Source organism: Cryobacterium glucosi (assembly GCF_004402235.1).
In the GTDB taxonomy this organism is placed as follows: Bacteria; Actinomycetota; Actinomycetes; order Actinomycetales; family Microbacteriaceae; genus Cryobacterium; species Cryobacterium glucosi.
The window spans coordinates 113,147-170,817 of sequence record NZ_SOFS01000005.1 but is presented as its reverse complement, the minus strand read 5'-3'; the positions used below and the strand labels follow the sequence as shown (position 1 = coordinate 170,817).

The window sequence follows — 57,671 nt, the reverse complement described above, 5'->3', positions numbered from 1 at the left end:
CTTCTTCTTCGCCTGCTGGGGCTTGCCGCGCCCACCGCCGAGGCCGGGCATCGGCCCCATGCCGGGGATGTTCGGCATTCCACCTCGGGCGACGGTCTTCATCATCTTCGCGGCCTGCTCGAAGCGCTGCACGAGCTGGTTCACCTCGGTCACGCTCGAGCCGGAGCCCCGCGCGATGCGCAGTCTGCGTGATCCGTTCAGGAGTTTCGGGGTGGTGCGCTCGGCCTTGGTCATCGACTGGATGATGGCCTCTGTGCGCACGATCTCGCGCTCGTCGAAATTCTCGAGCTGCTGCTTCATGGCCCCGGCGCCCGGGAGCATGCTCATCATCTTCTTGATCGAGCCCATGTTGCGCAGCTGCTGCATCTGGCCGAGGAAGTCGTCGAGGGTGAAGGTGTCGGTCTGGAACTTCTCGGCGAGCTTGCGCGCCTCGTCCTCGTCGAAGGCGCCCTGGGCCTGTTCGATCAGGGTGAGGATGTCACCGAGGTCGAGGATCCGGCTCGCCATCCGGTCGGGGTGGAAGGGCTCGAAGTCGTCGAGGCTCTCACCCGTCGACGCGAACATGATCGGGCGTCCCGTCATCGAGGCGACCGAGAGGGCTGCTCCACCGCGGGCGTCACCATCGAGCTTGGTCAGCACGACGCCGGTGAAGTCGACGCCGTCCTGGAACGCCTTCGCGGTCGCGACGGCGTCCTGGCCGATCATCGCGTCGATCACGAAGAGGACCTCGTCGGGGTCGATGGCCCGGCGGATGTCTGCGGCCTGCTTCATCATCTCGGCGTCGACGCCGAGGCGGCCGGCCGTGTCGACGATGACCACGTCGTGGAGCTTCTGCTGGGCGAACTTCACGCCGTCGCGGGCGACCGTGACGGGATTGCCGACGCCATTGCCCGGTTCCGGTGCATACACGGGCACGCCGGCCTGCTGCCCCACGACCTGGAGCTGGGTGACGGCATTCGGACGCTGGAGGTCGGCGGCGACGAGGATCGGGGTGTGCCCGTCCTTGGCGAGCCACTTCGCCAGCTTGCCGGCGAGGGTGGTCTTGCCCGCGCCCTGAAGGCCGGCGAGCATGATGATGGTCGGCGGCTTCTTCGCGAACTCGAGACGGCGCTGCTGGCCGCCGAGGATGCGGATGAGTTCCTCGTTGACGATCTGCACGACCTGCTGGGCCGGGTTGAGCGCCTTGCTGACCTCGTCGCCGAGGGCGCGCTCGCGCACCTGCGCGGTGAAGTCCTTGACGACGTCGAGGGCGACGTCGGCGTCGAGGAGGGCGCGACGGATCTCGCGCACGGTGCCGTCGACATCCGCCGCACTGAGCTTGCCCTTGGTGCGGAGATTCTTGAACGTCTCGGCCAGGCGATCTGAGAGGTTTCCAAAAGTAGCCATTGTGGTTCTACTTTAACCGGTGTTGCCCGGTCTCGAATCCTCAGCTGTCGAGCGAGATCACGATCGTGTCGCCGTGCACGTCGAGCGTCACGACGATCAGGGCGTCGGTCTCGGTGGGGCTGATCGAATAGTCGAGCACCGCGAAGTGCTCGTCGTTCTTGATGTGGTGCGGGTGGAAGCCGATCCGCTGCAGCTGGATGGAGCGGAGGAAGTCGATCTGCTTGTCGCCGGAGTCCCAGATCAGGGCGTCGTCGATGACCTCCTCATCGAGTTCCTCGAGGCACTGGTTGATGTAGAGCGCGGTGACGGACCCCTCGGCGCTGAGCTCGGCGACGAGCGATTCGCGGGCCTGCGAGTCGAGGTCTTCGAGGGAATTGATCATGAACGCCGCGATGTCGAGCGCCTCGACGGAAACCGAGGATTCATCGGGCGAGCTGAGGTCGATCTCGATGTCCTGGTCGCCCAGTTCCGCCGAATCCGACCAGTAGATCTCGCCTTCGTCGTCGCTGCCGAGGATTCCGAAGAAATCGTGTTCGATGGTCATGGTCGTCCTATCCGACGAGTTTTTGCGCGAAGACGTGCGGGGTGAATCCGGTGAGGTCGTTGATGCCCTCGCCCTGGCCGACGAGCTTGATCGGAATACCGGTCTTCTCCTGCACTGCGAGCACGAATCCGCCCTTGGCGGACCCGTCGAGCTTCGTGAGCACAAGCCCGGTGACCCCGGCGTGCTCGATGAAGGCCTCGGCCTGGGCCAGTCCGTTCTGGCCGGTGGTCGCATCGAGCACGAGCAGCACCTCGGCGATCGGCGTCTGCTTCTCGATGACGCGACGGATCTTGGTCAGCTCGTCCATCAGGCCGCCCTTGGTCTGCAGGCGGCCGGCTGTGTCGATGATCACGATCTCGGTGCCGGTCGCGATCGCGCGCTCGACGGTCTGAAAGGCGACGGATGCCGGGTCCTGGCCCTGGGCCTGCGGCTTCACGATCTCGGCGCCCGCGCGTTCGGCCCAGGTGGCGAGCTGCTCGACAGCGGCGGCCCGGAACGTGTCCGCAGCCCCGATCAGCACGCTGCGGTCATAGACGCGCAGGAACTTGGCGAACTTGCCGATCGTGGTGGTCTTCCCGACGCCGTTCACGCCGACGACGAGCACGACGGCGGGGCGCGCGCTGAGGTTGAGGGTCGAGTCGAGCCGGGAGAGGCGTTCCTCGAGGCCTTCGCGCAGCATCCGCTGCAGGTCGGCCGGGTCTGTCGTGTGGTACCTGGCGACCTTGGCGCGCAGGTCAGCGACGATGTCCTCGGTGATCTGGGGGCCGAAGTCGGCCTGGATGAGTGCGTCCTCGAGGTCGTCCCAGGTGTCGGCGTCGATCGTCTTCTTCGCGAACATGCCGCGCAATGCGCCGGAGAGTGACCACGGGGTGCGTTCTGCCATGTCTCTACCCTAAGCGCGGGACCCTGCCTCCGGGCGCGAGCGTGCCATCGACACCGGGTCGGCCGCGGTTTCAGTCGCGGGGTTGGCTGCGAGGCGGGATAGGCCGAGACTCGGCCGTGTACGCGTTTCCGACTCGTTGTGGAGGAATGATGACACCTGAATCTCCGTCCGACCGCGCGCTCACCGACCTCGCGGAGACCATGGACGGCAGGCTCGTCCGTGCATACGACGATGACTGGGACAGTGCCCGCGCCCCCTGGAACCTCGCGATCGACCAACGGCCGGTCGCCGTCGCGTACCCGGCCGGGCCGGAGGACCTGCGGCGGATCCTCGCCGCCGCCCGCGCCGACGGGCACCGGGTGGTGGTGCAGCCGCGCGGACACGGCCCGAGCGGCGACCTCGCCGGATGCATCCTCGTCCGCACGAGCGCGTTCGACGAGATCGTGATCGATCAGAAACGACGCGTGGCCAGGGTCGGCTCCGGCGTGTCCTGGGGTGCCCTGCTGAGCCGCCTCGATGGTTCCGGGCTCGTGGCGCTCGCCGGGTCCAATCCCGATGTGAGCGTCGCAGGTCACGTCCTCGGGGGCGGTCACTCCTGGTTCAGCCGCTGGCGCGGGATCGCGGCCCGCAGCATCCGTGCGGTCGAACTCGTCGATGCAGGCGGTGAGCCGCGCCGGGTCACCGCGGACAGCGATCCGGAACTGCTGTGGGCGCTGCGCGGCGGCGGCGGGCTGTTCGGCATCGTGACCACGCTCGAGATCGACCTGTATGCGGCTCCCGACCTCTTCGGCGGAACGATCGTCTTCCCCGCGTCCGCCGCAGGGACCGTCTTCGGTAGCGTTGCGGCGATCATGGCGGATGCCCCGCCCGAGTTGAGTATCTTCTTCGGCCTGACCAATCTGCCCGACATCGTACAGGTGCCCGCGCCGCTCCGCGGCCAGACGATCGCGAGCGCCGAGGTGGTCTTCGTCGGAACCGCTGAGGACGCCGCGCCCCTCCTCGCACCGCTGCTCGCAAGCACACCGGTGCTCGCCGACGAGACCCGGCCGTTCACGATCGGGCACCTCGCCGAGGTCGCGGCCGAACCGACCGAACCGGCCGCCACAATCGAGTGGACGGCCGCGATCACGTCCTTCGCCGGTGGAGACGAAGCGGGCCTCGGCGCCCTCGCGCGGGCCTTCCAGGAGGCCACTCCTGCGGGCGTGACCGTTCTCGGCCTGCGTGCCCTCGGCGGTGCCATTGCCGAGCAGGGGGCGGATGCGGCGGCGGTCGCCGGCCGTCTCGACGCACGTTTCCTGGCCTGCGCCGGTTCGTTCCTCACGGAACAGCGGCCCGCCGACCCGGAGGCCGTGTTCGGTCCGCTCCGCCGGGCGCTCGAGGGGAGCACCCTCGGCCTGACCGTCCCGACCTTCCTCACCGCCGGCCAGGATCTGACCTTCAGTTTCCCTCCTGAATCGCTCGAGCGCCTCGCGAACGTCAAGCGCAGGCTCGATCCCGGCGGGATCTTCGTCGGCAACCGGCCCCTCGGGCCCGGGGCCGCCGCGACCACGGACACGGACTGACGAGCACGGGCACGGACTGACGAGCACGACCGGGCGGGACAGGGAAGCAGCGAACCGAACCGGGCAACCGGTCGCCACGCGAACGGCCTGCGCGTGCAGAATAGAGGGGTGACGGCCTCAACCACTCCCGCCCTCGTCGGCATCGCCCATGGCACCTCGTCCGCGGCCGGGCAGGCGGCCGTCGCCGGGCTCATGGCTGCCGTGACCCTGGCGGAACCCGAGCTCCTCACCGCCCTCGGCTATGTCGACGTCCAGCAGCCTGACGCACCCTCGACGCTGGCGACGCTCCCGGCCGGTGTGCCGGCCGTCGTGGTCCCGTTGCTGCTGTCCGCCGGATACCACGTCTACGTCGATCTCACCGATGCCGTGACCGGCGAAACCGAGGCCTCCGCGCGTTCGGTCATCCTGACCGAGGCGCTCGGACCCGACGACCGCCTCATCGAGCTCCTCCGCGAACGACTCGACGAGGTCGCACTCCACGCCGACGACTCGCTCGTGCTCGCGGTCGCGGGCTCGAGCGACGCCCGCGCAGTCGCCGCGTGCCGCGTCGTCGCCGAGCGGCTGTCCCTCGCCGCCGGACGCCATGTCGCCCTCGGTTTCCTGTCCGCCGCGCGCCCACGCCTCGCGTGCGCCATCACGATCGAGCGGATCCTGCGGCCCGGCCGTCGGGTCGTGGTGAGCAGTTATCTGCTGGCCCCTGGCTTCTTCCAACGGCTGGTCGAGAAGGCAGGAGCGGATGCCGTCACGGCGCCCCTGCTCCTCCCCACCGAGCCGGCGAGCCCGCTTCTCGTCGCCGTCGTCACCGACCGCTATCGCACCGCACTCACCGCCGCCTCCGCCTCCGCCGACTGACCGTCTGCACCTCAGGGCACGACTCCCCGTCCCCAACAAATAACACAACAGTTATTGCGCAATAGTTGTTGTGGAGATAGCGTGGCGGCATGTCTCCTGAAACCGGTGGTACCGCACACCTCACGAGCGCAGCATCCATGCGCGTCCTGGCTCACCCGACCCGGCTGCGTCTGCTCGGCCTCCTGCGCGAGCTCGGCCCCCAGACCGCCGCCCTGCTCGGCGACATCGTCGACGAGGCCCCGGGCACTGTGAGCTACCACCTGGCCAAACTCGCGTCCATCGGTTTGATCCAGGAGGCCGCGGACGTTGGCACCGATCGCCGCGAACGCTGGTGGCGGTCGAGCCACGCGCTCACATCCTGGGAGCCGGCGGACCTGCTCGGCGACCCCTCGGCACTGGCAGCATCGACCGCTCTCCAGCGCGCGATCGTGCAGATCTACGCCGCCAACTTCACGCACTACCTCGACAACGTGCCCGCTCTTCCCGTGGACTGGGTGCGTGCAGCCCCCAGTTCCGACCGAGGGCTGCGCCTCACGGTCGCCGAGCTCGCGGAGCTGCGGAAGGATCTCGAGGTCATCACCGAGAAGTTCCTGGCACTCAGCGCCGCCCACACCGAAGCGGACGGCTCCGAGCGGGTCAGCCTGGTGTACCAGGCCTACCGAACCCCGTGACGAAGACCGTCGCGACCACCCGCGCGCTGCGGTCTCTCACCGCACTGCTCGCGGCGCACGTCGTGTCTCAGACCGGGAACGTCGTCACTCTCTTTGCGGTTCCGTTCTATGTGCTCGCGACGGGCGGAACGGGGATCGAGGTCGGCACCGCGGCATTCTTCGCGACGGCGCCGGTCATCATCGGCGGCCCCCTCGGCGGGGTCGTCGTCGACCGGATCGGCTACCGGCGCGCCAGCATCCTCGCCGACCTGATCAGCGGGGTGACCGTTCTCGCCATCCCCGTCCTCGCGCTCACGATCGGACTCCCGTTCTGGGGCCTGCTCGCCCTGGTCTTCCTGAGCGGCCTCCTCGACACCCCCGGCCAGACCGCGCGGCGGGTCATGCTGCCCGCGTTCTCTGCCGAGGCGCACGTCCGTCTCGAACGCTCCGTCGGGTTCCTCGACGGAGCCGAACGCCTCGCCCGCCTCCTCGGCGCCCCGCTCGGCGGCATCCTGATCGCCGGCATCGGCCCCCTGAACGCCCTCTTCGTCAACGCGGGCACCTTCGCGCTCTCGGCGATGATCACCTGGCTGTTCGTCGCGCGTCCCCTCACCGGCGAGCGGATGCCCGCCGCGGCCGAGCTCCCGGCAAACGATGGCTACTGGTCGGCACTCGCTGAGGGTTTCCGGTTCGTCACGCGCGATCCGCTCCTGCGTGCGGTCGTGCTCCTGGTTCTCGTCACCAACGTGTTCGACGCCGCCCGCGGCTCCTCCCTGCTTCCGCTCTACGCCCACGATTCGCTGGGCGGCGCCGCGGCATTCGGGGTACTCGTGGCCGTGATGGGCGGAGGCGCGCTGCTCGGTACCGTCGTCTTCGGGTTCTTCGCGCACCGGCTGCCGCGACGGGTCACGTTCTCGGTTTGCTTCGCCCTCGCCGGTGGTCCGTCTCTCTTCGCGTTCGCGGCCGGACTCCCCTTCCCGTGGCTGATCGCGGCGACAGCCCTCTCCGGCGTCGCCGCGGGTGCCATCAACCCGATTCTCGGCACGGTCGAGTTGGAACGAGTACCCGAGGGCATGCGCGCACGGGTGTTCGGGCTGATCAACGCCGGGGCCTGGGCCGGCGTACCTGCAGGGGCCCTGCTCGGCGGAATCGGCGCCGACACCGTCGGTCTGCAGGCCTCCTTCTTCATCATCGGCGTGCTCTATGTGGTCGTCACCCTCCTGCCGCTCGGCATCCCGGTCTTCCGGGAAATGGAACCGCGCCCGTTTTCGCAGCCCGCGCCCGCAGCTTAGGGTGCGGCCTGCGGAAACAGACGCGGCGGTCGGCGGCACGGAACAGTGGCGGCGCCGGCGAGACGCGGCTAACGGCGCACGCGATAGGTGAGGATCGCGAACTGGCCCTGGGCCGTCGCACTCACGAGCTCGAGGCGGTCGGACTCCACCCTCCTGGGCAGCAGCGGTGCCGCACCGGGCAGGGCGACCGGCGCCACCGAGAGCATGATCGTGTCGAGGGCGTCGGCATCGAGGAACTGGCCGGCGAGGTCGCCCCCACCGACCACCCACACGTCTTTCTCCCCCGCAGCGGCGAGAATCGCCGGCAGTGCCGCAGCGACGTTCCCGCGCACAAAACGCACGTCTGCCCCGTCCGGCGTTGGCAGGTCGCGCGAGGTGAAGACGAACGTGGGCCGGTCGCCGTAGAACTCCCGCCACTTGTGCGGATTGGCGAGCAGCTCCTCCTCACGCAGCACCCACTCGTATGTCGTGGAGCCCTCCACGACAACGCCGATGCCGGCGAGAAAGAGGTCCTGGTCTTCGAGTCCCGCCGTGTCGACGGCGAAGAGCCAGCTCAGCGAATTCGACTCGTCCGCGATGAAGCCGGTAAACGAGGTCGCCGTGTTGTAGATCACCTGGGTCATGGGGCGAGACTATGCCCACCCTCCGACAGCGGACAGGGACCAGAACAGGACAGGGGCCGTTACGGCAACGACCGACACTATAGGAGCGGATGCCGCCCGACGCATCCGTGTGACGCTCTGCTACGGTGCGTGACTGGTCGTTACGACGCACACGAGTGATTCCACCTCATTCTCGATAGATTCTTTCAACGCACCCCGGCTCACGCTGCTCTATGGCTCGCGCTGTGCCGGCGCCGAAGGAGGATCCCGTGTCACCGAACCAGACCGAAGCGGCCACGCCGGCCAGGCCCCACCGCCAGGCCGGCCGTCCCAACGGCCAGTGGAAGGTGGACGGAACCGCCCCCCTCAACGGCAACGAAGCCTGGAAGCAGGAGGACGGCGGCCTGAGCGTCCGCGAGCGAGTCGAGAACATCTACTCGAAGCAGGGTTTCGATTCGATCGAGGGGACCGACCTGCACGGCCGGATGCGCTGGTGGGGCCTCTACACGCAGCGGAAGCCCGGTATCGACGGCGGCAAGACCGCGACCCTCGAGCCGCACGAGCTCGAAGACAAGTACTTCATGTTGCGGGTGCGCATCGACGGCGGCCAGCTCACGACCACCCAGCTCCGGGTCATCGGCGAGATCTCCCATGAATTCGGCCGCGACTCCGCCGACCTCACCGACCGGCAGAACATCCAGCTGCACTGGATCCGGATCGAGGACGTCCCCGAGATCTGGACCCGCCTCGAAGCGGTCGGGCTGCAGACCACGGAGGCCTGCGGCGACGTACCCCGCGTCATCCTCGGCTCCCCCGTCGCCGGCATCGCCGCGGACGAACTGATCGACCCGAGCGGGCTGATCACCGACATCACCGCACGCTACATCGGCGACGAGAGCCTCGCGAACCTGCCGCGGAAGTTCAAGACGGCCATCACCGGAAGTCCCAGCCAGGACGTCGTGCACGAGATCAACGACATCTCCTACGTCGCGGTCGAGCACCCCGAACTCGGCGTCGGCTTCGATCTCTGGGTCGGCGGCGGCCTTTCCACCGCCCCACGCCTCGCCGAACGGCTCGGCGTCTTCATCACTCCCGACCGGGTCGCCGAGGTCTGGCACGGCGTCGCGAGCCTGTTCCGCGATTACGGCTACCGGCGCCTGCGCAACAAAGCCCGCCTCAAGTTCCTGCTCGCCGACTGGGGACCCGAGAAGTTCCGGCAGATCCTCGAAGACGAGTTCCTCGATTCATCGCTGCCCGACGGCCCGGCCGCCCCGCCGCCCACCCGCGCAGGCGACCACGTCGGCGTGCACAAGCAGGCCGACGGCCGCTACTACATCGGTGTCACCCCGTTCGTCGGCCGCGTCTCCGGCCCGACCCTGCTCAGCCTCGCCGACCTGCTCGAGGCGAACGGCTCGACCCGGTTGCGCACGACCCCGCACCAGAAGCTCGTGCTCCTCGACATCCCGGAGGAGAACGTCGAATCCCTGATCGTGGCCCTCGACGAGATCGGCCTCGCCGCGCGCCCGAGCCTGTTCCGCCGGTCGACGATCGCCTGCACGGGCATCGAGTATTGCAAGCTCGCGATCGTCGAGACCAAGAAGTCTGCGACGGATGCCGTGCTCGAGCTCGAGAAGCGGCTCGCGTCCATCGACGTCCCCCAGCCGATCAGCCTGCACGTCAACGGCTGCCCGAACTCCTGCGCCCGTATCCAGACGGCGGACATCGGGCTCAAGGGCCAGCTCCTCCCCGACGGGAACGGCGGTCAGGTCCCCGGCTTCCAGGTGCACCTCGGCGGCGGCCTCGCCTCGCAGGACCGCGAAGAGGCCGGTCTCGGCCGAACCGTCCGCGGCCTCAAGGTGACCGCTGACGACATCGCCGACTACGTCGAACGCATTGTGCTCCGCTTCCTCGCCGACCGCGGCGAGACAGAGACCTTTGCCGTCTGGGCGCACCGAGCCGACGAGGAGGCCCTGCAATGAGCGACACCACAACCGGAACCGGACCCACGACCGTCACCACGACGGCCGTCGCTCCCCGGCGGAGCGCCGAGGAACTCAAGGCGCTCGCCGCCCGCGGAGCCGCTGAGCTCGGCGAGGCCGGCTACGCCGAGGTCGTCGCCTGGGTCGCGGCGAACTTCCCCGTCGCCCACGTCGCCGTCGCGTGCTCGATGGCCGACGCCGTCCTCCCGCACGTCGTCGCCGCGCAGCTGCCCGGCGTGGACGTGCTCTTCCTCGACACCGGGTACCACTTCGCCGAGACCTACGAGACCCGCGACACCGTCGCCCGGCTTCTCCCGGTGCGGATCGTCGACGTGCTCCCCGCGAAGACCGTCCCGGAACAGGACGCCGAGCACGGCGCGGAACTCTTCAGCCGCGACCCGAACCTCTGCTGCGCGATGCGCAAGGTCGAACCCCTGCAGCGCTCGCTCACGGGCTACGAACTCTGGTTCACCGGCGTGCGACGCGACGAGGCACCGACCCGGGCGAACACCCCGCTCGTGACCTGGGACGAGCGCAACGGCCTCGTCAAGGTCAACCCGCTCGCGGCGTGGAGCTTCGACGACATCCTCGACTACGCCGGCTACCACCAGGTTCCGGTGAACCCGCTGCTCGAGCAGGGGTACCCCTCCATCGGCTGCGCGCCGTGCACGAAGCCCGTCGCCGCTGGCGACGATCCCCGATCCGGACGCTGGGCGAACCTGGCCAAGACAGAATGCGGGCTCCACGAGTGAACGCCGTCACGACAGCCACGACCACCACGACCGCCATGACATCCGCGCCGCCCGTGCAGGCGGCCGGGAGCCACCGGCTTTCCCAGCTCGACGTGCTCGAGAGCGAGGCGATCCACATCATCCGTGAGGTCGTCGCAGAATTCGAACGTCCCGTCCTGCTGTTCTCCGGCGGCAAGGACTCCGTCGTCGTGCTGCACCTCGCCGCGAAGGCCTTCTGGCCCGGCAAGGTGCCGTTCGGGCTGTTGCACGTGGACACCGGCCACAACTTCCCAGAGGTCCTCGCGTTTCGGGACGCGACGGTCGCGCGCCTCGGCCTCCGCCTCACCGTCGCGAAGGTCCAGGACTACATCGACGACGGCCGCCTGCAGGAGCGCGCCGACGGCACCCGCAACCCGCTTCAGACGCTCCCGCTCCTCGACGGGATCGCCGCAGGCCGCCACGACGCGGTCTTCGGCGGCGCCCGCCGCGACGAGGACAAGGCCCGCGCGAAGGAGCGCATCCTCTCGCTCCGCGACGAATTCGGCCAGTGGGATCCCCGCAACCAGCGCCCCGAACTCTGGAACCTCTACAACGGCCGTCACACGGTCGGCCAGCACGTGCGCGCGTTCCCGATCAGCAACTGGACGGAGTACAACGTCTGGCGCTACATCGAACGCGAGGGCATCGAACTGCCGCCGCTGTACTACGCCCACGAGCGCGAGGTCTTCCGCCGCGACGGCATGTGGCGGGCGATCGGCCCCGTCTCAGAGCCGCGCCCGGGCGAAGCAGTCGAGACCCGCACCGTCCGCTACCGCACGGTCGGCGACATGAGCTGCACCGGCGCCGTCGAATCGGACGCCGCATCCGTCGCCGCCGTCGTGCGCGAGGTCGCCCTCTCCACCATCACCGAACGCGGCGCGACGCGCGCCGACGACCGCATCTCCGAAGCGGCCATGGAAGACCGCAAGAAGGACGGGTACTTCTGATGACTCAGGCACTCCTCAGCCCGGCGGATGCCGGCACCCACGACGGCGCAGACGCCCCGGGAACCCTGTTCCGGTTCGCGACCGCCGGCTCCGTCGACGACGGCAAGTCGACCCTCGTCGGGCGTCTCCTGCACGACTCGAAGGCGATCCTCGCCGACCAGCTCGAGTCCGTCACCCGAACGTCCACGGAGCGCGGCTTCGGCGGCGACGACGGCGGCATCGACTTCGCGCTGCTCACCGACGGCCTCCGCGCCGAACGCGAGCAGGGCATCACGATCGACGTCGCGTACCGCTACTTCGCGACAGCGCGCCGCTCCTTCATCCTCGCCGACTGCCCCGGGCACGTGCAGTACACCCGCAACATGGTCACCGGCGCTACGACGGCCGACGCCGTGATCATGCTCATCGACGCGCGCAAGGGCGTGCTCGAGCAGACCAGGCGGCACCTCTCCGTGGTGTCCCTGCTGCGCGTGCCGCATGTGATCATCGCGGTCAACAAGATCGACCTCCTCGACTACGACGAGTCCGCGTTCGCAGCGGTCGCAGCATCGGTGCGCGCCGTCACGGCCGATCTCGGCCTCGGTGCCGTGCACGTGCTGCCCGTCTCTGCGCTCGTCGGAGACAACGTCGTCGACCGTTCGCCACGGACCCCCTGGTACGACGGGCCGAGCCTGCTCGAACTGCTCGAGAGCCTCCCGGTCGTCGACGAGGTCGAGACCGCGATCGAGGCGTTCCGGCTGCCCGTTCAGCTCGTGCTCCGGCCCCAGGGCGCCGTCGCCGTCGCACCGGAGGATGCGGACTCCTTCCGCGACTACCGGGCGTACGCCGGGCAGGTCGCTTCGGGCACCGTCCGGGTCGGCGACAGCGTGAGCGTCGCCCCGGGCGGGGCGACGACCGTCGTGACCGGCATCGACTTCGCCGGCATCGAACTCACCGAGGCGTTCGCACCGATGTCGATCGCCGTGCGCCTCTCCGACGACCTCGACATCGCCCGCGGTGCGGTCATCGGCGCAGCGGGCACCCTGCCCGAATCGACCAGGGAACTCACCGCCGCGTTGTTCTGGCTGGACCCGCGGGCACTCAGGCCGGGCGACCGCACCCTGGTCAAGTTCGGCACGAACACCGTCCAGGCCCTCGTAGCCGCCGTCACCGGGCGCCTCAACCTCGACACGCTCGAACTCGAACCGGCCGGCAGCCTCGAGGTCAACGACATCGGCGAGGTCGGCCTGCGCCTCGCGGCTCCGCTGCCGATCGAGACCTTCACCGAGAACCGCCGTTCCGGCGCGTTCCTCGTGATCAACGCGCAGGACGGTGCCACCCTGGCCGCAGGGATCGTCACCGGCTCTGGAGCACGGTGAGCGCCGTGTCCGTGACAGAGCGCGACCGCACCGACGGTTCAGGGAACCGGCCGCAGGGCATCAGCGTCAGCACAAACACCGCGCCTGCCGCGGTCGTCGCAGCGGACGTCGAGACCGCGATCCGGGTCGAGGGACTGTCCAAGCGGTTCGGCAAGGCCGGACCCGTGGTGCTCGACAACATCAACCTCACGATCAAGCCGGGCGAATTCGTCTGCCTGCTCGGCGCATCCGGATGCGGCAAGTCGACCCTGCTCAACATCATCGCCGGCCTCGAACACCCGTCGGAGGGCACCGTCACGGTCGCGAGCGGGAAGAGCGCCGTCATGTTCCAGGAGTCGGCCCTGTTCCCCTGGCTGACCGCGAGCCGCAACGTGGAACTCGCCCTCAAGCTGCGCGGGGTCCCGCGCGGCCGGCGTCGCGGCGAGGCACTCGAGCTCCTCGACCTGGTCAACCTCGCGGATGCCGCGAACAAGCGCCCGCACGAGCTCTCCGGGGGCATGCGGCAGCGTGTCGCCCTCGCCAGGTCACTCGCGCAGGACCGCAAGGTCCTGCTGATGGACGAGCCCTTCGCCGCCCTCGACGCGATCACCCGCGATCTGCTCCACGAGGAACTCGAACGGGTCTGGCATGAAACCGGCCGCACGATCGTGTTCGTCACGCACAACGTGCGCGAGGCCGCACGGCTCGGGCAGCGGGTGCTGCTGATGTCGAGCCGTCCCGGCCGGATCAGGAACGAGTGGCGCATCGAGGACAACGGTCCGCGCCGGATCGAATCCCCAGAGGTTTCCCGCCTCTCCATCGAGATCACCAACCACCTCCGAGAGGAGATCCGCCGTAATGCCGCCTGAGACCCGTTCCGAGACCATCACCCCCGGCTCCCTGGAGCCCGACGCCGCGTCCGGCTCCTCGGTGAGCACCCGGGCGGACTTCCGTACGCTCGAAGCCGGGCTCGACGCCCTGCAGACGTCCCCCCTCGTCGAGAAGGGCCCGTGGCGCCGGTTCGCCGACGGCGTCCTGCCGCCGGTCGTGCTCCTGCTCGCCCTCATCGCGGCGTGGCAGTTCTATATCGTGATCGCCAAGCCGCGCCCCGACCTCACTCCCGGTCCGCTCGACGTGCTCACCTCGATCACCGACCTCTGGTCGACCGGTCACCTGCAGACGGCTGTGGTCACGAGCCTCTCCCGCGGCGGGATCGGGTTCCTGATCGCCGTCGCGATCGGAACCCCGCTCGGCCTTCTCCTTGCGGAGTGGCGGCTGCTCCGCCGCGCGCTCGGACCGCTGCTCTCCGGGCTGCAGGTGCTTCCTTCCGTCGCCTGGGTGCCCGCTGCGATCCTCTGGTTTGGCCTGAGCGATGCGACCGTGTACTTCGTCGTGCTGATGGGCGCCGTCCCCTCGATCGCCAACGGGCTGGTCGCCGGCGTCGACCAGATCCCGCCGCAGCTGCGCCGCGTGGGCACCGTGCTCGGCGCGAACCGCTTCGAGATGGCCACCCTCGTCGTGCTGCCCGCCGCGATGCCCGGCTACCTCGCGGGCCTCAAGCAGGGCTGGGCCTTCTCCTGGCGGTCCCTGATGGCAGCGGAGATCATCGCCGTCGGCGGCTCGATCGGTTTCGGCCTCGGTTCGATGCTGCAGCAGAGCCGCGAGCTCGCCGACCTGCCCGGGGTGCTCGCGACGATCCTGGTGATCCTGTTCGTCGGCATCCTCGTCGAGCTCGTGCTCTTCGCCCCGGCAGAACGCCGGTTGCTCCGCCGCCGCGGCCTCTACCTGACGGCCGGCCGGTGAGCCCCGACACCGTGCGCCCCGGCACCGTGCACCTGGTCGGTGGCGGACCCGGCGATCCCGGCCTGATCACCGTGCTCGGCCGCCGGCTGCTCGACGAAGCGGATGTCGTCATCGCCGACCGGCTCGGCCCGCGCTCCCTGCTCGGCGAGCTCGATCCCGGCGTTCTCGTGATCGACGTCGGCAAGCTGCCCGGCCACCACCCTGTGCCCCAGGACGAGATCAACGCACTCCTCGTCGAGCACGCCCGTGCCGGCCGCCGGGTCGTGCGCCTCAAGGGCGGCGACCCGTACGTGCTCGGTCGCGGCGGCGAGGAAGCAGCGTACTGCCGCAGCAACGGTATCCCCGTCGAGGTCATCCCCGGCGTCACGAGCGCCATCTCGGTGCCTGCTGCGGCCGGCATCCCGGTCACCCATCGCGGGGTGGCGAACGGGTTCACCGTCGTGACGGGCCACGAGCTGCTTCCGTCCCTGCCAGGGGGCAGCGACCACACCGTCCTGCTCCTGATGGGCATCTCCGGCCTCGCCGCCTCCGCGGCGATGCTCGCGGACGGACCCCGCGGCGGAGACTGCCCGGTCGCCATCATCGAGGACGGCTACGGCTCGAACCAGCGGGTCACCTTCGGAAGTCTCGCAACCATCGCCGGACTCGCCGCCGAACGCGGCGTCCGCTCCCCCGCCGTCGTCGTGGTGGGGGACGTCGTCACCCTGAGCCCGCTCCACCCCCGGTACAGCAACCAGCTCGCGTCCGACGAACCCCGTTCCGGCCGGCTCATCCCAGAACCATCCCGAAAGGCTTTTTCATGACCCCCCATACTCTCCGCGTCGCCATCATCGGCGCCGGTCCCGCGGGAATCTACGCCGGCAACATCCTCGGCAAGGCCGTGCGCGACGCCGGCGGCACGATCGGCATCGACCTCTTCGACACCCTCCCCGCTCCATACGGCCTGATTCGATACGGCGTCGCCCCCGACCACCCGCGGATCAAGGGCATCGTCACAAGCCTGCACGAGATGCTCGATGCCGGCACCATCCGGTTCCTCGGCAACGTCGGCTACGGGACCGATCTGAGCCTGGACGACCTGCGGGCCCACTACCACGCAGTCATCTTCGCGACCGGGGCGATCCGCGACGCGAAGCTGCCGATCCCCGGCACCGAGCTGCCCGGCTGCTTCGGGGCCGCCGACTTCGTCTCCTGGTTCGACGGACACCCGGACGCCCCGCGCGACTGGCCGCTCGACGCCCACCAGGTCGCCGTGATCGGCAACGGCAACGTCGCCCTCGACGTCGCCAGGATGCTCGCAAAGCATGCGGACGACCTGCTGCCCACCGACATCCCCGAGAACGTCTATTCCGGCCTGGCCGCCTCGGCAGTCACCGACGTGCACATCTTCGGTCGACGCGGGCCTGCCCAGGTGAAGTTCACCCCGATCGAGCTCCGGGAGCTCGGCGCGGTGCCGGACGTCGACGTGATCGTCTACGAGGAGGACTTCCCGAGGGACGAGGCCTCCGAGCAGTTCCTCGCCGCGTCCAACAACCAGGTCAAGGTGATGAGCCGCACCCTGAACGGATGGCTCACGAAGGAACCGAGCGGGGCCTCGCGCCGCCTGCACCTGCATTTCCTGCATTCTCCCCTCGAGGTCTACGGCACCGAGAGTGTCGAAGGCATGCGCTTCGAGCGCACCGCGCCCGATCCCGCCAACCCCGGCGGTGTCACCGGGACAGGTGAGATCCTCGACTACCCGCTCCAGGCGGTCTACCGCGCCGTCGGTTACCGCGGCAGCCCCCTCGCCGAGGTGCCTTTCGACGAGACGCGCGGCGTGATCCCGAACGACGGCGGTCGGGTCCTCGACCCGGCCGCGCGGCCCATTCCCGGCCTGTACGCCACCGGCTGGATCAAGCGTGGCCCCGTCGGCCTGATCGGCCACACCAAGAGCGACGCGCTCGAGACCGTCACGCGGCTCGTCGAAGACCTCGGCAACGGCCTCCTGCCGGAGCCGGTCGAAGACGACGCGGACGCGATCCTGGCCGTGCTCTCCGCCCGCGGCATCCGCTTCACCGAATGGGACGGCTGGCTCGTGCTCGATGCCCACGAACGTGCCCTCGGAGCCGCGGACGGCTCGGCGGCCGATCGTGAGCGGGTCAAGGTCGTTCCGCGGGACGAGCAGGTCGACATCAGCCGGTCCGTGGAACTCGTCGCCTCGTGACGTACGTCATCGCGCTGCCGTGCGTGGATGTCAAGGACCGCGCCTGCGTCGACGAGTGCCCGGTCGACTGCATCTATGAAGGCGAACGGTCCCTGTACATTCACCCCGACGAATGTGTCGACTGCGGTGCCTGCGAGCCGGTCTGCCCGGTCGAGGCGGTCTACTACGAAGACGACCTTCCGGAGCAGTGGAGCGAGTACTACCGCGCGAACGTGGACTTCTTCGAGGAGATCGGGTCGCCGGGAGGCGCGGCCAAGACCGGTGTGCTGACGTTCGACCACCCGCTGATCGCGGCGCTGCCCCCGCAGGCCTGACCGGGCGCCACCGACCGGGCTACAGTGGTGGCATGTTCGGTGGCGGGTTCGGTGGGAGCGAGTTCAACGCGCTCTCGGCACGGACCGCGGCGTGCGTCGCCGCCTGCGACGCGCTCATCGCCGCGAGCGAGGACTGCGCTGACGCCTGCCTGGCCCAGTCCGGCGACGGCGATGTCACCGCGTGCTTCCTCGCCGACCTCGACTGCATCGAAATCTGCACCACGACGAGCCGGGTGCTGTCCTGGCACACCCGGACAGACGGGACGACCGCCGCCTCCATGCTCGACACCTGCATGGAGGCGTGCCGCTCCTCGTCCATCGCCTGCGAGCGGATGCTGCAGCACCGGCCGGACTGGACGAGCTGCGCCCCCGAGTGCCGCAGGGTCACCGACGCCTGTGCGGAGGTACTCGCCCTGCTGTGACCCGGCCGTGACGCGGGGGCCACTGTCCCGGCCTGTCCGCGGTTCAGGACGCCCGTTCCTCCTCGCGCACGATCCGCTGGCCGACGACCGCCGATACCCCGTCCTGGCGCATCGAGACACCGTAGAGGGCGTCGGCGATTTCCATCGTGCGTTTCTGATGCGTGATGATGATGAGCTGGCTGGCCTCGCGGAGGCTCTGGAAGATCGTGAGCAGCCGGCCGAGGTTGGCGTCGTCGAGGGCAGCCTCGACCTCGTCCATGATGTAGAACGGGCTCGGGCGGGCCTTGAAGATCGCGATCAGCAGCGCGACTGCGGCGAGGGAACGCTCCCCGCCGGACAGCAGTGAGAGCCGCTCGATCTTCTTTCCTGCCGGCTTGACGCTGATCTCGATGCCGGTCGTGAGCAGGTCGTCGGGATCGGTCAGGCGGATGCTGCCAGACCCGCCGGGGAACAGGACGGGGAAGACCTCGGCGAAGGCCAGGCGGGTGTCCTCGAAGGCGCTTCCGAAGATGGCGCCCATCGTGACGTCGAGGTCGTCGATGATCGTCAGCAGGTCGGCCCGGGTGTTGGTCAGGTCGGTGAGCTGCTCGGTGAGGAATTTGTGCCGCTGCTCGAGCGCGGCGAATTCCTCGAGGGCGAGCGGGTTGATCCTGCCGAGTTGGGCGAACCGGCGCTCGGCGGAGGCGTGGCGGCGCTGCTGCTGCTCGCGGTCGTAGGCCACCGGCTCGCCATCCGGGTCGTCGTCGGGCGGCACCGGCTGGTCCGGACCGTATTCCGCGACGAGGATATCTTCGACGAGGCCCAGTTCGCTGCCGGCGCGTTCGAGGAGGCCGGAGAGGTGCAGCTTCTTCTCGTAGATCTGCAGTTCGAGGCCGTGCACGCTCTCGGTCACGGCCTGCAGTCGGCTGCGGAGGGCACCGTCCTCGCGGCGCAGGGCCGCGAGTTCCTCATTCTGGCTCAGGCGCTCGGCCTCGGCGGTGGCGAGGCGGAGGCGTGCCTCGCTGACGGAGACGTCGACCGCGGCGAGCACGGCGGGGAGCGCTTCGGCGACGCGGGTCGCGGCATCCACCTGGCGACGGCGGATGACCGCACGCCGGGCGGCGGCCTCGGCTGCGGCCTGGTCGCGCTCGAACTGCCTCGCGAGGCCTGCGGCGCGGGCCTCACCCGAGCGCACGCGCTCGCGCGCGGTCTCGACGCGGAGCCGCGCCTCGACCTCGTGTTCGCGCGCAGCTTCGAGTTCGGCGTGGAGCGCGTCACGAACCGAAACGTCGAGGATCGGGCGGGGGCGGGACAGCAGGGTGACGAGACCGGCCTTGGTGCGCTCGGCCTCTGCTTCCGCACCGGCGACGGCCTGTTCGGCGACAAGGACGCCGGCGGAGATGCGCTCGAGCTCCGCCGTTGCGGCCTCGAGCCGCACCGTTGCCCGGTTCGTCTTCTCTGCCTGGGCCGAGAGGCGGGCGTCGAAGGCGCGAAGCGCGGCGAGCGCCGCGACGGACTGGTCCTTGCCGAGGCGGAGCAGGCTGCGCTGCTCAGCGAGGTCGCCGCTGACCTGCTCGATGCGGGATCGGACTTCGCCAAGACGGTCTGCCGCGGTCTCGCGGTCCGCGACGAGTTCGAGCTTGCTGCGCCGGGCCCCGGATCCGCCGCGGAGCACGAACTCGCTCAGCACGTCGCCGGCCCGGGTGATGATCGTCAGCGGAATGCTCGCCGCGCGGGGGCCGGTGGCAGCCGTCCCCGGGGTGGAATGGCCGGACGTGAGCAGGTCTGCCGCGGCCAGGGCGGAGTCGAGGTCTTCGGCGATGACGGTGTTCTCGAGGAGTCCGAGGACACCGGCAGGGGCATCGAGGACAGAGGCGGCCCAGACCAGGCCTGCCCGTTCGGCGATGCTCGGGCGTGCGTGCGCGCCCGACGCGCGCCAATCGGGGGTTCCGCCGGCAGCATCAGCTGGGGCGTCGTCAGCGTCGGGAGTCGCTGGCGTGGCGAGGATGAGCTCGACCCGGCCGAGGTCGTCTGCCCTGACCCGGTCGAGTGCTGCGAAGCCGGCTGCGCTGTCATCCGCGAGCACGGCATCGGCGAGGGAGCCGAGCGCGGCGGCGATCGCCGCCTCGTAACCGGGATGCACCCGCACGTGTTCTGCGACGAGCCCGCGGATGCCGTCCAGCCGGGCGCCGAGGAGGGCTGAGGATCCGTCCTTCTGGTCGAGGGCCAGGGACAGGGCGCTCGCGCGCGCGGCGAGGGCGTCACGTTCGCGTTCGAGGAGGTGGAGTTCTTCGCGGAGGCGTTCGACTTCGCCCTCCGCGGCGGACACGACGGCCTGGGCCGCCTCGTAGTCTTCGGACAGCCGGGTGTTCCCGTCGGCCGCGCCGGTGTCGCCCGGATCGCCGTTCACCGCGCCGGTCCCTGCGTTCTCCGCGTTCGCCTGCTCGGTCTCCGCTTCCAGGGTGGCGAGGAGGGCCTCTGCTTCCTGCACGCGTCCGGCCGCGGCATTCCGGGTGTTCTGTTGGCGGAGCACGTCGCTGCGGACAGAGGCGAGGCGGGAGGCGGCGGTTTCGGCCTGGCCGCGCAGCTTGGACGCTTCGAGGTCGTGGCGGGAGATGAGCGCGGTCTGTGCGGCGATGTCCTCGTCGACGGCGTCGAGATCGCGGCGCGCGGTCGACGTGGCCGCCCGCGCGGCGGCCCAGGCGGACTCGGCGACGGCGATGCGTTCGGTGAGCCGCACGATCTCCGCCGCGGCGTCCGTGAGCATCGCCGGGGTCACACTCGGGCCGGCGTCGACCGATTCGGACTGGGAACCGAGAAGGGCGAGGCGCTGGTTCGCGAGCGTGTACAGCCCGCGGAGGCGTTCCTGCACGGATTCGAGGCCGAAGCTCGTGCGCCGGGCGGCGTCGACGGCGTCGCCGATCTGGGCCTCCTCGAGGCGGTGCAGGCGCAACTGCTTCTGGTCGAGCTGTTCCTGGAGCACGATGCGTTCGGAGTGCCGTTCGCTCTCGCTGCGGCCGTGGGCGTCGAGGGTCCTGCGCAGGCCGACGACGTCGTCGGCGAGCAGGCGGGCGCGGGCATCACGCACGACGGCGGCGATGGTCTGGGCCTCGCGGGCGATCTCGGCCTGGCGCCCGAGCGGCTTGAGCTGGCGGCGGATCTCCCCGGCGAGGTCGCTCAGCCGGGTCAGGTTGGCCTGCATCGCGTCGAGCTTGCGCAGGGTCTTCTCCTTGCGGCGGCGGTGCTTGAGGATTCCGGCGGCCTCCTCGATGAAACCGCGCCGGTCCTCTGGGCTTGCGCGCAGGACCGCGTCAAGCTGGCCCTGGCCGACGATCACGTGCATCTCCCGCCCGAGGCCGGAGTCGCTCAGGAGCTCCTGCACGTCGAGCAGCCGGCAGCCCTGGCCGTTGATCGCGTACTCGCTTCCGCCGTTGCGGAACAGGGTGCGCGAGATGGTGACCTCGGTGTAGTCGATCGGCAACGCGCCATCCGTGTTGTCGATCGTGAGCGTCACCTCGGCGCGGCCGAGTGGGCCCTTCGTCGAGGTGCCCGCGAAGATGACGTCTTCCATCTTGCCGCCGCGGAGCGTCTTGACGCCCTGCTCCCCCATCACCCAGGCGAGAGCGTCGACGACGTTGGACTTGCCGGAGCCGTTCGGGCCGACGACGCAGGTGACGCCGGGCTCGAAAGCGAAGGTCGTGGGCTGCGCGAACGATTTGAACCCCTTGAGGGTGAGGCTCTTCAAGTACACCGTTGCGCCCTTCCCGTGAGTAGATATCGGCTCTCCCACGGTACCGGACGCAGCCGCCCGGGCCCGGGAGGCGCGGCGCTGCCCGCGGGGGTTTCGGCAGTGCCGACCGGACGCTACTCTGCCTGCATGGACGACCTCGTGCCCAGGATCGAGGAGCTCTCGATCCCGGAGGAGCCGGGTGCCGAGGGCTGGGACGACTTCGTCGCCGCCGCCGAGGTGCACAACACGGTCGAAGCGGATGCCTACGGGACCCACGAGCTGACCGTGACGGCGGAGGAGGCACTCCCGGAGTGGCTCGACCAGGATTGGGAGCCGAGGAGGCTGTTCGTGGTGCGGGCCGCGGACGGTTCAGCTCCTGCCGGCGGGAGCGACGAGGCTGCGGCTGACGCCCCGGCGGACGACCCCGCCGCGGCCGACGTGACCCACATCGTCGCGCGCGGTGTGTGTGAGTTTCAGGGCCCCGGCTCGGAGACTGCGTGGCTTCGCGCCGATGTCCTGCCGGGATACCGCAACCGCGGCATCGGTACCGCCCTGTTCGCGTTGCTCGAGTCGGTCGCCGAGGCCGACGGGTGCGTGAATCAGATCGTCTACGCGGCCTCGCCGGACTCACCGGGCGAACGCCTGGTCGCCCCGACCGGTTTCGGCTCACTGCCGTTGCGGAACCCCGAGGTGCGCTTCCTGCTCCGGCGCGGCTACCGTCTCGAGCAGGTCGAGCGAGGCAACCGCCTCGCACTTCCCTACGACCGCGAGCGGCTGGACCGGCTGCTGCGCGCGGCAGAGAAGCGCGCGGGAAAGGAATACGAGATCATTCATTGGGACGGCTTCACGCCGATCCGGTGGCAGCCGGACATGGCGATGCTCTACGAAAGAATGAGCACGGACGCTCCCACCGCCGGCCTCGAGGAACCCGCAGAGTCCTGGCCCCTCGATCGGTTCCTCGACAGGCAGGCCCGGCTCGCGGACGGACCACGGACCGTCTACACCACAGCCGTCGTGCACCGCCCGTCCCGCGCACTGGTCGGGTTCACCGAACTCTCCGTTCCCGCTGAGACCGACAGGCCGGTCGACCAGGAGGACACCCTCGTGGTGCGGGAACATCGCGGGCACCGGCTCGGCCTGCTGCTCAAGGCCTGGAACCTGGAGAGCATCCTCCGGAACGAGCCAGGACATCCGTCGGTGATCACCTTCAACGCGGAGGAGAACCGGCACATGCTCGACATCAACGAGGAGCTCGGCTTCCTGCCGATCGGCTACGAGGGCGCCTGGCGGCGGCGCACGCCCCTTACGGACGCGTGAACCCTGGTTGACTCGGTCAGTGGAGGCGCTGGCAGACCGGGCAGAGGTGCGAGGACCTGTTCATGAACTGCTCGCGCACGAGGAGGGTTCCGCACCGCGGGCACGCGGTGCCCTGCCTGCCGTAGACGGCGAGGCTGTGCGAGAAGTAACCGGACTGGCCGTTGACGTTCACATACTGCGCATCGAAGCTCGTGCCGCCCTCGGCGAGGGCGCGCATCAGCACCGTGCGCACGGCGTCGAGCAACCGGATGCCTTCGGTGCGTGACAGGGACGACGCCGGCTGCTCGTAGTGCAGTCCGGCCGCGAACAGGGCTTCGTCGGCGTAGATGTTCCCGATGCCGCTGACCCAGGTCTGGTCGAGCAGCACCCGCTTGATCCCTGAGCCGCGCCGGGCCAGGGCGGCGAGGGCGGCATCCGTTCCGAAGTCGGGGTCGATGAGGTCACGGGCGATGTGGGCGACCTGGTCGGGGATCAGCCCGCTCCACGCACCCGTGCCCGCCCCGGCATACCCTCCTGGCAGTCCGTCGCCGGTGGGCTGCATCCGGTCTATCGCCATGCTGCCGAAGATCCGCTGGTCGGCGAAGTTGAGCCACAGTTCCCCGTGGTCGGGGTGTTCGAGGTGCAGGCGGATGCGCAACTGACGGTCTGCCTCCGAGCCCGGTTCCCGGAGCAGGACCTGGCCGCTCATGCCGAGGTGGATCACGAGGGCGCGTCCGGTGTCGATCGGCAGCCAGAGGAATTTGCCGCGGCGGACGGCGCCGAGCAGGCGATGCCCCTCGAGCTGCGGGGCGAACGGGCCGGTCAGGGGGTCGTGCCTGCGGAGGGAGCGTGGCTCGAAAACCTCAACGGCGGTGACGCGAGCACCGGTCACGGCGGGTTCGACGCCCGCGCGCACCACCTCGACCTCAGGAAGTTCTGGCAAGGAAGCGTCCAGACGATGGTGGCGGTGCCGTCGGATGCGCGGGAATGAGTCGAGCGGACATCGGCCAGGTCAGCGCGGGACGAGCCGGTTCCACGCCTCGAGGGCGGCGGCCATCTCGGCGTGCTTCTTGCTGGTGCCTTCTCCCGTTGCGACGACGATGCCGACGGTCACGGTCGCGATGAACACCTTGGAGTGGTCGGGGCCGCTCTCGGCGATCGCATAGACGGGTACGCCGGCGTCGAGCCGGGCCGCCGCTTCCTGCAGGCTCGTCTTCGGATCCATCGAGACTCCGAAGTGACCAGGGTCGTTGAGCATGGGCGCGATCAGCCGCAGCACGAAAGCCGTGGCGGCGTCCGGACCCGTGTCGAGGTAGACGGCACCGATGAGCGCCTCGACGGTGTCGGCGAGGATCGATGACTTGTCACGACCACCCGTGAGGATCTCGCCCCGCCCGAGCCGAACGTAGGCGCCGAGGCCGAGGCCCCTGGCGATTTCAGCGAGGGCGACACTCGAGACCAGGCTGGCCCGGCGCTTGGCCAGGTCGCCCTCGTCGAGCAGCGGATACGTGCGGTAGAGCATGACCGTGACGGCCTGGCCCAGGATCGAGTCGCCGAGGAATTCCAGGCGCTCGTTCGTGGGCACTCCGCCGTTCTCGTACGCGAAGGACCGATGGGTGAGCGCCAGCCGAAGCAGGCTCTCGTCGATCTGCACGCCGAGCGCGGACACGAGGGCCGAGGGGTCGGCTTCCGCGCCGGTCATCGGGTGACCGGCTGCGGCGTGCCCGGTCATACGGCGACCGCCCCGACGGTACCGCGACGCGACGAGCGGATGTTCCGGGTCAGAAGACGCGGTATCCGTCGGAGGAGCGGTACCTGGGGCGTGTACATCGCCGAATTAAATGTCGGCGACCTTGCGGCCCTTGTATTCCATGAACATCGCGGTTCCGGCGGTGTCGGTGACGACCTTGGCGCGGTGCGGGAGGCTGTAGACGACTTTGCCGTTCTCCATGGTCTTGACCAGGGTGGGGGCTTCGGCCTTCCAGCAGGAACGACGTGAGCGGGTGTTGGAGCGTGATTGCTTGCGCTTCGGGACTGCCATGACTACTTCTCTTCTCTTCTATCCGTTTCAGCGCGGATGTCTTCATCCGTGCCGATGCTTTCGGAAGCCTGGAAATTCACAAGCGCTGCCCACCGGGGATCGCGCATCTGTTCTGGTTCGAATTCAGGGGAAACGGCAAGCCGCTGCCCGGTCTCGGGGTCGAGACCCGGGCAATCCTGCCGGCAGACCGGCTGGAAAGGCAGTGACAGAACCACTGCATCCCTGATGAGCGGTTCAAGATCCACATGGTCCTCGACAACCGCACACTCATAAGCTTCATCAAGAGAGTACGCGAAAACCTCGTGAAACTCGACTCGGACAGGCAAGTCGATGTCAATCAGGCATCTTCCGCACTCGCCGGACGCGATTCCGGAGATCTGCGCGGACACCAGAAGGCTCTCGTGCAGGGTTTCGAGGCGGATGTTGACGTCGAGCGTCGACCCGGCCTTGACGGCAACGAGTCCCTCGCCGAGGTCGTCGGGAACGATGAGGTCGATGTGGCGCTCACGCATGGTGCCGGGGCGGTTGATGAGGTCACGCACGTCGACCTTGTACGGGGTCTTCTGAAACTTGGTCACGGGGGGAGATTCTACGCGTCCGTGACGGGTGCGCGCCCCCGTTCGCCGAGGAAGAGCCACAGGGACGCGGGAAGGAGGCGCGCACGCCAGCGCACAGCCGTGCTCGCACCCATGCTGATCCTCGTCGAGACCGTGTCGAGGTCGCCGAGGAGCGCCGGTTGCGGCGCCCCGGCGACCGGGCGGCCGTACCGGTGTCGCTCGGCCGCGGCCAGCAACCGGGCAAGTGCTGCACCGGCTGCCGCCCCACCGGTGCCCGTGAGGCCGGGCAGGGCGCCGATCCGCGCCGCGAATTCCCGGGGCGTCTCCGTGGCGCGCACGCTGACCCCGAAGTCGACGGCCGTGTCGACGAGCTCCCGCCAGGCATCGGCGCCCCCTGCCGTGCCCCTGGCGAGGTCCCTGCGCCGTCGTCTGCTCCGAAGCAGGCGGATGCCACCCGGAGCGGCGAGTACGACGACGAGCGCTCCGAGGATGAGCGCAACGCGTCCGGGCGTGCCTGCATCGTTCCCGGGCGTCTTCGCGGCTCCGCTTCCCGTCGACAGGGCCTGGCCGGGGTCGTCGAACGGGCGCGGCGCGGACGACGGCGCACCGGCCACCGTGCCGCCGAGTGGGGTGGACTGACCGGCCGGCTGGGTGTAGCTCGGAACGGTCCCGCGCCCGGGGGTGGGTTCGAACGGCAACCAGCCGATGCCGGTGAAGTACAGCTCCGGCCACGAGTGCAGGTCATGGGCGTCGACGTTGAAACGGTCCCTGCCCTCGATGAAGTCCGAGGAGCGGGAACCGGGCAGATAGCCGATCGCGATGCGCGCCGGGATGCCGAGCGACCGGGCCATCACCGCCATCGCGGAGGCGAAATGCACGCAGTAACCGCGCTTGACCTCGAGGAAGGTACCGACAACGTCGACCCCGCCGCCGTCATAGCCGTCCTCGACCGGTGCGGTGGTGTCGTAGGTGAATTCGCTCCCCCGCAGGTACTCCTGCAGGGCGACGGCAGCGTCATACGGGGTCGTCGTTCCCGATGTCACCGCGCGCGCGGTCTGTTCGATGATCAGGGGGCTGCTCCGGGGCAGGCGAAGGCTCGACTCGACGCTGACCGGGTACCGGCCCGTCGCCGCGCGAAGCTGCTCGGGAGTGGGCTCGAGGGCGAGCGAGGTGACGGTGTATTCCTGGCCCCGGGTGCTGCTGTTCGTGCTCGCAATCGTCCCGGTGGGCCCGTTCCAGTACCAGTCGCCGACGAGCCCGGATACCTTCGTGGCCGCGCCAGGGGTGGGCAGCCAGGCCGAGGCGACCCCGTCGATGACGACCTGGGTGGACTCCTCCGTCGTGGCGACCTGGGCGGAGAGCCCGGGCGGCCGGTCGATTGCGTCGACGGTGTTCCCGGTGTTGGTCGGCTCGAGGCGGGCGGTCCAGCTCGGCCCGACGAACCGGTCCAGGGTGAGCAGCTTGAGGTAGGGCGGCTGAGCGGCACTCGTCCGGTAGTGCAGCGCGGCGCCGGCCTGCGAACTCCGGAGATCCTGCCCGAGGTTGACCATGGCGCTCACGCCGTCGCCGAAGAGCAGCGGTCCGGTGGCCCGGCCGCCGACGCGCCCGTCGCCGGGCAGGTTGGGAACCGCGATGCTGAGCACGAGCGCCGTGATGATGCCGAGCCCGCCGATCAGGAAGGCCCCGGTGACGGACCAGCTCCGCCCGGCAGGCCCACGAGAGCCGGCGATCCCGATGCCCTCGCCCGTTCCCGCTGTGACCCCGCCGCGCCGGCCGAGGACGTCGATCCGCAGCAGCAGCAGGAATGCCGCGGCCGTGAGCACGAGGGTCAGTTTCTCCGCACCGTTGTCGAGGATGAGGCCGGGGACGCCGACAGGCACCAGTACGGGCAGCCCAGCGAGCGCCGGCGCCCGCAGGGTGATCGCGAGGGCGTCCATCAGCACGGCGATCACACCGGCCCCGATGCAGAGCAGGAACAGGATGCCGGTCTCGGGATCGGCCGGGGTGCCCTGGGACTGCACCGAGGCGATCCCCGATTCGACGAGGGTACGGAACCGGTCGATCGTATCGCCGGTCGGCACGAGCCAGAGCAGCCCTGTTCCGCCGCCGAAGAGCAGGGTGACGCTCCCGACGATCACGCCGGCACCGGCGAGTGGGACGACCCAGGGCCTGGGGCCGAGCGAGCGGATGCCCGCGGAGACGACGAAGACGGCTCCCGCTTCGACCGCCATCAGCCACCACCAGCCGGTGCCCTGCAGGAGAGGACCCAGCGCGGTCATCCCGACGAGCAGGAGCAGCGCGAGCGCACCGGTCACGGGCCAGCGGGAGCCGGAGGAGCGCTTCCCTGTTCTCCGGCCACCAGGCGTTTCCGGTGACGGCGACGGCCTGGCCGTCATCGTCTGCTCTGGCAGGATCCGTTCACGCAGGCTCATGCAGCGCCCCTCTCCCGCCGACGGAGTCGAGCCATGCCTCGGGCAGTGCGATAGCCGAACGCACCGGTATGCACCGCCAGCCGGCCTCCCTGAGCCGCTCAGAGGCATCCGTCGGCACAGGTTCGAGTACGAATGCAATCGCCGGCCGGGCACTTGCCGCGAGCGCGGCGAGAACGGCGAGGTCGAGGGCTGCCCCGGCGCCGAGTACAGCGAAGGTCGGAAGCGCCCCGCGGGGGACGCGTGAGCGCGGGGGCGCGAGGGGCCCATTGGGTTCGCCGGTGCCGGCGTCCCTGGCTTCAGCAGGGACCTGGAGGATGCCCGCGAGGTCCTCGAGCAGGTGCGAAATGCCGCCTGATCCGCGATAGGAGACCGGATCTCCCGACCCGGCCGTACCTCCCGCACCGTTCCCGGCCACGGGAGAGCCGCCGAGCCCGGTCGCGCCGAGCGGGGCGGCATCGGTTGCGGCCGTGGCACCGTTCGAGGCACGGCCGAGCCGGGCAGTTCCGAGTTGGGCAGGGCCGAGCTCGACGACATCGACCCGGTAACCGGCTGCGAGCAGGTGCGTGCAGACGGATGCCGCCACTTCCACCCCGAGCTCGAACGCACTCGCTCGCCGCGCCCGGTCGACCTCGCGAGCGCCCGATTCGGCGGGCGCGAGCGTGTCGAGCACGAACCGCACCCCTGAGTCGCTCCGGTGTTCCTCCTGCCGCACCATGATCTCGCCGTGGCGTGCGGTGGCCGGCCAATTCACCCGGCGCAGCGAATCCCCTGGCCGGTACTCGCGAGCGATCAGCTCGTCCGAATTCTGGTTGAGCAGTCGCTGCCGTTCGAGGGCTTCTCCCCCACCGAGCATGCTCGCGTGCCCCCGGCCGGGAAGGGGCGTCACCCGGGGAGTCACGACCAGTTCATGCCGGCCGCCGACCGCCCAGCGCGCCATCACCAGTCCGAACGGGTCGGACCGGGCGAGCACGACCGGCCCGTACTCGTACCGTCCCCGCGCGTGCGGTGCGAGCGGGAACTCGAGGCGCACGGTCCGGGCTGCCGCGTCAGGGCCCTCGCCGAAACCGTCCCAGCCGCCGCTGCGGCCCCACGCGCCGCCGAGCCCGGAGAGCGGCGGCAACGGGAGATCCCTGGGCATCGGTGTCGTTCCCATCGGGCCGGTCTCGCGCCAGCGCACCCCGGAAAGCGGCTGCACCCCGACGTTCTCGACGGTGAGCAGCTCAGTCGTCTGCCCGCCCGCGGAGACGAGGTTGGGGCGGAAGTCACGGCCGACGCGCACCCGGACGGGTCGGAGGGCCACCGACAGCCCGGCGACGATCGGCACCGAGACCAGCAGGAGGGCGATGAACAGCAGGTCCCGCCGGTTCTCCGAGAATGACACCACCGTCAGCACCGCTCCCCCGCTGAGGAAGGCGCCACCCCGGAGGGTGAGCCGGGGAAACCGAACCGGCCGCGAGGGAGGTCGCCGCGCAGACATGGCGGCTACGGGCGACCGGAGGCGCCGAGCGGCACCGGGGTCGCCGCGAGGATCCGGCGCACGATGTCCTCGAGCAGCGGGCTCGAGTCCTGATGCTGGTGCCCGAGCACCCGGCTGCTCGCCACCAGCCGGTGGCCGAGGACGGCGACGGCAAGCGCATCGATGTCGTCGGGGAGCACGAAGTCACGGCCCTGCAGAGCGGATTGCGCCTTGGCGGCACGGATGAGCTGCAGGGTTGCCCGCGGGCTCGCACCGAGGCGGAGGTCCTTGTCCGAACGGGTGGCCCGCACGATGTCGACGGCGTACTGCTTGACGGCGCTGGAGGCGAAGACACCGCGGGCCGCCGTCATCATGGCCCGCAACTGGGCGCCGGTGACGACGGCGTCGATTCCGGCGAGCGGGCTCGAGGTGTCTCGGGAGTCGAGCATCGCGAGCTCGGAGGTCGTGTCGGGGTAGCCCATCGAGATCCGGGCCATGAAACGGTCCCGCTGGGCCTCGGGGAGGGCGTATGTGCCCTCCATCTCGATCGGATTCTGGGTCGCGACGACCGTGAACGGGAGCGGAAGGAGGTAGGTCGCTCCGTCGACGGTGACCTGGCGTTCCTCCATGCACTCGAGGAGGGCCGACTGGGTCTTCGGGCTCGCCCGGTTGATCTCGTCGCCGATCACGATGTTCGCGAAGATGGCCCCCGGCTTGAACTCGAACCTGCGGTCGACCTGGTTGAAGACGCTCACGCCCGTGACGTCGGAAGGGAGCAGGTCCGGTGTGAACTGGATGCGGCTGACCGAGCAGTCGACTGAGCGGGCGAGGGCCTTGGCCAGCATGGTCTTGCCGACGCCGGGCACGTCCTCGATGAGGAGGTGGCCCTCGGCGAGGAGCACGGTCAGGGCCGTGACGACGGCGGGGTGCTTGCCTGCGATGACCGTTTCGACGTTGCGGACGATGGCCCGGCCGGCCTCGGCCACGAGGTCGAGGTCGAGGTCTGCGTCGGGCGGGGGGTCCGCCCCCGGCGCGGCCGCCGGTACCGGTCGGATGCCCGGGGCGCGCTGCGTCGGGACGCCCGCGGGGACATCCGTTGTCGCGCCGGCGGGCGGGGCGGTCACACGGGTGCCTTTTGCAGGTACTGCGCGACGACGCGGGGCACGTATGGCGAGATGTCGCCGCCGAGCGCGGCGACCTGTCGCACGAGGGAGCTGGACACGTGGGCATTCGCAGGGTCAGGCAGCATGAAGATGGTCTCGACGCCCGCGAGGTTGCGGTTCACGATCGCCATCGGTGTCTCGTATGCGACGTCGACCTGGGAACGGATGCCCTTGATGAGCACGCTTGCCCCGACCTCGAGGCAGTAGTCGACGAGCAGTCCCATGCTCCAGGACGCGACGATGATGGTGTCCGGGAGGCCGGCGTCTGCGATCGCCCGCTGCAGAAGGGAGACGCGCTGGCTGATCGGCAGGAGGGCCGTCTTGTCGGGGTTGTGCACGACGAGCACGTGCACTTCATCGAAGAGGCCCGCCGCCCGTTCGATCACGTCGAGGTGACCCAGGGTGACGGGGTCGAATGAACCAGGGACAACGGCGATCCTGCGCATACGCAATACCCTAACGCGCGAGCACGTCTCGCGCCTCCCCGGGCGGCACACTCTCGGCATTCGCCCTGCTGGGAGGCCAAATTCGCCGGCCAGCGATCGCGCGCGAAAGGCCAGGCGGAGTCTCCCGCCTGGCCTTCGTGCGCGATCTAGCCGACCAGGGCCAGCGACTGGGCCATGACCGCGTCGGACACCGCGAGGTTTCCGCCGAGAATCACGATCCGGCCCGGCTTCAACCGGGCGAGCTCCGCCGCGATGACGGCGGGAATGCCGTTGGGCTGGACGAGGAGCACCGGTCCCTGGTTCACGCCGGCGGCACCTGCACCGGACAATGCATCCTGGTAAGTCTCGCCCGTGGCCAGATAGACCACCGGCACACCCGGTGTCGGGAACGTCCCAGCGGAGATCGCGGCCGACGTGCCATAGGCATCCTGACCCCACAACCGCGTCGTCGGCGCGATCCCGGAGAGGCTCGCGAAGACACCATCCGAGACAGCCAGATTGCCGCCGAGCACCACGATCCTGGCCGGCTTCAACCGGGCAAGCTCTGCCGCGATGACACCCGGGATCCCATTGGGCTGGACGAGCAGCACCGGACCCTTGTTCACCCCGGCAGCACCGGCACCGGACAATGCATCCTGGTACGTCTCACCCGTCGCAACGTACGCGACCGGCACACCCGGCGTCGGGAACGTCCCAGCGGAGATCGCGGCCGACGTGCCATAGGCATCCTGACCCCACAACCGCGTGGCCGTCGCCGCGGCGGGCGCAGCCACTGCGGCGCTCGCGACGCTCGTCGCGGAAACCGCGGGAAGGCCGGTGGCCGTGCCGGTGACCGTCACGGTGACGGTCTTCCCCTGGTCGGCGAGGACGGGTGTATACGTCACGGCTGTTGCACCGGGAACGGCGACCCCTCCAACCGACCACTGGTAGGTGAAAACGATCGGAACCGGGGTCCAGGCTCCGGGAACGGCGGTGAGGACCTGTCGGACCGCGGCAACACCTGTGATGGTCGGGACGGCCGGCGTCACGAGGGTCGCAGGGGCCCCGACGGTGTCGTACAGGGCGTAGTCGTCAGTCACGAGCGTGCCGTTGCTGATCAGGTTGAGTCCGAAGCTGATCCCGGTGACGCCGGCAGGCACGACCGGCGTCGTCCAGGCCACCTGGGTGTACGCGGTCGCCGCGTTATACAACGGGCCAGAGGTCTGGTAGATCCAGCCACCGTCCGCGTTGCGATAGTAGAGGTCGAATTGGGTGGGCACGGTCGATTTGTACCAGGCTCTCAGGGAATAGGTGTGACCGGGGGTCGCCGTCGGTGCACAGGTTCCGAGGTCCTGCATCAGGGCGAGTTTCGCATCGCCGCTGGTCAGGCCCGTCACCACGAGCTGTTCTGCTTTCGTACCGGTATGCGCTTCTGCGGCTGTGGTGAGCGTCGTGAATGTCGCGGTGCTCACTCCAAACCCGCCCTGCTGCCAGCACTCCGGCGGCAGCGTGGTTCCGGCCGGCGGCACCACCGTGCTCGCCGTCTCGAGGCTGGGGTTCAGCACGCCGTTCTCACCGGCGGCCGGAGCTGCCCGGAAGCTGTTCGTGGACGCCACCAGAGGCTTCCCCGTTCCGCCGAGGACCTCGTGAACGGTTTTGACGATCGTGTTGGTGGTTGAAAGGGGGGATGTGGGCGTGCGGACCTTGAGCCAGTCGACGAACTGCTGGAAGAGCGTTGGCGTGATGGTCAGGTTCAGCGGGTCGCACACCCCCGGTGCGGTGTCGCAGACGTGGTGGAAGGTCAGCTGGACCCAGCCTCCGCCGTGGGTCTCGGCATCCGTCACGGTCTTCTGCAGGGTGGCGAGGGTCCAGGTCGAGTCGACTTCCTCGGGAGCCCGGGTCTGGAACGCGTCGGCCGGCGGAATCGTCTCGGCGAACACACCGGTCGTGCCGCCGACGTCGCCGAGCATGCGTCCGCTGTTGAAGCCGCACGCACTCACGGCCGCCGCGACTGCGGGGCTCACGGTCGCGAACGGGTAGGCGAAGTCCGTCGTGGTCTTGAATCCCCAGTCGTCGAGGGTATTCCGGCCCTGGCAGATCTGCTTGGTGACCTCGGCGGCGGGCAGGGTCGTCAGGTCGGGGTGGCTCACGGTGTGGCCCCCGATCTCGTGCCCGCTTGCTGCCATCGCGGTCAGTTGCGGGACGGTCAGATAGTTGGATGCGCCGATCCAGCCGGTCGTGATGAAGAAGGTTCCCTTAAGTCCCGCCGCGTCGAGGATCGAAACGGCCGCACTCTGGTCGGCGTCGCCGTCGTCGAACGTGAGGCTCACGACGGTCACCGGGTCGGTGGTCGCGGCCTGGGACGGGAGGGCCGTCCCCAGAACGGAACCGAGGGACAGCAGCATCACGGACGCTGTTCCGAAGGCGCGCCACCTGGGCCGCCGCCGGAGGGGACTACGCAAGGTCACTCGCAGCGAGTCGCTTGTGTAAGCGGGTTCGGACTGGGACATGTCAACTTCCGTTCGGGCGTCGGGAATCGAATGGTGGGCGAGTGCGTGGGCCGGGTGTGTTCCAGCGCTGTGTGGTCGACGATTCCCGGTGGACGGCACCCGGGTCGATGAAGCTCTTCACCGAGCCCGGATAGACTCCCAAATCGTCCCCGATCGCGCTGGTGCGCAACCCGGGGGAAGGACCTGTTTGATTGTTGAGGCACCTTAGCACCGCGCTCGCGGGACGGGATAGGCCGGGAATCACCCCCACTTCGCGGGTCGCCGGGTGCCCGAAACGACCCAGACCGGTGGCGATGGCGTCGGCCAGGTCTCATTCGGCGGCGCGGAGTTCAGCCCTTGGTGAGCGAGGCCCGTTCCGCGTCGTCGAGTCGCCGGCGCACCGCATCGCGCAGGGCAGGCACGCTCGCGAACTCGGGGTCATCCGCCGCGAGCTCCTGTGCGTGGGTGCGCGCCTCGAGGATGAGTTCGCCGTCGGTCGCGACCCGGAGCAGCCGCAGCGAGGAACGCCCGCCGGACTGCGTGCTGCCGAGCACATCGCCTTCCCTGCGCAGCTCGAGGTCGATCTCGGCGAGCTCGAAACCGTCGAGGGTTGCGGCGACGGCCTCGACCCTCGACCGGGCGAGAGAGTCGACTTCCGCACGGGTGACGAGCAGGCAGAGCCCCGGCACCCCGCCGCGGCCGACCCTCCCGCGCAACTGGTGGAGCTGCGAGACGCCGAACCTGTCGGCGTCGAGCACCACCATCACCGAAGCGTTCGGCACGTCGACGCCGACCTCGATCACCGTGGTGGCCACGAGCACATCGATCTGGCCCGCGGCGAAGGCGAGCATGGTCTGGTCCTTCTGGTCCGCGGTCATCCGGCCGTGCAGCGGTTCGATCCTGGCCGCTGCGAGCTCCGGCCGGGAGCGCAACCTCTCGAGCACGACCTCGACGGATTCCGGGGGCACGGCCGGCGCGGCGTCGGCGGCGCCCTTCTCTGTCGCCGGCTGTTCGAATTCCTCGCCCTCCTCAAGTTCCTTCGGCGCGATCGCAGGGCACACGACGAAACCCTGCCGGCCGAGGGCGAGCTCCTCGGCCAGCCTGGTCCAGACGCGCGAGAAGGTCTGCGGCTTTTCGGCGAGCGCCACAACATAGGTCTGGATGCCCTGCCTGCCTGCCGGGAGCATCGCGATCGTCGACACGTCGAGGTCGCCGAAGACCGTCATGGCCACCGTGCGCGGGATCGGTGTCGCCGTCAGCACGAGGAGGTGTGGTGGCACAGCACCCTTGAGGCGGAGTGCCTCCCGCTGATCGACGCCGAAGCGGTGCTGTTCGTCGATGACCACGAGTCCGAGGTCGAAGAACGACACCGATTCGGCCAGGAGGGCGTGCGTGCCGATCACGATCCTGGCCTGGCCGGAGACCGCTCGCAGCAACGCCTTGCGTCGAAGGGCGACGGGCAGTTTGCCGGTCAGCAGCACGGGCACAAGTTCTGCGGCCAGGTCGGGGCCGAGGATCTGCACGATCGACCGCAGATGCTGGGCCGCGAGCACCTCCGTCGGCGCAAGCAGGGCGGCCTGCCCCCCGGTGTCGGCGACGGCGAGCATCGCCCGCAGCGCGACGAGCGTCTTGCCTGAACCGACCTCGCCCTGCAGGAGCCGGTTCATCGGTGCGGTGTCGGCGAGGTCCCTCGCGATCTCGGCGCCGACGGTCAGCTGGTCGCCGGTGAGGGTGAACGGAAGGCGGGCGTCGAAGCGTTCGAGGTACCCGCCGGGGACGGGCACCCGTGCGGTCGACTTCGTCGCCCTGGCGGCGTTTCGCTGCTGCACGAGCGCGCTCTGCAGCACGAATGCCTCGGTGAACCGAAGGGTGTCGCGGGCCCTGATCCAGTCGGCGTCGACGGCGGGTTGGTGGATGAGCTCGAGGGCCTTCCGGTGCGGCAGCAGGCCGCGTTCGGAGCGGAGCGCAGGCGGGAGCGGGTCCTCGACGGGGCCGAGGTGCTTGAGTATCTTTCCGACGATCGTCTGGAAGTCCCAGCTCGCGACCGCGGCGGTCGCCGGGTAGACCGGGACGGGCTCGACGAGCCAGGCCTCGCCTTCCGTGGGAATCTCGTGTTCCTGTTCCTCGTCGCTCCCGGCGACGAAGAGCTTGTAGTGCGGATGCGCCAGCTGCAGCTGGTTCTTGAACGAGGTGACCTTGCCGGTGAACATGCCGCGGGTGCCCGGTGCGAGCAGCTTCTCGCGCCAGGCCTGGTTGAAGAACGTGAGGGTGAGGATGCCGCGGCCGTCGGAGATCTTGACGGTCGTGATCGAGCCCTTGCGGGTCTTCATGTCGTGGGTGGAGATCGAACGCACCTCGGCGAAGATCGTGACCTGTTCGTCGAGCGGCAGTTCGCTGATCGCGCTGAGCTCTCCGCGCCTGGCGTAGCGGCGAGGGTAATGACTGAGCAGGTCGCCGACGGTGCGCATGTCGAACGCCTTGGCGAGCGATTTCGCTTCGGCGGCCGTTATCGTTCCGTGTGCCGTGAGCGGGGTATCCAGGGTCAGGGCGCCGGTGAGCTTCTCGCCGTCCGCCGCGGTCGCATCCGTCATCCTTCGATCGTAGGCGCGGCCGCCGACACTGCGGTCCGGCTAGGCTCGAACGGACATGACGCGCATCATCTCCGGGTTCGCCGGTTCCCTGCCCCTCGCTGTTCCCAAGTCGGGCACACGCCCCACGAGCGACCGGGTGCGCGAGGCGATCTTCTCCGCCCTCGACGCCCGTGACATCATCCGGGGCGCCCGGGTGCTCGACCTCTACGCGGGCTCCGGTTCCCTCGGGCTCGAGGCCGCGAGCAGGGGTGCCCGCATCGTGACCCTTGTCGAGAACAGCTACGGGGCCGCTCAGATGTGCCGGAAGAACACCGACGCGGTGCTCAAGGCCGCCCCGAAGAAGGACGCCCCGTCGATCCGCGTCTCCGCGCAGGCCGTGCAGTCATTCCTCGCGGCGACGGGCGACGGGTTCGAACTCGTCTTCCTCGACCCGCCGTATGAGCTCTCCGACGTCGAACTCGGGCACAACCTGCTCGCCCTGACCCCCCTGCTCGACCCGGACGCCCTCGTCGTCGTCGAGCGCAGCTCCCGCTCCCCCGAGCCGTCCTGGGGTCCTGGCCTCGCTTCCGAGCGCCGCAAGGACTACGGCGACACGACCGTCTGGTACGCCGCCCCGGTGCTCGCCGGCCCGTAGCCGCCGCAGGCGCGGTCAGCCGAGGGCGCCGTCCCAGCCGCGGTACGGGTCCCAGCCGCCCTGCTCGTGTGTGCGGCCGTCGACGAGGACCGTGCCCGCGGCATCCGTCGCCGTGCCGATCACACGGAAGCCCTCCGGCAGCACGGCGCCGGCAGGGAAGGTCGCGAGCAGGCCGTGGTCCTCGCCGCCGCCGAGCGCGAGCCCGACGCTGTCGCCGAGGGAGTCCGCCGCGAAGTCGATTCCGACCCCGCTCGCCTTGGCCAGGCGCCCGGCATCGATGAAGAGGCCGTCGGAGAGGTCCATCATTGCGGTCGCCCCCGCGAGGGACGCGGCAGGGCCGCGGTCGATCGGCGGTGTCGGGGCGAGCTGGGCGCCCACCTCGACCGGGTAGCGCTCCCGGACGGCCGCGGCGAGCGCGGCATCCGGAACACCGTTCGTGTCGACTCCGTGCCGGAAGAGCAGTGCGAGGCCGGCCCCTGCCTCACCGAGCCCCCCGGCGAGGGCCACGACGTCGCCTGCACGCGCTCCGGAGCGCAGAACCGGTTCCCGTCCCTCCAGGTCTCCGAAGGCCGTCACGGCCAGCGTGAGGGCGTCAGAGGCGGACAGGTCGCCGCCGACGACGCCACACCCCGGCGCGAGCGCAGCGCAGCAGTCCCGGAGCCCGTCGGCGATGCCCTCGATCACGGAGATGGGGGTCGACGGCGGGGCCGCGATCGCGACGACGAGCGCCGTCGGGCGCGCGCCCATGGCCGCGACGTCGGACAGGTTGGTGGCCGCGGCCTTCCAGCCGAGGTCGTGCGGGGTCGACCAGGCCATCCGGAAGTCCGGCCCCTGGATCATCATGTCGGTCGTGACGACGTATCGCCCGTCGGGGGCGCGGAGCACGGCGGCATCGTCGCCGGGGCCGAGCAGCTGAGTCGCAGCATCCGGCAGCCGCGGGAAGATGCGGGCGAGCACCTCGCCCTCGCTGAGCTCGGCGAGGGTCTCGGTCGCCGGTCCGGCGTTCATCGCAGCGGCACCGGTGTCTCGCACAGCCCGCGATTCCGACGCAGCCGCCGGGGATGCGTTCGCGGCAGGGGTTCTCGCAGCAGTGGTCATCTTCAAACGGTAGCCTGAATGGAATGTCTCTCCGCTCCCGTACCCGCCGCAGTCTCGCCACGTCGACGCTCGCCCTGGCCGGCGTCGTGCTCCTGAGCGGATGCACGGCGAGCGTCGCCCTCGAACCCGCGGCGGACGCAGTGAACCCCGGTTGTGCAGACGTCGTCGTTCACCTGCCGACGCTCGTCGCCGACCAGGCCGAACGCGAAACGAACGCCCAGGCGACGGGTGCGTGGGGCAGCCCGGCCGCCGTGCTGCTGCACTGCGGCGTCGCGGTGCCTTCCCCCACGACGCTGCCGTGCCTCAACGTCAACGGCATCGACTGGATCGAAGACGACTCCGCCGCTCCGCTCTACCGGTACACGACCTACGGCCGCACCCCGGCGAGTGAGGTCGTCATCGACTCTGGCAAGGTCAGCGGCTCGACGGTGCTCGTCGACCTGGCCGCCGTGATGGCGGTCATCCCCGCGACGGCCAAGTGCCTCGGGGCCGCCGACGTGACCCTGCCGACCGACGGCGGAACCCTCGCGCCCTGAACGACGCCTGCCGCCCCTGATCAGGCAGGAAGCGGGTCCCGCGCCGGAACGCCGCGGCGGGCGAGCGCGACTGAGATCAATTCGTCGATGAGCGCGGGATAGGTGTAGCCGCTCTGAAGCCAGCACGTCGGGAACATCGAGATCGGCGTGAAGCCGGGCATGGTATTGATCTCGTTGATGACCCAGCCGGTGTCAGTCAGGAAGAAGTCGACCCGCGCCAGCCCGGCGCCGTCGATGGCGTCGAACGCCCGGATCGCCATCCGCTGCATCTCGGCGAGCTCGGCCGGGGTCAGGGCCGCAGGGCACACCAGTTCGATGCCCGCTGCCCCCAGGTACTTGGCGTCGAAGTCGTAGAAGTCACGCCCGGTGACGAGTACTTCTCCGGCGACGGATGCCCGCGACGGCTCCCCCGGACGGCCCTGCAGCACGGCCACCTCGAGTTCGCGGCCCACGAGGCCCGCCTCGATCAGGACCTTGTCGTCCTCCGCGAGGGCGGTCTCCATGGCACGGACCAGCTCGGCGGGGTCTGTGACCCGGCTCACGCCGACGCTCGACCCGGCGCGGGCCGGCTTGACGAAGGCGGGCAGCCCGAGTTCGGCGAGGGCCGCGTAGGCCATTCCCGGCGCTTCGGCCCAGTCGGCCGCAGTGATCGTGCGCCACGGTGCGACCGGAAGGGAGGCCTGCTGAAAAACGGTCTTGGTGAAGTGCTTGTCCATCCCGAGCGCCGAGGCGAGCACGCCGGATCCGACGAACGGCAGGCCGAGGAGTTCGAGGAGACCCTGGATGGTGCCGTCCTCACCGTACGGGCCGTGCAGGATCGGGAAGACGAGGTCGACGCTGCCGAGCACGCGGGCTGCGGCGCCGGGGGCGTCGACGACACGGAGCGTGCGGTCGAGGGACGATTCCGGCCAGTGCACCCGGCTGCCGTTGTCGGTGACGACGGGAAGCTCCGCTGCCGAGGATCCGAGCGCGAAGTGCGCCGGGTCATCCGCTTCGAGCACGAACGCGCCGTCGCGGGTGATCCCGATCGGGATCACGTCGTAACGCGACCGGTCAATTGCCGCCAGGACTCCGCCGGCCGTGGCGCAGCTGATCGAGTGTTCGCTTGACCGACCCCCAAAGAGCAGCGCTACCGTGAGCTTGTCCGTCATCAATTGTCCTTTCGCCCTGCGGTTCCGCCGAATCCGTGGTGAGGTGAGGGGCGATGTCCCGCGGTTTCAGCGTACCGGCCAGCACCTGCCGCACCTGTTCGACGATGGGCATGTCGACACCCTTGGCCCTGGCGAGATCGAGGATCGGTCCGACGGAGGCGAGGCCTTCCGTGGTCTGCTGCATCTGCTTGACGACATCCGCGATGCTGTAGCCCTGGCCGAGGAGCCGCCCGGCCGTGTTGTTGCGGGAGAGCGGGGACTGGCAGGTGGCGATGAGGTCGCCGAGGCCGGCGAGGCCGGCGAGGGTCTCCGGCTGGGCGCCGTATGCGACGGCGAAGTCGGTCATCTCGACGAGGCCGCGGGTGATGATCGAGGCCTTGGTGTTCTCGCCGTAGCCGACACCGTCGACGATGCCGATCGCGACGGCGATGAGGTTCTTCAGCACGCCGCCGAATTCGGTGCCGATCACGTCGGTGTTGACGTAGGAGCGGAAGTAGCTGTTGGTCGCGAGGATCGCGACGGCCTGGGCGGTCTCGAGGCTCGTCGAGGACACCACGGCGGCCGTCGGCTGCTCCCTGGCGATTTCGAGGGCGAGGTTGGGTCCGGAGATCGCGGCGATGTGGTGCGGGTCGACGGGCAGCATCTCTTCGATGATCTGGCTCATCCGCTGGCCGGAGCCGCGTTCGACGCCCTTCATGAGCGACACCAGGATCGCGTCGGGCTCGAGGAACGGTTCCATCAGGACGAGGTTCTCCCGCAGCGACTGGCTCGGGACCGAGATGAAGACCTGCTCGGCTCCTGCGAGGGCCTGGTCGAGGTGCGGGGTCGCGCGGAGGCCGATCGGGAGGTTGATGCCGGGAAGGTAGTCGCTGTTCCTCCGGCCCTCCGTGATCTCGCGGGCCAGTTCCGGCCGGCGGGCCCAGAGCACGACGTCGGCGCCGCCGTCGCTCAGGATCTTGGCGAAGGTCGTCCCCCAGCTTCCCGCTCCGAGCACGGCGACGCGCGTACCGACAGGGACACCCTGCCGTTGTTTAGCCTTCAAAACGGCCGGTCTCCTTCTGGTCGTGCTCGGAGGGGTTCCAGCGTTTCGCCGGGGCCTTCTCGCCGCGGAGGTCCTCGAGGAGCCCGGTGATGGCATCCATCAGGATGGCCGTGGCCTCGTTCAGGGTCGCCGTGTCGAGGCTGCGTCCCTTGAACTCGTCGAAGGACAGCGGATCGCCGATTTTCACGTGGATGGTCTTGCGGGGAAACGGGCTGATCCGTTTCGAATACCGCGGCATCAGGTCCTGGGTGCCCCAGTGGGCGATCGGCACGATCGGGATGCCCTGCTCGAGTGCGATCCGCACGGCACCGGTCTTCCCGCGCATCGGCCAGAGCTCGGGGTCGCGGGTGAGCGAACCCTCGGGGTACACGATGACCATCTGGCCGCGCTCGACGAGCCGCCTGGCGGCCTTGACCGGTTCGTTGCCACGCGCGACCCCGCCCCGTTCGACGGGGATCTGGCCGGACTTGCGCAGCAGCCAGCCGAGTACGGGGATCTTGAAGACGGATGCCTTCGCCATGAACCGGGGAGCACGCCCGAGCTTCCACGCGAGTGCGCCGACGACGATCGGGTCGATTTCACTGAAGTGATTCGGCGACAGCACGAACGCCCCGGTCTGCGGGAACTTCCGGACGTCGGTCACCCGGTACCGCACCGCAAGGTTGACCGCAGGGAGCACGATCGTCGCGAGGATCCAGAACACCGACGGCTGTGTGGTTTCCTTGCGCACCCTCACCGGTTTCGCGGACGGATCGGGTTCGACGGACGGTTCGGATGACGGACTTGCTCCATTGACTGGCACAGGGCCATTATCCTTCGAGATCGAAGTCCGCCCCCAACAGCCGCAGCTTCGTGATGAAGTTTTCGTAGCCACGGCTGATGATTCCCACGTTGCTGACCGTCGAGGTGCCCTCGGCGGTGAGCGCCGCGATCAGGTGGCTGAAGCCGCCGCGCAGGTCGGGAACCTCGATGTCGGCGCCGTGCAGCTTCGTCGGCCCCGCGATGACGGCGGAGTGGTTGAAGTTGCGCTGTCCGAAGCGGCACGGGTGGCCGCCGAGGCATTCGCGGTGGATCTGGATCGTCGCGCCCATCTCGACGAGGGCGTCGACGAAGCCGAAGCGTTGTTCGTAGACGGTTTCGTGCACGATCGACACGCCGTGGGCGTGGGTGAGGGCGATCACGAGCGGCTGCTGCCAGTCGGTCATGAAGCCGGGGTGCACATCCGTTTCGATGACGACGGGCTTGAGGTCGCCGCCCGGGTGATAGAAGCGGATGCCGTCGTCGTGGATCTCGAAGGCGCCTCCGACCTTACGGAACACGTTGAGGAAGGTCAGCATCTCGGACTGGCGTGCGCCGCCGACGAAGATGTCACCGTCGGTCGCGAGCGCGGCTGCCGCCCAGCTCGCGGCCTCGTTCCGGTCGAAGAGCGCCCGGTGGTTGAAGCCCTCGAGTCGTTCGACGCCCTCGATGCGGATGACCCGGTCGGTGTCGACCGTGATGATCGCACCCATCTTCTGCAGGATGTTGATCAGGTCCATGATCTCGGGCTCGATCGCCGCGCCCTTGAGCTCGGTGATGCCCTCGGCGCGTACGGCGGTGAGCAGGACCTGCTCCGTCGCCCCGACGCTCGGGTACGGGAGGGAGACCTTGGCCCCGTGCAGGCCGTTCGGGGCCGACATGCGGATGCCGTTGGGCTGCTTGTCGACGACGGCGCCGAACTTGCGCAGCACCTCGAGGTGGTAGTCGATCGGCCGGTCGCCGATGCGGCAGCCGCCGAGGTCGGGGATGAACGCCTCGCCGAGGCGGTGCAGCAGCGGTCCGCAGAACAGGATCGGGATGCGGGAGGACCCCGCGTGCGCGTCGATCGCGGCGAAGTGCGCGCTCTCGACGTCGACGGGGTCGAGCAGGAGTTCTCCGGGCTCTGGCCCGTCGGTCACCTTGACGCCGTGCACCGCGAGCAGCTCGCGCACGATGCGCACGTCGCTGATGTTGGGCACGTTCTTCAGGATGCTCGGGCTCTCGCCGAGCAGGGAGGCGACCATGGCCTTGGTGACCAGGTTCTTCGCGCCCTTGAGTTCGATCCGGCCGATCAGCGGGATGCCGCCGCGAATCGTGATCTTGTCGCCTTTCAGCCCCACAGCGGCCCCCCAGCTCTGTGCGTTCTCACGGTTTTGTTCGTCTTCGAGGAGCTGCGCCTTCACGGCTGCGTCTTCACGATTCTGGGCGATCTCGCTGATGGTACTCACAAATTTACCTGCCTTGCGGGGAGAGTACGGGGCCGCCACGGCTCCCGATGGGATTCGAATTCTGCGATCCGCGCTTCATCACGCAGGGTCAGGCCAATGTCGTCGAGGCCTTCGAGCAGGCGCCAACGGGTGTAGTCGTCGACCTGGAATGGCACTGTGAAATCGCCGACGCGTGCTGTACGCGCAACCAGATCGACGGTGAGTTCTATTCCCGGGTCGGCCTCGATGATGCTCCAGAGCTTCTGGGCATCGTCCTCGGTGATCTGCGCGGCAAGGAGGCCCTGTTTGCCGGCATTGCCGCGGAAGATATCGCCGAACCGGGGGCAGAGCACCACGTCGAAGCCGTAGTCGCGCAGCGCCCAGACGGCGTGTTCGCGAGACGATCCCGTGCCGAAGTCCGCGCCGGCGACGAGAATGCGCGCGCCCGCGTACTCCGGCCGGTTCAGCACGAATTCGGGGTCCGTTCGCCAGGCGGCGAAGAGCGCGTCCTCGAAACCGGTCTTGGTGACGCGTTTGAGGTAGACGGCGGGGATGATCTGGTCCGTGTCGACGTTGGAGCGGCGCAGCGGCAGGGCGATGCCCGTGACGGTTGTGAACTTGTCCATGGTCAGAGTGCTCCATCCAGTGCCGGTGCCGCAGCAGGGGCCAGTTCGGCCGGGATCGCGTCGGCGGGGACGAGGCCGTCCGCGACGAGGTCCCACGGGCTCGACAGCGTGCCGCGGATGGCGGTGGCCGCCGCGACGAGCGGGGAGACCAGGTGGGTGCGGCCGCCCTTGCCCTGGCGGCCCTCGAAGTTGCGGTTGCTCGTCGAGGCGCAGCGTTCGCCGGGGGCCAGCTGGTCCGGGTTCATGCCGAGGCACATCGAGCAGCCCGCGAATCGCCATTCGGCACCGAAATCGGTGAAGACCTTGTCGAGGCCTTCCGCCTCCGCTTCGATGCGAACCCGGGCGGACCCGGGGACCACCAGCATCCGCACGCCGGGGGCGAGCGTCTGCCCGCGCACGATGTCGGCGGCGGCACGCAGGTCTTCGACGCGGCTGTTGGTGCACGAGCCGAGGAACACGGTGTCGACCCGGATGTCCTTCATACGAGTGCCGGCCGCGAGGTCCATGTATTCGAGGGCGCGCTCGGCGGCGGCGCGCTCGTTGGCGTCGGCGACGTCGGCCGGGTCAGGCACGGTCTCGCTCAGCGAGACGCCCTGGCCGGGGTTGGTGCCCCAGGTCACGAAGGGCTCGAGGGTGTCGGCGTCGAGAACGACCTCCGCGTCGAACACGGCGCCCTCATCGGTCGCGAGGGTCTCCCAGTACGCGACCGCGTCGTCCCAGTCCTGACCGGCCGGCGCGTGGGCGCGACCCTTCAGGTAGGCGTACGTCGTCGCATCCGGTGCGACCATGCCCGCGCGGGCGCCCGCCTCGATCGACATGTTGCAGATGGTCATGCGGCCCTCCATCGAGAGGGCGCGGATGGCGCTGCCGCGGTATTCGAGCACGTAGCCCTGTCCGCCGCCGGTGCCGATCTTCGCGATCACGGCGAGGATGACGTCCTTGGCGGTGACGCCGGGGCGCAGGGCGCCTTCGACGGTGATGGCCATGGTCTTGAACGGCTGCAGGGGCAGGGTCTGGGTGGCCATGACGTGTTCGACCTCGCTCGTGCCGATGCCGAGGGCCATCGCCCCGAAGGCGCCGTGCGTGGAGGTGTGCGAGTCGCCGCAGACGACGGTGATGCCCGGTTGGGTGAGCCCGAGCTGGGGTCCGACGACGTGCACGATGCCCTGCTCGATGTCACCGAGCGAGTGCAGCCGCACGCCGAATTCCTCGCAATTGCGGCGGAGCGTCTCGATCTGGGTGCGGCTCGTCAGGTCCTTGATCGGCCGGTCGATGGCGAGCGTCGGAGTGTTGTGATCCTCGGTCGCGATCGTCAGGTCCGGTCGGCGCAGCGGCCGGCCGGCGAGGCGCAGCCCATCGAAAGCTTGCGGGCTCGTGACCTCGTGCACGAGGTGCAGGTCGATGTAGATGAGATCCGGGGTTCCGTCGGAACCCTTGCTGACCAGGTGTTTGTCCCAGACCTTCTCGGCCAGGGTCCGCGGGCGTTCGCCGGACATCGATGCGTTAGTCATGTGTGTGCGTCTTCCTCAAGATTTGATGGCAGCCAACGACAGTCTCCGCGACGAGGGAGGCCTCAGAATTGGGACTCGTCGCGGCAGATAAGAAGGAGTCGACCGAACAGCACCCGGACAGGCTAACACTTCGCGCCGAGTCTTCGCCGAAGGTCACGACGGTGACACGACCGATTCGACGAAGACGACCGTGACATTGTCGTGCCCGCCGCGCGCGAGCGCCTCGTCGACGAGGGCGTCCACAACGGCCTGCTGGCCGTTGGCCTGCTGCTCGGCGAGGAGCCTCGAGATGTCGTCAGGCTCGAGCTCCTTGGTGAGGCCGTCGGAACAGATCAGGAAGGCACGGTGACCGGATGCCGGCACGAGCCAGACGTCAGCGTCGACGAACTCATCGGTTCCGATCGCCCTCGTGATGATGTTCCGTTCGGGGTGCAGTTCGGCGGACCGAGGCGTGATCAGTCCCGCGTCGACGAGTTCCTGCACCGCGGAGTGGTCGACGGACAGCTGGGCGAGGTGAACCCCGTCCCACGTGTAGATGCGGGAGTCGCCCACGTTGAAGGCCATCCAGTGCAGGCCGATGTCCGCACCGGCATCGACGAAGGCAACCCCGGCCAGCGTCGTGCCGCTCACCGCGGTTCCGAAGTCCTCCGCGCCGCTCAGGTCGCGCACCGCGTCGTTGGACGAGTGGATGGCGTCGAGGATGCGCTCGGGGGTTGAAGGACGGCCAGCCTCGATGTGTTCTTCGAAGACTCTCAGGACGGTCTGGCTCGCCTCGTCGCCGTGGGCGTGCCCGCCCATCCCGTCGGCCACGAGAAAGACCGGAGAGTGCGCCATGAAGCTGTCCTCATTGAGCTGCCGGACCTGGCCGACCTCGCTGCGCGCGCCGACGGTGAACGAGACCGTCACCGTTGGGAGGGTCATCGTGTCTGCGCTCTGGACCAAGCCGGTACTCCCTCGTGCTGCGGCGCGTGTTCCGAGCCGACCCGATCGCGCCTCGACGAGGCGTCAGAGACCCACGGTACCAATTCGGGGGGACTTTTCGCGCCGCCAGGACACGTCGCGCCCGCGCTATTCCTTCGTGGTGAGCGACAGTTCCTCGCCGAGACTGTGGCCGCGGGCGCGGGCGTCCCGGTTCGCCTTGATCAGGCTCGCGACCGTGGCGACGGCCATCGAGACCACGATCACGCCGAGCGACGTCCAGGTGTCGATCTCCGGCGCCCAGCCCACACCATGGCCGCCGTTGATGAACGCGACCTCATTGGTGTGGAGCGCGTGCGAGACGAGCTTGACTCCGATGAAGAACAGGATGAAGGCGATGCCGTACTTGAGGTACACGAGCCGTTCGAGCAGGCCGCCGAGCAGGAAGTAGAGCTGCCGGAGTCCCATCAGGGCGAAGACGTTGGCCGTGAACACGATGAACGGGCTCGTCGTGATCCCGAAGATGGCGGGGATCGAGTCGAGGGCGAACACGAGGTCCGTCGTGCCGATTGCGATGAAGACGATCAGCATCGGGGTGAAGACCCGGCGTCCCTTGACGGTGGTGCGGATCTTCGAACCGTCGAAGGTCGGGGAGATCCGCAGGCGGCGACGGATCATCTTCACGAACGCGTTGTCGGCCTCGTTCGCGTCCGGTTCCTTGGCGACGGCCTGATGCACGGCCGTATAGAGAAGGAAAGCGCCGAAGATGTAGAAGATCCAACTGAAGTTCTCGATGAGGGACGCCCCGAGAAGGATGAAGATCAGGCGCAGGACGAGCGCGATGATGATGCCCACCATCAGTACTTCCTGCTGGTATTTCCGCGGCACGGAGAATCTCGCCATGATGATGACGAAGACGAAGAGATTGTCGATGCTGAGGCTGTACTCGGTGAGCCAGCCGGCGAGGAACTGACCGGCGTGTTCGGCATCGGCCAGGAGCAGCATCGCAAGCGCGAACAGCAGGGCGAGCACGACGTAGAAGACGACCCACAGGCTGGCCTCGCGCATCGAGGGCACGTGCGGGCGCTTGTACACGATCAGCAGGTCGCCGACCAGGACCAGGGTCAGGATGACCAGGGAGCCGATTTCGAACCAGAGGGGAAGGGCGAGATCCACGGAGGGGCCTTTCGAGGAGAGGGAGGGCAGGCAGAGAACCTGAAAGTCTCTCCCGCGACAAAAGATGCCGCCGATCCGACCGGAACCCCTGCACCGCGGTCCGTGTTGACGATCAGATCACTAAACCCAGTGGGCTTTGAGGGATACTCCCCTTCACGGGGGTAAGCCTAGCGGATTTCCGTGCCGAATCCGACGGACCGCGCCATAATGTGCCTGCGCCGGAGAGTGGCGCGCACTCTCGAGAGGCACGGACCCGATGGCGCAGATCGAAACCCCCGAGCAGCAAATCGAACGACTTTCGGCCCAGGTCGCGCACTTGCAGGCCCGGCTGCAGCCCGCACCGCCGAGCACTCCCGGCGTGTCTGAACCCACCAAGGCATCGCTCCGGCTGCGCGCATTCTTTGCCGCGCTCCTGATCGCCGTCGGCGTCATTCTCGCCCCGGTCGCCGTCGTCGCCGCGTGGACCAAAACCGAGGTCACCGACACCGGCCGATTCGTGGCCACCCTGTCGCCTCTTGCGGATGACCCGGCATTCCAGGCGTTCCTCGTTGACCAGATCTCCACGGTGATCGACGACCAGGTCGACTTCGAGAGCATCGCAACGGACCTGTTCGACGGAATCGCCCAGCTCAACCTGCCGCCGAGGGCCCAGACAGCCCTCGGCCTGCTCAAGCAGCCGGCCATCGAGGGTGCGCGGTCGCTGGTCCGCACGGCGACACAGCGGCTGATCGCTTCGGACGCCTTCGCGAACATCTGGGAGCAGACCCTGCGGGTCAGTCATTCCCAGGTCATCGCGGCGCTTCAGGGCGATACGGGCGGGCCGCTCACCATCGGAACCCAGGGTGAGGTCGGCATCCAGCTGGCGCCGCTCATCGCCGCGGTGAAGAGCGCCCTTGTCGCCCAGGGCTTCGCTCTCGCCGATCGGATCCCGGAGATCAACCGCACCATCCAGGTCGCCCAGTCCGACTCCCTTGTCCAGGCACGGGTCGCCTACCAGCTCCTCGACGTCCTGGGGTTCGTGCTGCCGTGGGTGAGCCTGGTCCTCCTGGCGGCCGGTGTCGTCGTGGCCAGGCGGAAGGCACGGGCGCTGATCTGGGCGGGTCTCCTGCTCGCGCTCTCGATGGCCGTGCTGGCGACGGGAATCTCCGTCGGGCGCATCCTCTTCGCAGGCTCCGTCTCGCCGCAGTACCTGCCCCGGGATGCCGCACTCGCCACCTACGACGCGATCGTGCCGTTCATCAGCGCGACGGCGCTGGCTGTGGGGACCGCAGGCGTGACCGTCGCCGTGGTGGCGTACCTGGCCGGGCCCTTCCGCGGCGCGATCGTGGTCCGCCGGCTGACCGTGGACTCTGCCAGGAGCATCCGCTCGTCGGCGGAACGTCGAGGAGGAACCACGGGACCGTTCGGGGTCTGGCTGTACTCCGTGCGGCGATACGCGCGGGTCGTCGTTGCGCTTGTGGCCGGGGCCGTCGTGCTGTTCGTCCGCCCGCTGTCGCCGGGCGTGATCATCGGCACCGCCGTCACCGCCCTCGTCGCGATCCTGCTGATCGAGCTCCTCCAGCGCCCGCCAGCGGATGGCGTTGCCGCAAGCCTGTAGCCTTCGACCGTGAACGTTGAGAGCACGGATGAGACCACGGGCGAGACCACCGCGGAGACCTCAGGTCCGGGCGGCTCCTCCCCTGCCTCGGTCTCGCGGCCGCCGGTAGCGGCCCGCCGTGCCCGCATAGCGGTCGGCGTGCTCTTCTTCACCAACGGTGCGATCTTTGCGAACCTGTTGCCGCGCTATCCCCAGATCAAGGCCGACCTCGGCCTCACGAACGCGGAATTCGGCTTCGCGGTCGCCGCATACCCGCTCGGCGCGCTCATCGCCGGGTTGACGGCCGGGATGCTCGTGCGCCGGTTCCGCTCCTCCCGGGTGGCGATCGTCGCCACGGTGTTCACCGCGGTCGGCATCCTGCTTGCCGGGGTGGCCCCGGCCTGGCTTCCGCTCGCGGCCGGATTGTTCCTGGCCGGCGCGATGGACTCGATCACCGACGTCGCCCAGAACTCACACGCGCTGAGGGTGCAGCGACTGTACAAACGCTCCATCCTCAACTCGTTCCACGCTGTCTGGAGCATCGGTGCGGTATCCGGCGGCGCACTCGGGTCCCTCGCCGCCGGGCTCGGCATTCCCCTGGCCGTGCACCTCACGCTCTCCGCCGTGCTGTTCAGCCTCCTGGCCGCGCTGTCGTACCGCATGCTCCTGTCCGGCCCCGAACCGGACGAGACGCGTGCCGCCGATGTTTCGGCCGGCGTGCAGACGCGCACCGGACGAGCGGTGGGCGTGTTGGCGAAATACGCGGTGCTCCTCGCCCTCGTGCTCATCGCGGCGTCCGGGGCCATCGTCGAGGACGCCGGCAGCTCCTGGTCGGCCATTTACCTCTCCGTCGACCTCGGCGCATCAGCCTTCGTCGCGGGCCTCGGCTTCATCGCGCTCCAGGGCATGCAGTTCATCGGGCGGATGCTCGGCGATCGGCTCGTCGACCGGTTCGGCCAGCGCGCGGTCGCGAGAACGGGCGGCGTGATCGTCTGTGTCGGCATGGGAAGCGCCCTCCTGGTCCCGTCGGTCCTGGGCACCGTGGTCGGATTCGGCCTCGCAGGACTCGGGGTCGCGACCCTGATCCCGGCGGCCATGCATGCGGCGGACGAGCTTCCTGGCTTCCGCCCTGGCTCCGGGCTGACGATCCTCGCCTGGCTTCTCAGGGTCGGTTTCCTCGTCTCGCCGCCCGTGGTCGGCGCGATCGCCGACGCGTCCTCGCTCCGGCTCGGCCTGCTCGTCGTGCCTGTGGCCGGTGTGCTCACCCTGCTGTTCGCCGGGGTCCTGTCCGGCCGGGAGCCTCGCGGGCCCAGCAGCTGATCTTCTCCTCGCGCCGAAGTGAGCGCAGACAGTGCGCCGGCTCAGCCTCCCGCGGCGGCCAGCCGGCCGACGACGATCGTGACGGCATCCCCAGGTCTGGCGGCGCTGCCGGCCGGTGGCGACGTCGTGACGACCGTGCCGACGAGAGCGGGGTCTTTCACATCGGTTTCGTTCTTCACCACGGTGAAGTTCGACAGGGCGGCGCGGGCTTCGACTTCACGTTTGCCCGAGACGTCCGGTACGACGACGAGCGCGGCGTTGCTCGTGCGCACCGTCACGGCAGCGCCGCGGGCCGCGCTTGCTCCCCCACCGGGCTCGGTGTTCGCGACAACGCCGGCAGGCAGCTCGGAGTCGATGGTTCCGCCATTCACGAAGAGGAAGCCTGCGGATTCCAGGGTCGACTGCGCCTGGCTGAGGCTCTTGCCGCGGAGGTCAGGAATGGACACCTGGGCGGCGTTGATCACCGCGCCGGAGGCCGCGGGAAAGGCAACGCCGGGATACTTCGCATTCGCGACGCTCATCACGTCCGGCCACATCCGATGCCGTGCCGTCGCGGCCTGCTGGCCGTTGAAGGAGGTGGTGCGCTGATCCCTGTCACCCGTGACGCTCATCACGCCGGCGACGGTGGCGACGGTCGTGCTCGCCCCGCTCATCCAGGTGTCCTTGTTGCCGTCTGTGGTCCCGGTCTTGCCGATCATCGGCGACTTCGGACTGGTCGCCTTGAACGAGGCGGATCCGGTTCCGCTCGCCATGACCTGCTGCATCGCGGTCGTCATGCCGGCGGCGACGTTCGGATCGACCGACTGGTGGCACGCCGACTGCGGAACGGCAAGCGCCGTTCCGTCGGAGCCGGTGATGTGGTCGATCACGATCGGGCTGCAGGTGGTGCCCTTGTTGGCGATGCCGGCGAAGGCGACCGCCATGCTCAGGGGCGCGACCTCGTTGGTGCCGAGCACCGCTGAGGCACCCTGCTCGAGCGGGGCGCCGTCGGCGCGCGTGACGTCGAAGGCCTCGGCGGTCTTGCGGATGCCGCACAGGTCGAGTTTCTTGGCCATGCCGATGAAGCCGGTGTTGATGGACCCGATCGTCGACTGCAGGGCGCTGTAGTTGGCGCCGGATTCGTTCGAGTCGTTCTTGGGGTTGTAGCCGGGGAAGCTCACGGTGCCGCCGGTCGCGCAGCTGTCGCGGAAGGTGCCCCAGTTGGCCTTGCGCCGGGAGTCGACCCGCTCATTGAGCGAGTGGCCCTCGGTCAGCCACTCGGCGAGGGTGAACACCTTGTACGTCGATCCGGGCTGGAACCCGTGGGAACCGCCCTGGTCGACGTTGGTGTTGTAGTTGATCCCGGTCAGGTTCGACCCGGTGATCGGCACATCCGGGTCCTGGCTGTAGTCCTTGTTCTGCGTCATGGCGAGAACCTTGCCGGTGCCGACTCCGACGCTGACGATCACGCCACCGACGTCCCAGCCGGGGTAGGTGTCAGGAACGTTGGCCTTCATCGTGGCCTCGGCGGCCTGCTGCATGTCGAGGTCGAGGGTCGTGTAGACGTTGAACCCGCCGCGGCGGAAGTTGGCCATCCGGGTGGTGTCGTCGGCTCCGAAGGTCGGGTCGTTCTGCAGGGTATTCACGACGAGGTCGCAGAAGAAGGCACTGCCGCCGGCGGTCTGGCAGCCGGTCGAGGGCACGTGGATGCTGGGCTCGATGGCCGTGGCGATCGCGGCATCGTGGTCGGCCTGGTTGATCTTGCCGTACTTGAGCATCTGGTCGAGGATGTAGTCGCGGCGGTCCTTGTTCGCGGCGTAGCCGTTCGCGGCGCCGTTGGTCTCGCTGTCGGGCTGGTCGAGCTGGAACTTGACCGGGTTGTTCACGATCGTGACGAGGCTCGCGGCCTGCGGGAGCGTCAGCGTCGCCGCCGTCGAACCGAAGTAGTACTCCGCGGCGGACTCGATGCCGTAGACGGTGCCGCCGAAGCCGGTGATGTTCAGGTACTGGCGGAGGATGTCGTCCTTCGCGTACTTCTTCTCCACGCCGATCGCGAGGCGCATCTCCTTGAGCTTGCGATCAGGAGTCTTGGCGATCGCGGCGTCATAACAGTCCGACTTCTTCTGCGTATCCGTGAGCACTTCGCACTTCTGCACGAGCACGTTCTTCACGTACTGCTGGGTGATCGAAGACCCACCGCGAACATCACCGGTGGCGACAGTCGTGACGATCCCGGTCACTGTGCCCTGCAGGTCGATGCCGCCGTGGTCGTAGAACCGGGGGTCTTCACCGGAGGTCGCGGCATCCTTGACGAACTGGTTGATCGCATCCGAGGCGACCTCGACGCGGTTCTGGTCGTAGAACGAGGCCAGGAGATAGGGGACGCCGGTGCTCGTGGTCGCGTAGATGTTGCTCTTCTGCGAGAGCTGGTCGATCTTCAGGTAATCGGGCAGGTTCTCGAAAACAGTGATCGCGTTTGTCGCAGCAAGGCCGGAGAGGCCCAGGGCGGGAGTAACCGCGGCCGCCACGAGAACACCGGCAACGACACTCGTCCCGACAAAACCCAGCAATCCGCCGACCGCTTCAAAATTCCGCCTGGTATTTGGTTTTCCGTACACGTATCCCCCAATTTTATGCCCGGCCATGCGGCAAATTCGCTGCCGCACTGGCTCCCCCGGGACCAATCTATCCCGAAGATGCCGCACGCCGGGGTTCATTTCGAAGGCGACCGACGCAGCTAGGTTTATCGAGAGGGAGATCTATGCCAGCCGATACCAGCACGGAGCGCGTCAGCGCGTCTCGAGGGACGAGCCGATTCGGCCGATGGCCGAACTGGACCCTCGGGCTGATTGTGGCTGCCTTCGCTGTCGCCACGATCTTCGGTACCGCAGGCGACGCGAGTTCGCTCGTACTCGGATTCTTCGCGTTGTGGATTCCCGTCGTCGTGTGCTGGATTGCGATCGGCCGGACACGGTCCCGGCGCAGGGACCTGCACCTGATGACCGCCGCCGTGACGGTCCTGGCGGCCGGAGACACGTTCTTCGCACTGGCGACGACCGGAGGCGAATCCCTGCCGCGTCCGTCCTGGGCGGATGTCGGCTTCCTCGGCTTCTACCCGCTCATGTTCGCGGCACTCGTCGTTCTCGCGAGGCGCACAATCCGGGGTCTCGCGTCTCCGATCGTCCTGGACAGCGCCGTCGGGTCTCTCGGTGCGGCCGCCCTGTTGGCCGTGCTGCTCGATCCGATCCTCAAGGCGGCCCTCGCGACCCCGGGATCGTTCGCCACGACCGTCGCATTTGCGTATCCGCTCGGAGATGTCCTGCTGGTGGCCTTCTTCGTCGGGATTGCAGCCTCCCACGGCACCTCCATCGGCCCGGGCTGGACCCTCCTTGTTCTCGGTCTCGCTGTCTTCACGGCCGCCGACATCATCAGCGTGTCCCTGCACCTGAACGGCCTCTACGTCATCGGCAGCCCCCTCGACATCGGCTGGCCCCTGAGCCTCGCCCTGATCGCGTCTTCGGTCGACAGGGAGGCCCGCCTCGGCTCGCACCCTCGCCAGTCGACGTGGGCGATCCCCGAACAGACGGTTCCCGCGATCGCCACGGCCGCGGGTCTCCTGGTCCTGATCATGGGAACCCAGCTGAAGATCTCTCCGCTCGCCGTCGTCCTGGCGGCCCTGACCCTCACCGTGGCGGCACTGCCCCTGATCTTTCGCCAGCGCATCCGTATTGCGGATGCGCATCGCCAGGCGCGGACCGATGAGCTCACGGGGCTGCCCAACCGCCGCGCCCTCTACGCCGATGTGCCCGCCCGGCTGGCCGCGAATCCGCACCGGACGAGCGCGCTCCTCCTTCTCGACCTCGACAAGTTCAAGGAGGTCAACGACAGTCTCGGTCACGATGTCGGTGACCTGCTCCTGTTCCAGGTCGCCGGCCGGATTTCCGGTCAGCTGCGCACCGAGGATCTCTTCGCGCGCGTAGGCGGCGACGAGTTCGTGATCTTTCTCGACGGTTCGGATTCGGTCAGGGCGGAAGCGGTGGCCTGGAAGCTGCGCGCGACCCTGGCCCAGCCGTTCATCCTCGCGGGCATCTCGGTTCAGGCCAGCGCCAGTATCGGGATCGCCGGGTACCCCGACCAGGGCGAGGACCTGACCATGCTGCTCCGCAAGGCGGACATGGCGATGTACACGGCGAAGGCGACCCACAGCGGCCACCACGTCTACCGGGGCACCGACGACAATCACGGGGAGGATCGGCTGCACCTGCTCGAGGAGTTGCGCTTCGCGCTCGTCGATGACCAGCTGGTGCTGCACTACCAGCCCAAGATCGACCTCAAAACCGGGGACGTCTGCGGGGTCGAGGCCCTGGTCCGCTGGAACCACCCGACGAGGGGTTTGTTGCAACCCGACGATTTCCTCGATCTCGTCGAGGAGTCAGGGCTGATGCATGCGATGACCGAGATCGTGCTGCGTGAGGCCCTTGACCAGGCCGCAACCTGGTCTGGCCAGGGCCGGACGCTGACGATGGCGGTCAACATGTCCCCGAGTTCCCTGATCGACACGGTGCTGCCCGAACGGATCAGCGCGATGCTGTCGTCGCGTGGCCTGTCCCCCACAGTGCTGGTCCTGGAGATCACCGAAGATTTCCTCCTCTCCGACCGGGAACGCGCGCGCAGCATCCTCACCCGGTTGCAGGCGACGGGAATTCGGATCTCCATCGATGACTTCGGGACCGGGTACAGCTCCCTGGCGTACCTGCGTGACCTGCCGATCGACGAGCTCAAACTCGACAAGTCCTTCATCATCCCGATGAAGGACGATCCTCGCGCAACGGCCCTCGTCGTCTCGACCATCGACATGGCACACAGCCTCGGCCTGCGCATGGTGGCCGAGGGCGTGGAGGACGCTACGGCATACTCGGAGCTCATCGGCTTCGGCTGCGATGTCGCTCAGGGGTTTCTGATGTCCCACCCTGTGCCTGCGGCCGAGCTGGAAGACTGGTTCGCCGCGAGAGCGTTGGATGGAAGCGCTCTGGGCCACATATCAGGCTGAGTGGTTCGCTCACGGAAGGGCGCCGGCGTCGTCGACCTGCAGAACACCCGTCTCCATGATGACGGGGAGGCGAGCGGTCTGAGCGCGCAGGTAGCCGGCGAAACCCCCGGGCGTGCGTCCGACGAGTCGCCCACTCGTACGAACCGGGATGCGTGCCGTGCGGATCTCGCACACCCGCAGCCTCCGCAGTGCAGCGACGAGTGCAATGTCCTCGTCGGCGTCGATACCGGGGAATTCCCCGGCAGCGAGGTACCGGTCTGCCCGCACACCGAGATTGGCCCCGTGCACGTGCGGATGTCCCTCGACGAGCCACTGCTCTGCCGCCCAGCGAGCGCGCATTTCGCCGTCGAGGCACTCGTCCGGCTCGACGGTGCCGAGAACCAGATGCACATCGTTCCTGGCGAAGGCAAGCTGGCTCGCGAGCCAGTTCTCCGGGACGGCTGAATCGGCATCCGTCGACGCGATCCAGGTACGACCCGTGAAGTCCGCAGGGGTCTTCAGGACGCCGCGGACGCCCGCACGCCGTGCCGCACCGACGCCTCCCGTGTCACTGCGGACCAGATGCACGCCCGGAAAACCCGCGGCAATGGTCTCGGTCCCGTCCGTACAGCGGTCGAGCACGATCACGACCGACACGATCGGCGGCGCCGGATCGAGGGTCGCGACCACGGGCTCGATCGCGGCCCCCACCGCGGCGAGGCACCGAGGAAGCAGTTCCTCCTCGTTGTGCGCGGGGATGACGATGACCAGGTGGTCGATTTCACCGGGCCCGATCATGGGACGAGTCCCTCGTGCTGGGCCACGGATCGTGCCGGCTCGGGCTGCCACACCTCAAGCAGGAAGTCACTTTCGCGATGCTCGACGGTTCGCACGAGGCCGGGCACCGTCGCGAGCATGTCGTGAACCCGGTCGCCGCTGAGCGGATACTCGGGAACCGGATGCCTCCAATGGCAGGCGAGGAGGACTCCGCCGGGGGCGAGGCTGTCCCGGCAGCGCTGGAAGAACCGTTCCAGGTCTGCGGTCGCCAGGTAGTAGCCGACTTCGGATACGACGATGAGGTCGAAGACTCCGGAGGGCCATTCACCGGGCAGGGTCATCCGTGCGAAGCGGACGCCGGGGCGCCCGGCGAGCCGTTCGCGGGCAATCGAGAGCGGTTGCTCCGCGATATCGACGGCCATCACGGTGTCGCACCGGGCGGCGAGGTCGGCCGTGAATACTCCGATCGAGCAGCCGAGCTCCAGGGCGGCACCGAATCGTTCGCGCGGCAGCGCAGCGAGGGTCAGCGCGCGTTTCCGACGTTCGTACCAACGCGTCTCGAAGCCCCACGGGTCTCGCGCCTCCCGGTAAAACTCGTCGAAGAAAGATCTCGCCAGGCTCGCTGTCCCGCTCGCATCCGGGGACGGTGCCTCCGCTGCGGTGCCGTCGACGAAGATCTCGAAGCCCCTCGCGAAATGGGCGGCCATCGCCGGCGGCACGACGGCCTCGTCTCCGGGTTCGTCGGACAACGCCAGCACCTGGCTGCGGTGCAGCGCGAGCGCCTGCAGCTTCCGCGCGTGGTCCTCGGGAGAGAGATCGAACCTGCGGATCAGGCCCAGCGGCCATTCCCCGTCCGGTGTCGACCAGTGCCAGGCCCAGATCGGGTACTCGAGCAGGCGGGCGCCCGACCATGCCGCTCCGGCCGCTGCCACGTCGCCGGCGAGCGCGTGGTCGGGATGCCCGTCGGCCCGCCACGGTGCGACAATCCAGGTGCCCGCGGCTGAGCCTTCCGTGATCTTCTCCGCGCCGGAAGACGGCGGCCCGAGCACGGATGCCAGCGCCCGCGCCGCCGCCTCCCTGTTCCTCTCGAGGTCGCCGTCCGGCAGTCCGGCGAAGTGCAGGCGAGCGGATGGCGCCAGGTGCGCCACCGCATCCGTCACCTCTGTCCTGCGCACACGTGAAAGGCGACCCTGGCTATGCGTCGGGGATTCCGGATGGGACGCTTCACCGTCGCTGAGGACAAGGACATCGACCGGGATCCCGCGTCGCGTCGCACCGGAGAGGAGCCCGCCGGCACCGAGGGTCTCGTCGTCGGGATGCGCCGCGACGATGATCAGCCGGGCGAGGTCGTCGAGGTCAAGCCGCGCCGCAGCCGTGATCCAGGGAGCGCCGGCCCAGGCCTGCTCGGCGGTGCCGAGGTCCCGATGGCTGAAGATCACCACGGTGAGACTCCGCGAGCACCATCGAGCAGCAGAGCTCCAAGCCTGGCCTCGTCGCGTTCAGCGTGATGCTGTCGAATGTACAACTGCAGATCGGCGACACGCTGGGCGTGGCGCGCGTCGAAGGCCAGGGGTTCCGGCCCCAGGGCATGCCCGGCCCGCTCGATCACCTGCTCTGCGGTGCGCGCGACGATCCCCCGCACGCGCGCCGCACGCACGGCCCCGAGTGTGCCGGTCGCGGTCCCGTCGTCGATCGCGCTCGCAGCGGCCGCGAGTGCCTGCCCCGATGCCGTCAGGAGCATGTCAATCGCGCCAAGATGAGCAAGACTGACCTGATCCGGCGTGCGCTCCCCGGCCTCCCGGTAGACGCGTCTGGCGACGCCGACGGCCCCGCCCCACCAGCAGGCTGCGACACCGATCCCTCCCCACGCGAAGCCCGGTCGGTCGAGGTACCAGCCGTCTGCGCCGACCGGCACTGCCGGAACGCCGCGAAAGTCGACCGGACCACTCGGAAGCGATGCGAGTCCCCTGGCCACCCAGGAGCCGTCCGACACCGTGATTCCCGGCACGCGGAGGTCGACGGCGAACAAGCGACGCGTGGTCTCCGAGGTGTGCGCGGTGACGAGCGCGTGGCTGAGGGCGCCGTCGAGCGAGCACCACGGCTTGACACCGTCGAGCCGCCAGCCGGACTCGGTCTGGCGCGCCTCGAGGCGCGTGCCGCGTCCTTCCGCCGCGAACACACCCCACGTCCGACCGTTCCCGGATTCGACGTGGATTCCACTGCCGGACTCAGCGGCCTGTTCCAGGATCGAGAGCGCATCCAGGTGCGCCTCCACGACGCGGGCAGCGGTCAGGTCTGCCGCCGCGACCGTGGCCAGCGTGTCGAAGAGCCGTTCGGTTCGCCCGGAACCCGGTCCCGCCCCGTCAAG

General features: G+C 69.0%; 47 protein-coding genes and 1 pseudogene (2 of these 48 running past the window's edge). 20 read left to right on the top strand and 28 right to left on the bottom strand.

The window, feature by feature from the left end; translation table 11 throughout:
* The 3 genes in view from ffh to ftsY are tightly spaced (at most 40 nt apart) and all read right to left on the bottom strand, a layout consistent with a single transcriptional unit that may run on beyond the window.
* On the bottom strand, window positions 1-1,386 hold the 5' portion of the coding sequence (gene ffh / locus E3O46_RS01150; RefSeq protein WP_134447582.1) for a signal recognition particle protein. The gene continues 207 nt to the left of window position 1, outside the view; 1,386 of the gene's 1,593 nt are visible here — the first part of the coding sequence; the start codon lies at window positions 1,384-1,386; its stop codon lies beyond the left edge, outside the window.
* 40 nt (window positions 1,387-1,426) lie between these two features.
* Entirely contained in the window at window positions 1,427-1,930 is a 504-nt protein-coding gene (locus E3O46_RS01145) for a DUF2004 domain-containing protein (RefSeq protein WP_134447581.1), read from the bottom strand.
* Window positions 1,931-1,937: 7 nt separating this feature from the next.
* Window positions 1,938-2,813 carry a signal recognition particle-docking protein FtsY gene (ftsY, locus tag E3O46_RS01140; RefSeq protein ID WP_134447580.1) on the bottom strand — a complete coding sequence of 292 codons (876 nt, stop codon included), beginning with the start codon at window positions 2,811-2,813 and terminating at the stop codon, window positions 1,938-1,940.
* A gap of 149 nt (window positions 2,814-2,962) precedes the next feature.
* On the opposite strand from ftsY, the gene E3O46_RS01135 reads away from it, so the two are divergent.
* From E3O46_RS01135 to E3O46_RS01120, 4 genes are all read left to right on the top strand, one after another.
* Window positions 2,963-4,375: an FAD-binding oxidoreductase gene (locus E3O46_RS01135; RefSeq protein ID WP_166791002.1), complete on the top strand. Its 1,413-nt coding sequence runs from the start codon at window positions 2,963-2,965 to the stop codon at window positions 4,373-4,375.
* Between the two features lie 108 nt (window positions 4,376-4,483).
* Entirely contained in the window at window positions 4,484-5,227 is a 744-nt protein-coding gene (locus E3O46_RS01130) for a sirohydrochlorin chelatase (RefSeq protein WP_241987310.1), read from the top strand.
* 89 nt (window positions 5,228-5,316) lie between these two features.
* Window positions 5,317-5,898, top strand: coding sequence for a helix-turn-helix domain-containing protein (locus E3O46_RS01125; RefSeq protein ID WP_134560943.1), 582 nt, complete (start codon window positions 5,317-5,319; stop codon window positions 5,896-5,898).
* Window positions 5,895-7,169 carry an MFS transporter gene (locus E3O46_RS01120; RefSeq protein WP_134560942.1) on the top strand — a complete coding sequence of 425 codons (1,275 nt, stop codon included), beginning with the start codon at window positions 5,895-5,897 and terminating at the stop codon, window positions 7,167-7,169. Before E3O46_RS01125 ends, E3O46_RS01120 begins: the two co-directional genes overlap by 4 nt.
* 68 nt (window positions 7,170-7,237) lie before the next feature.
* Here the strand turns inward: E3O46_RS01120 and E3O46_RS01115 are convergent, their stop codons facing one another.
* Entirely contained in the window at window positions 7,238-7,792 is a 555-nt protein-coding gene (locus tag E3O46_RS01115; protein ID WP_134447571.1) for a dihydrofolate reductase family protein, read from the bottom strand.
* Between the two features lie 248 nt (window positions 7,793-8,040).
* Between E3O46_RS01115 and E3O46_RS01110 the strand changes: the two genes are divergently transcribed.
* The 10 genes and pseudogenes from E3O46_RS01110 (at window position 8,041) to E3O46_RS01065 (ending at window position 17,546) form a co-directional block, all read left to right on the top strand.
* The gene (locus tag E3O46_RS01110) at window positions 8,041-9,750 is read left to right on the top strand and encodes a nitrite/sulfite reductase (protein WP_241987309.1); all 1,710 of its coding nucleotides are present in this window, start codon (window positions 8,041-8,043) and stop codon (window positions 9,748-9,750) included.
* Window positions 9,747-10,502, top strand: a complete 756-nt coding sequence (locus E3O46_RS01105; RefSeq protein ID WP_134447567.1) for a phosphoadenylyl-sulfate reductase — start codon at window positions 9,747-9,749, stop codon at window positions 10,500-10,502. Before E3O46_RS01110 ends, E3O46_RS01105 begins: the two co-directional genes overlap by 4 nt.
* 35 nt (window positions 10,503-10,537) lie before the next feature.
* Window positions 10,538-11,467 carry a sulfate adenylyltransferase subunit CysD gene (gene cysD, locus E3O46_RS01100; protein ID WP_134448069.1) on the top strand — a complete coding sequence of 310 codons (930 nt, stop codon included), beginning with the start codon at window positions 10,538-10,540 and terminating at the stop codon, window positions 11,465-11,467.
* Window positions 11,467-12,825: a sulfate adenylyltransferase subunit 1 gene (locus tag E3O46_RS01095; RefSeq protein ID WP_134447565.1), complete on the top strand. Its 1,359-nt coding sequence runs from the start codon at window positions 11,467-11,469 to the stop codon at window positions 12,823-12,825. The genes cysD and E3O46_RS01095 overlap by 1 nt, the downstream gene beginning before the upstream one ends.
* Window positions 12,826-12,944: 119 nt before the next feature.
* Window positions 12,945-13,673 (top strand): ABC transporter ATP-binding protein, encoded by a 729-nt coding sequence (locus tag E3O46_RS01090; RefSeq protein ID WP_198413428.1) that lies wholly within the window; start codon window positions 12,945-12,947, stop codon window positions 13,671-13,673.
* Window positions 13,663-14,607 (top strand): ABC transporter permease, encoded by a 945-nt coding sequence (locus tag E3O46_RS01085; protein ID WP_134447563.1) that lies wholly within the window; start codon window positions 13,663-13,665, stop codon window positions 14,605-14,607. The genes E3O46_RS01090 and E3O46_RS01085 overlap by 11 nt, the downstream gene beginning before the upstream one ends.
* Window positions 14,526-15,410: pseudogene (gene cobA, locus E3O46_RS01080) on the top strand (uroporphyrinogen-III C-methyltransferase); the annotation flags it as partial. The gene E3O46_RS01085 and the pseudogene cobA, both read left to right, overlap by 82 nt.
* The gene (locus E3O46_RS01075) at window positions 15,407-16,810 is read left to right on the top strand and encodes an FAD-dependent oxidoreductase (RefSeq protein WP_134560940.1); all 1,404 of its coding nucleotides are present in this window, start codon (window positions 15,407-15,409) and stop codon (window positions 16,808-16,810) included. The pseudogene cobA and the gene E3O46_RS01075, both read left to right, overlap by 4 nt.
* Window positions 16,807-17,124: a ferredoxin gene (gene fdxA, locus E3O46_RS01070; protein ID WP_134447557.1), complete on the top strand. Its 318-nt coding sequence runs from the start codon at window positions 16,807-16,809 to the stop codon at window positions 17,122-17,124. Before E3O46_RS01075 ends, fdxA begins: the two co-directional genes overlap by 4 nt.
* Window positions 17,125-17,156: 32 nt before the next feature.
* Complete coding sequence (locus tag E3O46_RS01065; RefSeq protein ID WP_134447555.1) at window positions 17,157-17,546, top strand: four-helix bundle copper-binding protein; 390 nt, start codon at window positions 17,157-17,159, stop codon at window positions 17,544-17,546.
* Between the two features lie 43 nt (window positions 17,547-17,589).
* Here the strand turns inward: E3O46_RS01065 and smc are convergent, their stop codons facing one another.
* A complete protein-coding gene (gene smc / locus E3O46_RS01060; RefSeq protein ID WP_134560939.1) occupies window positions 17,590-21,276 on the bottom strand; it encodes a chromosome segregation protein SMC in 3,687 nt (1,228 codons plus the stop codon).
* Window positions 21,277-21,402: 126 nt separating this feature from the next.
* Here smc and E3O46_RS01055 point away from each other — a divergent pair, with 126 nt between their 5' ends.
* Window positions 21,403-22,572, top strand: a complete 1,170-nt coding sequence (locus E3O46_RS01055; protein WP_134560938.1) for a GNAT family N-acetyltransferase — start codon at window positions 21,403-21,405, stop codon at window positions 22,570-22,572.
* A gap of 16 nt (window positions 22,573-22,588) precedes the next feature.
* Here the strand turns inward: E3O46_RS01055 and mutM are convergent, their stop codons facing one another.
* The 10 genes from mutM to E3O46_RS01005 form a co-directional block, all read right to left on the bottom strand.
* Window positions 22,589-23,494 carry a bifunctional DNA-formamidopyrimidine glycosylase/DNA-(apurinic or apyrimidinic site) lyase gene (gene mutM / locus E3O46_RS01050; RefSeq protein WP_134447549.1) on the bottom strand — a complete coding sequence of 302 codons (906 nt, stop codon included), beginning with the start codon at window positions 23,492-23,494 and terminating at the stop codon, window positions 22,589-22,591.
* 69 nt (window positions 23,495-23,563) lie between these two features.
* A complete protein-coding gene (gene rnc, locus E3O46_RS01045; RefSeq protein WP_134448065.1) occupies window positions 23,564-24,253 on the bottom strand; it encodes a ribonuclease III in 690 nt (229 codons plus the stop codon).
* Between the two features lie 135 nt (window positions 24,254-24,388).
* Window positions 24,389-24,592 (bottom strand): 50S ribosomal protein L32, encoded by a 204-nt coding sequence (gene rpmF, locus E3O46_RS01040; RefSeq protein WP_134447547.1) that lies wholly within the window; start codon window positions 24,590-24,592, stop codon window positions 24,389-24,391.
* A 2-nt stretch (window positions 24,593-24,594) separates the two neighbouring features.
* Window positions 24,595-25,170, bottom strand: coding sequence for a YceD family protein (locus E3O46_RS01035; protein WP_134447545.1), 576 nt, complete (start codon window positions 25,168-25,170; stop codon window positions 24,595-24,597).
* Between the two features lie 11 nt (window positions 25,171-25,181).
* A complete protein-coding gene (locus tag E3O46_RS01030) occupies window positions 25,182-27,581 on the bottom strand; it encodes a transglutaminase TgpA family protein (RefSeq protein WP_166791001.1) in 2,400 nt (799 codons plus the stop codon).
* Window positions 27,568-28,965, bottom strand: a complete 1,398-nt coding sequence (locus tag E3O46_RS01025) for a DUF58 domain-containing protein (RefSeq protein WP_134447542.1) — start codon at window positions 28,963-28,965, stop codon at window positions 27,568-27,570. Before E3O46_RS01025 ends, E3O46_RS01030 begins: the two co-directional genes overlap by 14 nt.
* A 98-nt stretch (window positions 28,966-29,063) precedes the next feature.
* Entirely contained in the window at window positions 29,064-30,023 is a 960-nt protein-coding gene (locus E3O46_RS01020; RefSeq protein ID WP_241975540.1) for an AAA family ATPase, read from the bottom strand.
* Between the two features lie 134 nt (window positions 30,024-30,157).
* Window positions 30,158-30,646: a pantetheine-phosphate adenylyltransferase gene (gene coaD, locus E3O46_RS01015; protein WP_134447540.1), complete on the bottom strand. Its 489-nt coding sequence runs from the start codon at window positions 30,644-30,646 to the stop codon at window positions 30,158-30,160.
* 146 nt (window positions 30,647-30,792) lie between these two features.
* Entirely contained in the window at window positions 30,793-33,030 is a 2,238-nt protein-coding gene (locus tag E3O46_RS01010; RefSeq protein WP_241980942.1) for a cell wall-binding repeat-containing protein, read from the bottom strand.
* A 434-nt stretch (window positions 33,031-33,464) separates the two neighbouring features.
* Window positions 33,465-35,705, bottom strand: a complete 2,241-nt coding sequence (locus E3O46_RS01005; protein ID WP_134560775.1) for an ATP-dependent DNA helicase RecG — start codon at window positions 35,703-35,705, stop codon at window positions 33,465-33,467.
* Between the two features lie 55 nt (window positions 35,706-35,760).
* Between E3O46_RS01005 and rsmD the strand changes: the two genes are divergently transcribed.
* Window positions 35,761-36,339, top strand: a complete 579-nt coding sequence (gene rsmD / locus E3O46_RS01000; RefSeq protein WP_134447536.1) for a 16S rRNA (guanine(966)-N(2))-methyltransferase RsmD — start codon at window positions 35,761-35,763, stop codon at window positions 36,337-36,339.
* Between the two features lie 15 nt (window positions 36,340-36,354).
* Here rsmD and thiL read toward each other — a convergent pair whose 3' ends face one another.
* A complete protein-coding gene (thiL, locus tag E3O46_RS00995) occupies window positions 36,355-37,347 on the bottom strand; it encodes a thiamine-phosphate kinase (RefSeq protein WP_241975542.1) in 993 nt (330 codons plus the stop codon).
* A gap of 113 nt (window positions 37,348-37,460) precedes the next feature.
* Here thiL and E3O46_RS00990 point away from each other — a divergent pair, with 113 nt between their 5' ends.
* Complete coding sequence (locus E3O46_RS00990; RefSeq protein WP_134560935.1) at window positions 37,461-37,973, top strand: DUF3515 family protein; 513 nt, start codon at window positions 37,461-37,463, stop codon at window positions 37,971-37,973.
* A gap of 20 nt (window positions 37,974-37,993) precedes the next feature.
* Here the strand turns inward: E3O46_RS00990 and E3O46_RS00985 are convergent, their stop codons facing one another.
* From E3O46_RS00985 to E3O46_RS00950, 8 genes are all read right to left on the bottom strand, one after another.
* Complete coding sequence (locus E3O46_RS00985) at window positions 37,994-39,124, bottom strand: D-alanine--D-alanine ligase family protein (protein WP_134447530.1); 1,131 nt, start codon at window positions 39,122-39,124, stop codon at window positions 37,994-37,996.
* Window positions 39,027-40,118 carry an NAD(P)H-dependent glycerol-3-phosphate dehydrogenase gene (locus E3O46_RS00980; RefSeq protein WP_370294842.1) on the bottom strand — a complete coding sequence of 364 codons (1,092 nt, stop codon included), beginning with the start codon at window positions 40,116-40,118 and terminating at the stop codon, window positions 39,027-39,029. The genes E3O46_RS00985 and E3O46_RS00980 overlap by 98 nt, the downstream gene beginning before the upstream one ends.
* Window positions 40,119-40,155: 37 nt before the next feature.
* Window positions 40,156-40,896 carry a lysophospholipid acyltransferase family protein gene (locus E3O46_RS00975; RefSeq protein WP_241975531.1) on the bottom strand — a complete coding sequence of 247 codons (741 nt, stop codon included), beginning with the start codon at window positions 40,894-40,896 and terminating at the stop codon, window positions 40,156-40,158.
* 79 nt (window positions 40,897-40,975) lie between these two features.
* Complete coding sequence (gene murA / locus E3O46_RS00970; protein ID WP_134448059.1) at window positions 40,976-42,304, bottom strand: UDP-N-acetylglucosamine 1-carboxyvinyltransferase; 1,329 nt, start codon at window positions 42,302-42,304, stop codon at window positions 40,976-40,978.
* Window positions 42,305-42,408: 104 nt separating this feature from the next.
* Window positions 42,409-43,017 (bottom strand): 3-isopropylmalate dehydratase small subunit, encoded by a 609-nt coding sequence (gene leuD / locus E3O46_RS00965; protein ID WP_134560776.1) that lies wholly within the window; start codon window positions 43,015-43,017, stop codon window positions 42,409-42,411.
* Window positions 43,018-43,019: 2 nt separating this feature from the next.
* The gene (gene leuC, locus E3O46_RS00960) at window positions 43,020-44,528 is read right to left on the bottom strand and encodes a 3-isopropylmalate dehydratase large subunit (protein WP_174774847.1); all 1,509 of its coding nucleotides are present in this window, start codon (window positions 44,526-44,528) and stop codon (window positions 43,020-43,022) included.
* 153 nt (window positions 44,529-44,681) lie between these two features.
* Window positions 44,682-45,470: a PP2C family protein-serine/threonine phosphatase gene (locus E3O46_RS00955; RefSeq protein ID WP_241975532.1), complete on the bottom strand. Its 789-nt coding sequence runs from the start codon at window positions 45,468-45,470 to the stop codon at window positions 44,682-44,684.
* A 126-nt stretch (window positions 45,471-45,596) separates the two neighbouring features.
* The gene (locus E3O46_RS00950; protein ID WP_134447524.1) at window positions 45,597-46,622 is read right to left on the bottom strand and encodes a TerC family protein; all 1,026 of its coding nucleotides are present in this window, start codon (window positions 46,620-46,622) and stop codon (window positions 45,597-45,599) included.
* Between the two features lie 256 nt (window positions 46,623-46,878).
* Here E3O46_RS00950 and E3O46_RS00945 point away from each other — a divergent pair, with 256 nt between their 5' ends.
* Window positions 46,879-48,219 carry a hypothetical protein gene (locus tag E3O46_RS00945; RefSeq protein WP_134447522.1) on the top strand — a complete coding sequence of 447 codons (1,341 nt, stop codon included), beginning with the start codon at window positions 46,879-46,881 and terminating at the stop codon, window positions 48,217-48,219.
* A 126-nt stretch (window positions 48,220-48,345) separates the two neighbouring features.
* Window positions 48,346-49,518 (top strand): MFS transporter, encoded by a 1,173-nt coding sequence (locus E3O46_RS00940; RefSeq protein ID WP_241987313.1) that lies wholly within the window; start codon window positions 48,346-48,348, stop codon window positions 49,516-49,518.
* A gap of 41 nt (window positions 49,519-49,559) precedes the next feature.
* Here the strand turns inward: E3O46_RS00940 and E3O46_RS00935 are convergent, their stop codons facing one another.
* Window positions 49,560-52,115 carry a transglycosylase domain-containing protein gene (locus E3O46_RS00935; protein ID WP_241987308.1) on the bottom strand — a complete coding sequence of 852 codons (2,556 nt, stop codon included), beginning with the start codon at window positions 52,113-52,115 and terminating at the stop codon, window positions 49,560-49,562.
* 143 nt (window positions 52,116-52,258) lie between these two features.
* Between E3O46_RS00935 and E3O46_RS00930 the strand changes: the two genes are divergently transcribed.
* Complete coding sequence (locus E3O46_RS00930; protein ID WP_134560932.1) at window positions 52,259-54,547, top strand: putative bifunctional diguanylate cyclase/phosphodiesterase; 2,289 nt, start codon at window positions 52,259-52,261, stop codon at window positions 54,545-54,547.
* A gap of 9 nt (window positions 54,548-54,556) precedes the next feature.
* Here the strand turns inward: E3O46_RS00930 and E3O46_RS00925 are convergent, their stop codons facing one another.
* The 3 genes in view from E3O46_RS00925 to E3O46_RS00915 are tightly spaced (each overlapping or abutting the next) and all read right to left on the bottom strand, a layout consistent with a single transcriptional unit that may run on beyond the window.
* The gene (locus E3O46_RS00925) at window positions 54,557-55,324 is read right to left on the bottom strand and encodes a glycosyltransferase family 2 protein (protein WP_134560781.1); all 768 of its coding nucleotides are present in this window, start codon (window positions 55,322-55,324) and stop codon (window positions 54,557-54,559) included.
* Window positions 55,321-56,745 (bottom strand): bifunctional PIG-L family deacetylase/class I SAM-dependent methyltransferase, encoded by a 1,425-nt coding sequence (locus E3O46_RS00920; protein ID WP_134447500.1) that lies wholly within the window; start codon window positions 56,743-56,745, stop codon window positions 55,321-55,323. The genes E3O46_RS00925 and E3O46_RS00920 overlap by 4 nt, the downstream gene beginning before the upstream one ends.
* A protein-coding gene (locus tag E3O46_RS00915; protein ID WP_134560931.1) for an acyl-CoA dehydrogenase family protein crosses the window boundary here: on the bottom strand, window positions 56,739-57,671 show its 3' portion. Its footprint extends 162 nt past the window's final position; only the last 933 of its 1,095 coding nucleotides appear in the window; its start codon lies off the right edge, out of view — the gene reads right to left on this strand; the stop codon is at window positions 56,739-56,741. The genes E3O46_RS00920 and E3O46_RS00915 overlap by 7 nt, the downstream gene beginning before the upstream one ends.

Excerpts from the sequence above, each read along its gene's own strand:
- E3O46_RS01005 (WP_134560775.1), bottom strand. The coding sequence starts at position 35,705 with ATGACGGATGCGACCGCGGCGGACGGCGAGAAGCTCACCGGCGCCCTG.
- E3O46_RS01085 (WP_134447563.1), top strand. The coding sequence starts at position 13,663 with ATGCCGCCTGAGACCCGTTCCGAGACCATCACCCCCGGCTCCCTGGAG.
- E3O46_RS01125 (WP_134560943.1), top strand. The coding sequence starts at position 5,317 with ATGTCTCCTGAAACCGGTGGTACCGCACACCTCACGAGCGCAGCATCC.
- E3O46_RS01145 (WP_134447581.1), bottom strand. The coding sequence starts at position 1,930 with ATGACCATCGAACACGATTTCTTCGGAATCCTCGGCAGCGACGACGAA.
- E3O46_RS01065 (WP_134447555.1), top strand. The coding sequence starts at position 17,157 with ATGTTCGGTGGCGGGTTCGGTGGGAGCGAGTTCAACGCGCTCTCGGCA.
- E3O46_RS01010 (WP_241980942.1), bottom strand. The coding sequence starts at position 33,030 with ATGCTGCTGTCCCTCGGTTCCGTTCTGGGGACGGCCCTCCCGTCCCAG.
- rsmD (WP_134447536.1), top strand. The coding sequence starts at position 35,761 with ATGACGCGCATCATCTCCGGGTTCGCCGGTTCCCTGCCCCTCGCTGTT.
- thiL (WP_241975542.1), bottom strand. The coding sequence starts at position 37,347 with ATGAACGCCGGACCGGCGACCGAGACCCTCGCCGAGCTCAGCGAGGGC.
- E3O46_RS00945 (WP_134447522.1), top strand. The coding sequence starts at position 46,879 with ATGGCGCAGATCGAAACCCCCGAGCAGCAAATCGAACGACTTTCGGCC.
- rnc (WP_134448065.1), bottom strand. The coding sequence starts at position 24,253 with ATGACCGGCGCGGAAGCCGACCCCTCGGCCCTCGTGTCCGCGCTCGGC.
- leuD (WP_134560776.1), bottom strand. The coding sequence starts at position 43,017 with ATGGACAAGTTCACAACCGTCACGGGCATCGCCCTGCCGCTGCGCCGC.
- rpmF (WP_134447547.1), bottom strand. The coding sequence starts at position 24,592 with ATGGCAGTCCCGAAGCGCAAGCAATCACGCTCCAACACCCGCTCACGT.
- leuC (WP_174774847.1), bottom strand. The coding sequence starts at position 44,528 with ATGACTAACGCATCGATGTCCGGCGAACGCCCGCGGACCCTGGCCGAG.
- E3O46_RS01055 (WP_134560938.1), top strand. The coding sequence starts at position 21,403 with ATGGACGACCTCGTGCCCAGGATCGAGGAGCTCTCGATCCCGGAGGAG.
- E3O46_RS00925 (WP_134560781.1), bottom strand. The coding sequence starts at position 55,324 with ATGATCGGGCCCGGTGAAATCGACCACCTGGTCATCGTCATCCCCGCG.
- ftsY (WP_134447580.1), bottom strand. The coding sequence starts at position 2,813 with ATGGCAGAACGCACCCCGTGGTCACTCTCCGGCGCATTGCGCGGCATG.
- E3O46_RS01075 (WP_134560940.1), top strand. The coding sequence starts at position 15,407 with ATGACCCCCCATACTCTCCGCGTCGCCATCATCGGCGCCGGTCCCGCG.
- E3O46_RS01105 (WP_134447567.1), top strand. The coding sequence starts at position 9,747 with ATGAGCGACACCACAACCGGAACCGGACCCACGACCGTCACCACGACG.
- E3O46_RS00930 (WP_134560932.1), top strand. The coding sequence starts at position 52,259 with ATGCCAGCCGATACCAGCACGGAGCGCGTCAGCGCGTCTCGAGGGACG.
- E3O46_RS01030 (WP_166791001.1), bottom strand. The coding sequence starts at position 27,581 with ATGAGCCTGCGTGAACGGATCCTGCCAGAGCAGACGATGACGGCCAGG.
- E3O46_RS01095 (WP_134447565.1), top strand. The coding sequence starts at position 11,467 with ATGACTCAGGCACTCCTCAGCCCGGCGGATGCCGGCACCCACGACGGC.
- E3O46_RS00985 (WP_134447530.1), bottom strand. The coding sequence starts at position 39,124 with ATGACGGACAAGCTCACGGTAGCGCTGCTCTTTGGGGGTCGGTCAAGC.
- E3O46_RS01115 (WP_134447571.1), bottom strand. The coding sequence starts at position 7,792 with ATGACCCAGGTGATCTACAACACGGCGACCTCGTTTACCGGCTTCATC.
- E3O46_RS01135 (WP_166791002.1), top strand. The coding sequence starts at position 2,963 with ATGACACCTGAATCTCCGTCCGACCGCGCGCTCACCGACCTCGCGGAG.
- coaD (WP_134447540.1), bottom strand. The coding sequence starts at position 30,646 with ATGCGCAGGATCGCCGTTGTCCCTGGTTCATTCGACCCCGTCACCCTG.
- E3O46_RS00990 (WP_134560935.1), top strand. The coding sequence starts at position 37,461 with ATGTCTCTCCGCTCCCGTACCCGCCGCAGTCTCGCCACGTCGACGCTC.
- cysD (WP_134448069.1), top strand. The coding sequence starts at position 10,538 with ATGACATCCGCGCCGCCCGTGCAGGCGGCCGGGAGCCACCGGCTTTCC.